This window comes from Caecibacteroides pullorum (assembly GCF_019239235.1).
GTDB lineage: Bacteria > Bacteroidota > Bacteroidia > Bacteroidales > Bacteroidaceae > Bacteroides > Bacteroides pullorum.
In genome coordinates, this window is sequence record NZ_JAAZTS010000008.1 from 57,672 (window position 1) to 115,342 (window position 57,671).

General features: G+C 49.3%; 46 protein-coding genes, 6 tRNA genes and 2 pseudogenes (2 of these 54 cut by a window edge). 43 read left to right on the plus strand and 11 right to left on the minus strand.

The genetic code is table 11. The features are described 5' to 3' along the window. Positions 1–1,612, plus strand: partial view of a DEAD/DEAH box helicase gene (locus HF894_RS07400; RefSeq protein ID WP_204971532.1) — the 3' portion only. The gene continues 818 nt to the left of window position 1, outside the view; the window shows 1,612 of its 2,430 coding nt (coding positions 819–2,430); its start codon lies beyond the left edge, outside the window; the stop codon is at positions 1,610–1,612. 46 nt (positions 1,613–1,658) lie between these two features. Here HF894_RS07400 and HF894_RS07405 read toward each other — a convergent pair whose 3' ends face one another. From HF894_RS07405 to HF894_RS07415, 3 genes are all read right to left on the minus strand, one after another. Next, on the minus strand, positions 1,659–2,162 hold the full coding sequence (locus HF894_RS07405; protein WP_204971533.1) for a GNAT family N-acetyltransferase: 504 nt from the start codon (positions 2,160–2,162) through the stop codon (positions 1,659–1,661). Between the two features lie 9 nt (positions 2,163–2,171). Then, positions 2,172–3,089, minus strand: a complete 918-nt coding sequence (gene bla / locus HF894_RS07410; RefSeq protein ID WP_204971534.1) for a class A beta-lactamase — start codon at positions 3,087–3,089, stop codon at positions 2,172–2,174. Positions 3,090–3,153: 64 nt separating this feature from the next. Then, positions 3,154–3,240, minus strand: a tRNA-Ser gene (locus HF894_RS07415). 97 nt (positions 3,241–3,337) lie between these two features. On the opposite strand from HF894_RS07415, the gene HF894_RS07420 reads away from it, so the two are divergent. From HF894_RS07420 to HF894_RS07435, 4 genes are all read left to right on the plus strand, one after another. Beyond that, positions 3,338–3,982, plus strand: coding sequence for a porin family protein (locus tag HF894_RS07420; RefSeq protein ID WP_204971535.1), 645 nt, complete (start codon positions 3,338–3,340; stop codon positions 3,980–3,982). Between the two features lie 86 nt (positions 3,983–4,068). Beyond that, positions 4,069–6,534 carry a replication restart helicase PriA gene (gene priA, locus HF894_RS07425; protein ID WP_204971536.1) on the plus strand — a complete coding sequence of 822 codons (2,466 nt, stop codon included), beginning with the start codon at positions 4,069–4,071 and terminating at the stop codon, positions 6,532–6,534. Between the two features lie 21 nt (positions 6,535–6,555). Further along, a complete protein-coding gene (locus tag HF894_RS07430; protein ID WP_204971537.1) occupies positions 6,556–7,266 on the plus strand; it encodes a phosphatase in 711 nt (236 codons plus the stop codon). Positions 7,267–7,282: 16 nt separating this feature from the next. After that, positions 7,283–7,786: a low molecular weight protein-tyrosine-phosphatase gene (locus HF894_RS07435; RefSeq protein WP_204971538.1), complete on the plus strand. Its 504-nt coding sequence runs from the start codon at positions 7,283–7,285 to the stop codon at positions 7,784–7,786. Between the two features lie 63 nt (positions 7,787–7,849). Here the strand turns inward: HF894_RS07435 and HF894_RS07440 are convergent, their stop codons facing one another. Both HF894_RS07440 and HF894_RS07445 read right to left on the minus strand, forming a co-directional pair. Then, positions 7,850–8,617: a hypothetical protein gene (locus HF894_RS07440; RefSeq protein ID WP_204971539.1), complete on the minus strand. Its 768-nt coding sequence runs from the start codon at positions 8,615–8,617 to the stop codon at positions 7,850–7,852. Positions 8,618–8,638: 21 nt separating this feature from the next. After that, complete coding sequence (locus HF894_RS07445) at positions 8,639–10,714, minus strand: HD family phosphohydrolase (protein ID WP_204971540.1); 2,076 nt, start codon at positions 10,712–10,714, stop codon at positions 8,639–8,641. Positions 10,715–10,812: 98 nt separating this feature from the next. On the opposite strand from HF894_RS07445, the gene gltX reads away from it, so the two are divergent. After that, positions 10,813–12,339 (plus strand): glutamate--tRNA ligase, encoded by a 1,527-nt coding sequence (gene gltX, locus HF894_RS07450; RefSeq protein ID WP_204971541.1) that lies wholly within the window; start codon positions 10,813–10,815, stop codon positions 12,337–12,339. A gap of 154 nt (positions 12,340–12,493) precedes the next feature. Here the strand turns inward: gltX and HF894_RS07455 are convergent, their stop codons facing one another. Next, positions 12,494–13,009: a gamma carbonic anhydrase family protein gene (locus HF894_RS07455; RefSeq protein ID WP_021848670.1), complete on the minus strand. Its 516-nt coding sequence runs from the start codon at positions 13,007–13,009 to the stop codon at positions 12,494–12,496. Positions 13,010–13,034: 25 nt separating this feature from the next. Next, positions 13,035–14,816 carry an aminopeptidase P family protein gene (locus tag HF894_RS07460; protein WP_204971542.1) on the minus strand — a complete coding sequence of 594 codons (1,782 nt, stop codon included), beginning with the start codon at positions 14,814–14,816 and terminating at the stop codon, positions 13,035–13,037. A 294-nt stretch (positions 14,817–15,110) separates the two neighbouring features. On the opposite strand from HF894_RS07460, the gene rpsU reads away from it, so the two are divergent. The 16 genes from rpsU (at position 15,111) to rpoC (ending at position 29,526) form a co-directional block, all read left to right on the plus strand. Next, complete coding sequence (gene rpsU, locus HF894_RS07465; RefSeq protein WP_021848668.1) at positions 15,111–15,302, plus strand: 30S ribosomal protein S21; 192 nt, start codon at positions 15,111–15,113, stop codon at positions 15,300–15,302. A gap of 73 nt (positions 15,303–15,375) precedes the next feature. Then, positions 15,376–16,257 (plus strand): tyrosine recombinase XerC, encoded by an 882-nt coding sequence (locus tag HF894_RS07470; RefSeq protein ID WP_204971563.1) that lies wholly within the window; start codon positions 15,376–15,378, stop codon positions 16,255–16,257. Between the two features lie 16 nt (positions 16,258–16,273). After that, positions 16,274–16,573 carry a ribosome hibernation-promoting factor, HPF/YfiA family gene (gene hpf, locus HF894_RS07475; RefSeq protein ID WP_021848666.1) on the plus strand — a complete coding sequence of 100 codons (300 nt, stop codon included), beginning with the start codon at positions 16,274–16,276 and terminating at the stop codon, positions 16,571–16,573. A gap of 89 nt (positions 16,574–16,662) precedes the next feature. Then, positions 16,663–16,736: transfer RNA gene (locus HF894_RS07480), tRNA-Thr, on the plus strand. Positions 16,737–16,750: 14 nt separating this feature from the next. Next, a tRNA-Tyr gene (locus tag HF894_RS07485) sits at positions 16,751–16,833 on the plus strand. A 12-nt stretch (positions 16,834–16,845) separates the two neighbouring features. Continuing rightward, positions 16,846–16,917 (plus strand) — tRNA-Thr (locus HF894_RS07490). Between the two features lie 50 nt (positions 16,918–16,967). Further along, entirely contained in the window at positions 16,968–18,152 is a 1,185-nt protein-coding gene (gene tuf, locus HF894_RS07495) for an elongation factor Tu (RefSeq protein WP_204968591.1), read from the plus strand. Positions 18,153–18,207: 55 nt separating this feature from the next. Then, positions 18,208–18,280 (plus strand) — tRNA-Trp (locus HF894_RS07500). Between the two features lie 14 nt (positions 18,281–18,294). Further along, entirely contained in the window at positions 18,295–18,483 is a 189-nt protein-coding gene (secE, locus tag HF894_RS07505; RefSeq protein WP_075317998.1) for a preprotein translocase subunit SecE, read from the plus strand. Positions 18,484–18,495: 12 nt separating this feature from the next. After that, positions 18,496–19,038 (plus strand): transcription termination/antitermination protein NusG, encoded by a 543-nt coding sequence (nusG, locus tag HF894_RS07510; RefSeq protein ID WP_075317997.1) that lies wholly within the window; start codon positions 18,496–18,498, stop codon positions 19,036–19,038. Between the two features lie 59 nt (positions 19,039–19,097). Then, positions 19,098–19,541, plus strand: coding sequence for a 50S ribosomal protein L11 (gene rplK / locus HF894_RS07515; RefSeq protein WP_075317996.1), 444 nt, complete (start codon positions 19,098–19,100; stop codon positions 19,539–19,541). A gap of 19 nt (positions 19,542–19,560) precedes the next feature. Then, complete coding sequence (gene rplA, locus HF894_RS07520) at positions 19,561–20,259, plus strand: 50S ribosomal protein L1 (RefSeq protein WP_075317995.1); 699 nt, start codon at positions 19,561–19,563, stop codon at positions 20,257–20,259. Positions 20,260–20,274: 15 nt separating this feature from the next. Next, the gene (gene rplJ / locus HF894_RS07525) at positions 20,275–20,796 is read left to right on the plus strand and encodes a 50S ribosomal protein L10 (protein ID WP_204971543.1); all 522 of its coding nucleotides are present in this window, start codon (positions 20,275–20,277) and stop codon (positions 20,794–20,796) included. A gap of 89 nt (positions 20,797–20,885) precedes the next feature. Then, positions 20,886–21,263, plus strand: coding sequence for a 50S ribosomal protein L7/L12 (gene rplL, locus HF894_RS07530; protein WP_022020579.1), 378 nt, complete (start codon positions 20,886–20,888; stop codon positions 21,261–21,263). Positions 21,264–21,368: 105 nt separating this feature from the next. Beyond that, positions 21,369–25,181 carry a DNA-directed RNA polymerase subunit beta gene (gene rpoB / locus HF894_RS07535; RefSeq protein ID WP_021847742.1) on the plus strand — a complete coding sequence of 1,271 codons (3,813 nt, stop codon included), beginning with the start codon at positions 21,369–21,371 and terminating at the stop codon, positions 25,179–25,181. Positions 25,182–25,224: 43 nt separating this feature from the next. Continuing rightward, positions 25,225–29,526: a DNA-directed RNA polymerase subunit beta' gene (gene rpoC, locus HF894_RS07540; RefSeq protein ID WP_075317993.1), complete on the plus strand. Its 4,302-nt coding sequence runs from the start codon at positions 25,225–25,227 to the stop codon at positions 29,524–29,526. A gap of 151 nt (positions 29,527–29,677) precedes the next feature. Here rpoC and HF894_RS07545 read toward each other — a convergent pair whose 3' ends face one another. After that, positions 29,678–30,283, minus strand: coding sequence for a response regulator (locus tag HF894_RS07545; protein WP_021847924.1), 606 nt, complete (start codon positions 30,281–30,283; stop codon positions 29,678–29,680). A gap of 16 nt (positions 30,284–30,299) precedes the next feature. Continuing rightward, on the minus strand, positions 30,300–32,183 hold the full coding sequence (locus tag HF894_RS07550; RefSeq protein ID WP_204971544.1) for a tetratricopeptide repeat-containing sensor histidine kinase: 1,884 nt from the start codon (positions 32,181–32,183) through the stop codon (positions 30,300–30,302). Positions 32,184–32,637: 454 nt separating this feature from the next. Between HF894_RS07550 and HF894_RS07555 the strand changes: the two genes are divergently transcribed. Then, entirely contained in the window at positions 32,638–33,978 is a 1,341-nt protein-coding gene (locus HF894_RS07555; RefSeq protein ID WP_204971545.1) for a hypothetical protein, read from the plus strand. 137 nt (positions 33,979–34,115) lie between these two features. Next, a tRNA-Ser gene (locus HF894_RS07560) sits at positions 34,116–34,203 on the plus strand. A 386-nt stretch (positions 34,204–34,589) separates the two neighbouring features. Here the strand turns inward: HF894_RS07560 and HF894_RS07565 are convergent. Next, entirely contained in the window at positions 34,590–34,973 is a 384-nt protein-coding gene (locus HF894_RS07565; protein ID WP_204968596.1) for a hypothetical protein, read from the minus strand. 36 nt (positions 34,974–35,009) lie between these two features. Between HF894_RS07565 and HF894_RS07570 the strand changes: the two genes are divergently transcribed. The 4 genes and pseudogenes from HF894_RS07570 to HF894_RS07580 all read left to right on the plus strand — a co-directional run bounded on the left by HF894_RS07570 (position 35,010) and on the right by HF894_RS07580 (position 37,789). Then, positions 35,010–35,195, plus strand: a complete 186-nt coding sequence (locus tag HF894_RS07570) for a hypothetical protein (RefSeq protein ID WP_204968597.1) — start codon at positions 35,010–35,012, stop codon at positions 35,193–35,195. Beyond that, a pseudogene (locus HF894_RS15145) lies at positions 35,185–35,709 on the plus strand (BT4734/BF3469 family protein); the annotation flags it as partial. The gene HF894_RS07570 and the pseudogene HF894_RS15145, both read left to right, overlap by 11 nt. Positions 35,710–36,246: 537 nt before the next feature. Continuing rightward, positions 36,247–37,371, plus strand: coding sequence for a VapE domain-containing protein (locus HF894_RS15150; protein ID WP_246593172.1), 1,125 nt, complete (start codon positions 36,247–36,249; stop codon positions 37,369–37,371). 205 nt (positions 37,372–37,576) lie between these two features. Further along, positions 37,577–37,789 (plus strand): DUF4248 domain-containing protein, encoded by a 213-nt coding sequence (locus tag HF894_RS07580; RefSeq protein ID WP_021846348.1) that lies wholly within the window; start codon positions 37,577–37,579, stop codon positions 37,787–37,789. A gap of 6 nt (positions 37,790–37,795) precedes the next feature. On the opposite strand, the gene HF894_RS07585 is transcribed toward HF894_RS07580, so the two are convergent. Beyond that, on the minus strand, positions 37,796–38,656 hold the full coding sequence (locus HF894_RS07585) for a hypothetical protein (protein ID WP_204971547.1): 861 nt from the start codon (positions 38,654–38,656) through the stop codon (positions 37,796–37,798). Positions 38,657–39,055: 399 nt separating this feature from the next. Here HF894_RS07585 and HF894_RS07590 point away from each other — a divergent pair. From HF894_RS07590 to rplC, 15 genes and pseudogenes are all read left to right on the plus strand, one after another. Further along, positions 39,056–41,417: pseudogene (locus HF894_RS07590) on the plus strand (TonB-dependent receptor plug domain-containing protein); the annotation flags it as partial. Positions 41,418–41,526: 109 nt separating this feature from the next. After that, positions 41,527–42,714 (plus strand): alkaline phosphatase family protein, encoded by a 1,188-nt coding sequence (locus HF894_RS07595; protein ID WP_204971548.1) that lies wholly within the window; start codon positions 41,527–41,529, stop codon positions 42,712–42,714. A 230-nt stretch (positions 42,715–42,944) separates the two neighbouring features. Next, positions 42,945–43,451, plus strand: a complete 507-nt coding sequence (locus HF894_RS07600) for an HU family DNA-binding protein (RefSeq protein WP_204971549.1) — start codon at positions 42,945–42,947, stop codon at positions 43,449–43,451. Between the two features lie 52 nt (positions 43,452–43,503). Then, the gene (locus HF894_RS07605; protein WP_021846435.1) at positions 43,504–43,635 is read left to right on the plus strand and encodes a smalltalk protein; all 132 of its coding nucleotides are present in this window, start codon (positions 43,504–43,506) and stop codon (positions 43,633–43,635) included. Beyond that, positions 43,632–44,138: an N-acetylmuramoyl-L-alanine amidase gene (locus HF894_RS07610; protein ID WP_204971564.1), complete on the plus strand. Its 507-nt coding sequence runs from the start codon at positions 43,632–43,634 to the stop codon at positions 44,136–44,138. The genes HF894_RS07605 and HF894_RS07610 overlap by 4 nt, the downstream gene beginning before the upstream one ends. A gap of 367 nt (positions 44,139–44,505) precedes the next feature. Further along, on the plus strand, positions 44,506–47,730 hold the full coding sequence (locus tag HF894_RS07615; RefSeq protein ID WP_204968601.1) for a SusC/RagA family TonB-linked outer membrane protein: 3,225 nt from the start codon (positions 44,506–44,508) through the stop codon (positions 47,728–47,730). An 11-nt stretch (positions 47,731–47,741) separates the two neighbouring features. Beyond that, positions 47,742–49,742: a RagB/SusD family nutrient uptake outer membrane protein gene (locus HF894_RS07620; RefSeq protein ID WP_204971550.1), complete on the plus strand. Its 2,001-nt coding sequence runs from the start codon at positions 47,742–47,744 to the stop codon at positions 49,740–49,742. A gap of 164 nt (positions 49,743–49,906) precedes the next feature. Beyond that, the gene (locus HF894_RS07625) at positions 49,907–50,689 is read left to right on the plus strand and encodes a glycoside hydrolase family 16 protein (protein ID WP_204971551.1); all 783 of its coding nucleotides are present in this window, start codon (positions 49,907–49,909) and stop codon (positions 50,687–50,689) included. A 37-nt stretch (positions 50,690–50,726) separates the two neighbouring features. Continuing rightward, positions 50,727–53,042: a glycoside hydrolase family 20 protein gene (locus tag HF894_RS07630; protein WP_246593173.1), complete on the plus strand. Its 2,316-nt coding sequence runs from the start codon at positions 50,727–50,729 to the stop codon at positions 53,040–53,042. A gap of 86 nt (positions 53,043–53,128) precedes the next feature. Then, positions 53,129–53,443 carry a DUF3467 domain-containing protein gene (locus tag HF894_RS07635; protein ID WP_021846442.1) on the plus strand — a complete coding sequence of 105 codons (315 nt, stop codon included), beginning with the start codon at positions 53,129–53,131 and terminating at the stop codon, positions 53,441–53,443. 160 nt (positions 53,444–53,603) lie between these two features. Next, positions 53,604–54,005, plus strand: a complete 402-nt coding sequence (gene rpsL / locus HF894_RS07640; protein ID WP_021846443.1) for a 30S ribosomal protein S12 — start codon at positions 53,604–53,606, stop codon at positions 54,003–54,005. A gap of 148 nt (positions 54,006–54,153) precedes the next feature. Further along, the gene (gene rpsG, locus HF894_RS07645) at positions 54,154–54,630 is read left to right on the plus strand and encodes a 30S ribosomal protein S7 (protein ID WP_021846444.1); all 477 of its coding nucleotides are present in this window, start codon (positions 54,154–54,156) and stop codon (positions 54,628–54,630) included. A gap of 52 nt (positions 54,631–54,682) precedes the next feature. Continuing rightward, complete coding sequence (fusA, locus tag HF894_RS07650; protein ID WP_204971553.1) at positions 54,683–56,800, plus strand: elongation factor G; 2,118 nt, start codon at positions 54,683–54,685, stop codon at positions 56,798–56,800. Positions 56,801–56,886: 86 nt separating this feature from the next. Next, positions 56,887–57,192, plus strand: a complete 306-nt coding sequence (gene rpsJ / locus HF894_RS07655) for a 30S ribosomal protein S10 (RefSeq protein WP_004291244.1) — start codon at positions 56,887–56,889, stop codon at positions 57,190–57,192. Between the two features lie 22 nt (positions 57,193–57,214). Beyond that, positions 57,215–57,671 carry the 5' portion of a 50S ribosomal protein L3 gene (gene rplC / locus HF894_RS07660; protein WP_204971554.1) on the plus strand. 161 nt of this gene lie beyond the right edge of the window, so the window shows 457 of its 618 coding nt (coding positions 1–457); it begins with the start codon at positions 57,215–57,217; the stop codon falls past the right edge of the window.

Consider the following 57,671-nt stretch of genomic DNA (forward strand, 5'->3'; position numbering starts at 1 on the left):
CATCCGCCAGTTGCAGCTGGAGGAAGGGGAAACTTACGACAAGGCCAAGCAGCGTGCCGTTTCTGCCCGTGTAGACGACTATCTGGACGGGCATAAGACGTTGCTCTATTATCCCTTTGCCGGTGGGATCGACATGCGGATCAAGTCGTGGGTGAAGCCTGCCGACTGGCCTTTGGTCGCTTCCTACTACGGGAAGAAGGACAAGGTGCAGAAGGCTGCCATTGTAGACGCCTTTAAGGATGGCAGTAAGCGGCTGATCGTGGCTACCAAGGCTTTTGGTATGGGGGTGGACATCAGTGATATCGACCGTGTCTACCATGTGGCTCCTTCGAGTACGTTTGTCGATTACGTGCAGGAGGTCGGACGCGCTGCCCGTGATGCATCCGTGCAAGGCATTTCGGCCACCGATTTCCACGAACGCGATTTCTATTATATGAACCGTCTGCATCAGACGGGAGCTATTGCCCAGGAACAGTTGGCACTGATTCTGCAGAAACTCATCGAGGTATATCACATGAAAGGACGGAAGCAGGAGATGCTGGTGTCGCTTTCCGACTTCGAGTTTGTGGTGAAACTGCCGCGTACAAAGAATAAACTGGAGTATGAAACGGAACTGGGACAATTTGTAAAGACCGCTTTGCTATGGCTCGAGGAAGACGTGCAGAAACGTTTTGGCTCCCGCTTGCTGGAGGTCAGTCCGCAGAATTTGCTGGTGGAAGGCTATGTGCAGGACAAGACGGGAGATGCGTTTGCCCGTGCGTATGCCGATTATCTGACTCCGGTGGAAGGAGAGGAGGGTGTTTACCTGGCCCGTCTCGATCGCCTGTGGGAAGAGCGTTTCCCCGAATTGGGTTATAAGGAATTCAAACAGAAACTGAACAACGGTACGCTGTGCGAAGGTGCACGTCCGGTTGCCGTAGGCAAGCATGAGGTGCTGCTGAAGGAAGACGCCGATACGCTTCGCAGTCGTATGGACGAGCTGTTCAAGAGTCTGGTTACGCTGCTGAAAACAGCTTTACAGAAGAGTAAGGGGCGTTTCGATGAAGAAGCCTTGCGTGCCGTCTTTGCCGAACATGCGATGGATGTCCGTTCGGCCAAGCGCTTCATTGGTTCCCTGCTCGAGAGCCGTACGGAGGAAGGGCGAAGCGTGAGTTATATCAGCAGCCAGAAGAAAAAGGAGTCCAACGAACTTTCGTTTACCGTAACCCGTGGCTTCGATCTGTTGCTTTCGCGTTATCAGAAGTTGTTCGCCCAGCGTATCACAGGGCATAAGGGTGACCGTTTGCAGTTCTACTGTACGCCGTTTTCCGATTTGAACATGTTGCTTAACCTGCTTTCCATGCTGGGTGGCTTGTCGTTCAGTGTGGCAGGGGGCGGTACGCCGTGCGTTCATGTACGCATCAACGATGCGGATAGGCTGGAAAAGCTGGCGGCAGCCGACGGTTATCGTAATCTGATTCTAGATGCTAATGAACGCATTTTCCAGGAACAGATTGAGCTGTTTACGATGTTTTTCGGTACCGATCGTATGACCGACGAGCAGCGTTGGAACTTCATTGAAGATTATTTTACCGGCATGTCGGTGGAGGAGCTGAAGAAGAAGTATTGTTAGCGTTTTGTGTTGGGCAGTAGGCAGTTAGTGTTTATTTACTTGCCGTTTACCGTTCATCGCCAATCTTCTGGTACGCCAACCGTTCGTCGCCGTTCAGCAGGTAGATGATGCCGCAATAGCGGAAACTGTGTTTTTGCAGGATGTGTTGCAAGATGAGGTTGTCGCGGTGGGTGTCTGCTCGCAAGTTCTGTATTTGGGTGTAGCACCACTCCAGGCAGGCGGCGGCTACACCGTGGCTGTCTTCTGTACTGGCCAGGCGGTGGATGGTGGCATAAGGACGTTCGTCGTCCAACCATTGTCCCTCGTAGATGCGGGCATAAGTAGGATCTTTGCCAGGGATGAAGGTAAAGGTCCCGATGATATCTCCCTTTTCGTCCAGACAGACATAGCTGTGACCGGCTTCGATATCTTTTTTTATTAAATCCCGGCTGGGATAACTTCCCGTCCATTGTTTCAGGTTCCCACTTTTACGCATGATGCGTTTACCCTGTTCAAAGATGTTCATCAGGTGGTCTATGTCTTCTAGTTGAGTCTTTCTGATTTGTATCATGGTGAGTAATCAATATTTTTGCAGGTGGTTGAATACGATTTTGGATATTTGTCCGATGATTTCCTCCGTATGTGTGGCATTGTATCCCGAATCTTTTACAAAAACGGCCAGGATATAGCGGGTTCCATCGGATAGGGTGATGAATCCGAGGTCGTTGGTCGCTCCAATACGGCCGTCTGCCGTGGTATATCCGCTACCGGTCTTGTGGCCAATAAAGGCTTTCGTATCATGTAGTGGGGCGGGAAGTCGTTTCATGCCGGTCTGGCAACTAGTCATTGTTCCCTTTATGAAAGCTTTGTAAGGCTCCTTTATGAGATCAGTTTCCAGAAAGTGTTTCAAGAGGCTGGCTGCTGCATAAGGTGTACTCCAGTTGCCTTTGCTGAGGTGATGGCCTTTCTGCATATCAGCTTCGGTATAGGCAATGCCGAAATCTTCTGTCAGTCCCTGGCTCCTGATAAAACGGTCTGTCTCGGTAGGCGATACGAGACGGTCGAACAAAATGTCACAGGCATTGTTGTCACTTTGCTGCAGCGTGTATTCCAACAGCTCCCGGACACTGATATCCATCCCATTTACGTACTCTTCTTGCAGATATCTGTCTCTGAGCGGGCTCCAGGTATTAGGTTTCAAATCGGCGGGCGTGATGTGAAGCAGGGTGTCGAGTGATTGGTTGTGGTGGTGTAGATAGTTGCATACGGCCAGTGCCTGATGGAACTTGAATACACTCATCATTTCGTAGTGTTGGCGGTTGTTGAGTGTCAGGCTGTCTCCGTTTTCCAGCAAGAGAGCGATACCGATTTGTGCATCCAATGTGTCTGTATAAGCCTGGAGCTCCGTACGTAGTTGTGTTTGCCAGTCTGTGGTAGGACGGCATCCGTGAATTGTTAAAAAGATAGCCGTCAGGGCGGCGATAATGAACATTTTCATGGTGCATGATGTTTATGAAGAAAAAAGGATGCAAATCTTGTAATGAGACTTACATCCTTTTTAGCGGAAAGACAGGGATTCGAACCCTGGGAACAGTTGCCCGTTCACCGCATTTCGAGTGCGGCCCGATCGACCACTCCGGCATCTTTCCTTGGTTTGGTCGTGCAAAGGTAGTAGTTTTCTGTTAGATTGTACTCTTTTCGTGGAATATTTTACATATATTTGCCCAAAACTTTAAATGAAAGAATATGAAAAAGGTTTTTAGTATTTTATTAGTAGCCATGTGCTGGTTGGCATTGGCTACGCCTGCTCAGGCTCAGCTTAAATGGGGCGTGAAAGGTGGTGTGAATATGTCGAAGATTGACTGGAATGGTGGATATGAAGGAAATAAGGACAATAGTGCTGGTTTCTTTATTGGTCCGATGGCCGAATTTACAATACCTGTTATCGGTTTGGGTATCGATGGAGCTGTAATGTACTCACAGCGTGGTAATGAAGTTAATCTGATACAAGATTCTGAAGTGATAACAATGGATGCTAAGCAGCAAGGTATTGAGATTCCTGTTAATCTGAAATATACTATTGGATTAGGTAGCCTTTTGGGGATTTATGTGGCTGCGGGCCCTGATTTCTTCTTTAATTTTAAGGATACGAAGCTAAAAGGACTAGGTAATACACTGAATGGAGAGAATGTCATAGAATCCAAGAAAGCTCAGGTAGGTGTTAATCTTGGTGCCGGTCTGAAGTTATTTCAGCATTTGCAGATAGGCTTTAATTATCAGATCCCATTGGGAGACAGTTTCTCGACGGGTGAAGCGTTGAAGGCAATAAAGGATGATCTTGTCAGTGGAAAAACTAAAACTTGGCAAATCTCATTAGCATATCTGTTTTAGAAAAGACAATTAGTTTGATAAGTCAATGGCGCTGCCAATCTTTTTGATTGGTGGCGCTGTTTTTTTGTCGTATCTTTGCACTCACGATGGAAAAATTTGTCGATGTCATATTGCCATTGCCTCTGCAGGCCAGTTTCACGTATGCTTTGCCGCCTGAGATGGACGGACAGGTGCAGATAGGCTGTCGGGTGGTAGTATCCTTTGGGCGGAAGAAATTCTATACGGGTATTGTGCGCAATGTGCATTACCTGAAGCCACAGGAATACGAAGTGAAGGAAGTGTCGGCTGTACTCGACGAACACCCTATTCTGGTGCCCTTACAGTTTCGGTTCTGGGAGTGGCTGGCCGACTATTATCTTTGTACGCAGGGCGATGTCTACAAGGCGGCCTTGCCGTCGGGGCTGAAGCTGGAGAGTGAAACCGTGGTAGAGTACAATCCAGACTTCGAAGCTGCAGAACCGTTATCCGAGCGCGAACAGAAAGTGCTGGACCTGTTGGCTGTCGAACCCGAGCAAACGGTGACTAGGCTGGAAAAGGAAAGCGGTTTGAAGAACATTCTTGCTGTAGTGAAGTCATTGCTCGAGAAAGATGCTCTTTTTGTAAAGGAAGAGTTGAAGCGCACCTACAAGCCCAAGACCGAGACACGTGTGCGCCTGACGGAAGCGGCGCGCAACGAACGGCGGCTGCATTTCTTCTTCGACGAACTGCAACGCCGGGCGCCCAAGCAGTTGGACCTGCTGATGAAGTACATCGAACTTTCCGGCTGTCTGGGAGGAAGAGAGGTCAGGGAGGTGTCCAAGGCCGAGCTGCTGAAACGTTCGGGCGCTACTCCTGCTGTTTTTAGCGGGTTAGTGGATAAAGGCGTGTTCGAGGTCTATCAACAGGAGGTGGGGCGACTGGAAACTGTTTCACAAGCTGTGATGTCACTCAATGAATTGAACGTCCACCAGCAACGGGCCTTCGACGAAATCCGTGCTTCGTTCCGCGTGAAGAATGTCTGTCTGCTCCACGGAGTCACTTCCAGTGGTAAGACCGAAATCTATATTCACCTCATTGATGAGGCGGTCCGTCAAGGCAAGCAAGTACTTTATCTGCTGCCTGAAATTGCTTTAACCACCCAGATAACCGAGCGTCTGAAGCGGGTCTTTGGCAGCAGGCTGGGCATCTATCATTCCAAGTTTCCCGATGCCGAGCGGGTAGAGGTGTGGCAGAAACAGCTTTCCCATGAACCCTATGACATTATCCTCGGTGTGCGCTCGTCCCTCTTCCTGCCCTTCCAGCGGCTGGGACTGGTCATCGTCGACGAGGAACACGAGAATACTTACAAGCAGCAGGATCCCGCTCCCCGCTACCACGCCCGCAATGCGGCCATCGTGCTGGCCTCTATGTGCGGGGCCAAGACCTTGCTGGGTACTGCTACGCCCAGTGTGGAGAGCTGGTACAATGCCACTGAGGGTGGTAAATATGCGCTGGTAGAGCTGAAGGAACGCTACAAAGAAATCCAGCTGCCCGAAATCATCCCTGTTGACATCAAGGAGCTGCAACGCAAGAAGCGCATGAATGGTCCCTTCTCACCCTTGTTGTTGCAATACGTGCGCGAGGCGCTGGAGCAGAAGGAACAGGTCATCCTCTTTCAGAACCGCCGCGGCTTTGCACCGATGATCGAGTGCCACACGTGCGGCTGGATGCCCAAGTGCAAGAACTGCGACGTCAGCCTCACCTACCATAAGGGGCTCAATCAGCTGACCTGCCATTACTGCGGCTACACGCAGCCCGTGCCTCGCCAGTGTCCTGCCTGCGAGGGAGTGGACCTGCGCAACCGTGGCTTTGGTACGGAGAAGATCGAAGACGACGTGAAAGCTATCTTCCCAGAGGCTCGCGTGGCCCGCATGGACCTGGACACTACCCGTACCCGGGCGGCCTACGAACGCATCATCCACGATTTCCAGCAAGGACGGACAGACATCCTTATCGGTACGCAGATGGTGTCCAAGGGACTGGACTTCGACCACGTCAGCGTGGTAGGCATCCTCAATGCCGATAGCATGATGAACTATCCCGATTTCCGTGCCTATGAGCGTGCCTTCCAGCTGATGGCACAGGTGGCCGGGCGGGCCGGACGCAAGAACAAGCGCGGGCGGGTGGTATTGCAGACCAAGAGTATCGATCATCCCATCATTTCGCAGGTGATGCACAACGACTTCGAGGGAATGGTGGCCGGGCAGCTGGCCGAGCGGCAGTTGTTCCGCTATCCGCCTTACTACCGGTTGGTATATGTTTACCTGAAACACCGCAACGAGCAACTGCTCGACGTCATGGCACAGACGATGGCCGCCAAGCTGCGTGCTGTCTTTGGTGCACGGGTACTGGGACCGGATAAACCGCCCGTGGCCCGCATACAGACGCTGTTCATTCGCAAGATTGTCCTCAAGATAGAAACGAATGCTCCGATGGCACGTGCACGGCAGTTGCTGGTGCAGGTACAACAGGAGATGGTGGCCGAAGACCGTTTCAAGTCGCTCATTGTTTATTACGATGTCGACCCGATGTAGAATATAATTTAGGATATAAATATGAAGATAGCATTAGACGTACACACGCATACGTTGGCCAGCGGGCATGCCTTCAGCACGCTGCAGGAGATGGCGCAGGCTGCGGCCGACAAGGGGCTGGAACTGCTGGGCATCACCGAGCATACGCCCGGCATCCCTGGTACTTGTGACCTGATTTACTTCCGCAACCTGCACGTCGTGCCCAGACGTATGTATGGGATTGAGTTGTTGCTGGGGGCGGAAATCAACATCCTTGATACGGAGGGACGGCTCGACCTGGACGAGACACATCTGAAGAAACTCGATCTGCGCATTGCCGGCATCCATTCGCTTTGTTACCGTCCGGGAACGCCCGAGGAGAATACGGAAGGCATGCTGCGGGCGATAGCCAATCCCTACATCCACATCATCAGCCATCCCGGCGACGGAACGGCCCGTTTGCTGTTCGAACCTATTGTCCTTGCGGCGAAAGAACATCACACACTGCTCGAGATCAACAACAGTTCCCTGAAGCCCTGCCGTCACAAGGAAGATGCCCGTCCCAACAATCTGGAAATCCTTCGTCTGTGCAAGCGGTACGAAGTACCTGTCATTTTAGGAAGTGATGCCCACATTTCGTTCGATATTGCCAATTACGAATACGTATCAGAACTCATCCGTGAGACTGATTTTCCCGAGGCGCTTATCCTGAATGATGACGTAACGCGGTTTAAACAGTATTTAGGTATCTGAATTTAATATGGAAACTATGGAAAAGAAAGACTTGGCTTCTTCAAAGAAACACCGTATCCTGTTTGTCTGCCTCGGAAACATCTGTCGCTCTTCGTCTGCTGAAGGTGTAATGAAACATCTGGTGGAAGAGGCAGGAAGGGCCGATGAATTTGTGATTGACTCTGCTGGTATCCTGAGTTATCATCAGGGCGAATTGCCCGATCCGCGGATGCGTGCGCATGCCGCCCGTCGCGGTTACAACCTAGTGCATCGTTCGCGTCCCGTTCGTACCAGCGATTTCGGTGATTTCGACCTTATCATTGGTATGGACGACCGCAATATCGAGGATCTGAAGGAACGCGCTCCTTCGGTCGAAGCAGAACGGAAGATTTGTCGCATGACCGACTTTTGTACCCGCTTTACTGAGGCTGATCACGTTCCCGACCCCTATTACGGTGGTGCAGAAGGTTTCGAGTATGTGCTCGACCTGCTGGAAGATGCCTGTGCGGGACTGCTTGAGGAATTGATAATGGAGAATTGATAATGGATAATGGAAGACTCCCCTTTTACTAATAATTTTCAATTCTCAATTATCCATTCTCAATTATCCATGGTACACGTCGTGGTAGTGTCGCTTTTCGTCGTTGAGGCTGCATGTGGCGTCGATACCTACCTGACGGAGCCGTTCGGCAATCTCGTTGAGCTGTGTGCGGGGTACACGGCCGATGTAGAAGAGACGGTAGCGATATGTCTTGTCCATCACTTCCATGACATGTGTGGCGTTCGGTTCGCGGGCGAAGTCGAAGTTCACTTTCAGCAGGTCGCTGTAGGCATAATGGATTTCGCGTCCCGCACTGATTACGGTCAGGCGGTCGGTTTCCAGTCGGAGGTAGCAGAAACGCACCTGAAGCAAGTAGATGCTGTAGAGGCTCATGCCGAAAAAGAGAACGGGCAGCACAATGCCTGTCCATTGTTCGATGTTCAGGGTATAGAAAGCTATGCTGAGGCAGAGAACGAACAGTACGAAATACCAGAACATGTAGAGTGACATGCGGCGGTAGACGGTAGTGCCTGTTGGCCTTGTACTATTTCCTGTGTCGACTGGATGATTGTCGAAACTGATACCGCGGCTTATCAGAGTACGTATCAGAGCCGTCGGGTGGTTGCGCAGATGGACGATCCGTATTCTTTCTTCACCCGACTTCAGCCGTAAGGTCAGGATGCCGGGGCCATAAACGTTGGCCGGGCTGTGGCGGTCGGGTTCGGGCGTATACCGTTGCATGAAGCTGAATCCGGCTATTTGTTCCGGTGTCAGCTGGCTCTGTTGCAGGAAGCGCAGGGCGCGTTGTTCTTCTTTGGCAGTAGGTTTCATGGCTCTATGGGGTTAGGTTCTTTACTTTTTCTCTTCTTGCTTTTTCAGTTCGGGATAGCTGATGCGCGTGTGATAGATGGTCTTCAGCTTCTCTTTGAACACTTCCTTCACGGTAGCGATGTCTTTGAAGGTGATGGGGCACTCCTTGAAGTACCCTTCGGCTACCTGAGAGTCGATAATTTTCTCCACCAGGTTGCTGATGCTTTCTTCGTCATACTGGGGCAGGCTGCGCGAAGCGGCCTCTACCGAGTCGGCCATCATCAGAATGGCTTGTTCCTTGGTGAAAGGATTCGGACCGGGGTAGGTGAACATGGCTTCGTCTGGCTCTTCTCCAGGGTGTTCGTTCTTCCACGAAATGTAGAAATATTTGGTTTTCCCTTTGCCGTGGTGGGTTGTTATGAAGTCCTTGATGACCTTGGGCAGGTTGTTTTTTTCGGCCAGTTTCACGCCGCCGGTAACGTGGCTGATGACTACTTGCGCACTTTGTTCGTAGTTCAAGTTTTTATGCGGATTGATACCTCCCCGTTGGTTTTCGGTGAAGAACACGGGATTCTCCATCTTACCGATGTCGTGGTAGAGAGCGCCGGTACGTACCAGTTGGCTCTTGGCACCGATGCAGTTGGCAGCTTCGGCAGCCAGGTTGGCCACTTGCATGGAGTGCTGGAAGGTGCCGGGCACGGTTTCAGACATGCGGCGCAGCAGCGGATTGTTGATGTTGGACAGTTCGACCAGCGTCACGTTCGAGGTAAAGCCGAATGTTTTTTCCAGTACGAATAGGAGCGGATAGGTGAAGAGCAGGAAGATGCCGTTGATGATGAAGTAGATATACATCCGTCCGTTCACCTTCGACAAGTCGTTTTCCGTAATCATCTCGAAAGCGAAGTAGAGGGCGGCATAGGTCAGTATGACCAGCACGGCTGTCTTGAACAGCTGTGAGCGTTGTGACAGTTCCCTCAGGCTATAGATGGCTACCAGGCCGGCGGTTATCTGCAGCAGGATAAATTCATGCGGATAGCGGAGGCAGATGGAACATACCAGGATGGTGATGCAGTGCGTCAGGAAAGCTGTTCGCGAATCGAGGAATACGCGGATGATGACCGGCAGCATGGCATAGGGAAGGATGTAGACATTGAACAGGTTGTATGCCATCATGATCGAGGTTACCACGCAGTAGAACATCATCAGTGCAAAGAGCAGCGACAGGCTTCCTTTCCGGTTGTAGTAGTCCTTGCGGAACAGGTCGAGGTAAAGCATGAAGCACAGCATGAAGATGCTGACGTAGAGTATTTGTCCCAGCAGTGTCAGGCGGTTTTGTCCGGCTGATGCACTGCGTTTGATGGACTCTTTGCGCAGGCTTTCCAGAATATTGTAGGTTTCCGGGCTGACAATCTCGCCACGGTCGATGATTTTCTGTCCGCTCAGTACGATGCCGTTGGCCCACGAGTAGTTTTCCAGCATTTCCTTGCGGGCTGCGTCCGTACGCTGTTCGTCGAAGGTCAGGTTGATGTTCAGGTAGTCGTTCAGGGAACATTGACGCAGAACGTGGGGACGGTAGTGCAGGGAGTCGGCCGTCAGGATGTAGTGATAAGCCGATTTGACGGTATACAGCTTGTCAGTTCCTTGCTGCTGTGCGATTTTGTCGTTCACGGTCATAATGCTTCGCGTGCTGTCTTTTTGCAACGTTTCCATTGCCTCGGACGACAGGATGCCTGCCTGGTATACTTCGGTCAGTCTTTTTTCGATATATTGCAGGTAGTCGGCTGTCAGGTAGGGGGCGTGCAGTCGGTTCTGGTAGTCCTTTTTCAGTTTTTTCAGGGCTTCAGTCGCGATATTCTTGTCCTTCTGATAGTAGGGCTGGAAGCGGGCCAGGATACTGTCCTGCTCGTGTCTGACCACGTCGTCCGTCTTGTAGATCGGAAAGTCGAAGGTTGCTATCAGCTGGCCGTATTTCCAGGGTTTGTTGATGTCAAACTGATAGTTGAACTTCCCGTCACGGGGCAGGAAGTAGACGATGACTGCTACCGTACCGATGAAAAGAAGGGCTTTGTATAGCAAATCTCTATAAACGGAGCGTTTTTTTTCACTGCTTTTGTTCATATCGGTTGAAATTTTTGCGAAAAGTACAAAAAAAAACAATCATGTGGAAAAAAAGGCTTAATTTTGCCGCCTAAAATATTCATAAAGTAAGGAAGATTATGGCAGAAAGAAGAGTCAGAGTCCGTTTTGCCCCGAGTCCGACGGGCGCTTTGCACATCGGCGGTGTGCGCACCGCGTTGTATAATTACCTTTTTGCGCGCCAGCATGGAGGTGATCTCATTTTCCGTATCGAAGACACCGACAGCAACCGTTTCGTTCCGGGTGCTGAAGAATATATTCTGGAGTCGTTCAAGTGGCTCGGTATTCCTTTCGACGAGGGTGTCAGCTTTGGTGGTGACCACGGTCCCTACCGTCAGTCCGAACGTCGCGACATTTACAAGAAGTACGTCCAGGTGCTGCTCGATGCAGGAAAAGCCTATATCGCTTTCGATACGCCCGAAGAACTGGAGGCTAAGCGCAAGGAAGTGGCCAACTTCCAGTATGACGCTTCTACCCGCCTGCAGATGCGCAACTCGCTGACTCTTCCGAAGGAAGAAGTAGATGCGCTGATCGCCGAGGGCAAGCAATATGTCGTACGTTTCAAGATTGAGCCGAATGAAGACGTGCATGTCCACGACCTCATCCGTGGCGAAGTGGTCATCAACTCTTCCATCCTCGACGACAAGGTGCTCTACAAGTCGGCCGACGAGCTGCCTACCTATCACTTGGCCAATATCGTGGACGACCACCTCATGGAGGTATCCCACGTCATCCGCGGCGAGGAGTGGTTGCCTTCGGCTCCGCTGCATGTGCTGCTCTACCGTGCTTTCGGCTGGGAAGATACGATGCCTCAGTTCGCCCACCTGCCCCTGCTGCTGAAGCCCGAAGGCAACGGCAAGCTGAGCAAGCGCGACGGCGACCGTCTGGGCTTCCCCGTTTTCCCCTTGGAATGGCACGACCCCAAGACCGGCGAAGTGTCTTCGGGCTACCGCGAGGCCGGTTACTTGCCCGAGGCCGTCATCAACTTCCTCGCCCTGTTGGGATGGAACCCCGGCAACGACCAGGAACTGATGTCGATGGACGAACTGGTGAAGCTCTTCGACCTGAGCCATTGCAGTAAGGCCGGTGCCAAGTTTGACTATAAGAAAGGTATCTGGTTCAACCACGAATATATCCTCCAGAAGCCTGACGCTGAAATCGCTGGGCTGTTCAAGCCTGTACTGGCAGCCAATGGCGTAGACGTAGCACAATACAGCGACGAGTTCCTGACCCGCGTCGTGTCGCTCGTCAAGGGCCGCGTCAACTTTGTGAAGGAACTCTGGGATCAGGCACGTTTCTTCTTCGTGGCTCCCGAAACGTATGCCGAGAAGGACGTGAAGAAACGCTGGTCCGAAGACACGCCCCGCATCATGGGCGAGCTGGTGGAAGTGCTGCGCGGCATCGCCGATTTCAGCTCGAAGCCGTCCGAAGACATCGTCATCGGCTGGATCACGGAGAAGGGTTATCACATGGGCAACGTGATGAACGCCTTCCGCCTGGCCGTCGTAGGTGAATGCAAGGGGCCGCACATGTTCGACATCACCGAGCTGCTGGGTAAGGAAGAGACTATCCGTCGTATCCAGCGTGCGGTAGAGGTCCTGAAATAATCGGTATTCTGCATACTCTCTATAACAGAGCACTTCCTCACCACTTCATGCCGTGCTGCATGAGGTCGTGAGGAAGTGCTTTATGAGGGGGTAACAAAGTGCTTCGTCAGGGGATGAGGAAGCACTGGGTGAGAGGACCATCTTTGGGAGTGTCTCACTCTTTGTACCAACTGGCGTACATCAGGTAGTTGTGCGCAATCTTCTGGTTCAGTTCCTTGGCCTGTTCGGGGTCCACCTTCTTGATGAACTTGGCCGGAACACCGCCCCAGATGCTGCCCGGCTCGATGACCGTGTTGCTCAGTACCAGCGAGCCTGCGGCCACGATGGCGCCTTCGCCCACGACGGCATGGTCGAGGATGGTGGCGCCCATGCCGACAAGGGCATAGTCCTTCACGGTGGCGCCGTGGATGGTGACGTTGTGACCGATGGACACGTGGTCGCCTATTTCGATGGTCGATTTCTCGTAGAGCGTGTGCAGCACGCTGCCGTCCTGTATGTTCACACCGTTGCCGATGCGGATGGAGTTGACGTCGCCGCGCAACACGGTGTTGAACCATACACTGCAGTCGCGGCCCATCTTTACGTCGCCTACGATGGTGGCGTTGTCGGCCAGGTAGCAGTTTTCTCCTATTTCGGGCGTAAAGCCTCTTACTGATTTGATTAATGCCATTTTTCTTTAGGGGTTAAAGGTTAAATTAAATTGCCTTGCAAGCCTTCTCCAGCCACAGCCGTTCGTCTTCGTCGAGGCTGGGGGAGAGTTGCTCGTACACCGTGCGGTGGTACTGGTTCAGCCAGTCTATTTCTGCCGGAGTCAGCAGGTCGCGGACGATGCCACGAGTGCAGATGGGGCAGAGGGTGACGGTCTCGAACTTCAGGTAACGGCCGAACAGGCCTTCGCCTGCAGGAACGGTGAGGACGAGGTTCTCCGTGCGGATGCCGTGGCTGCCGGCCTTATAGACGCCTGGTTCGTTGCTGGTGACCATACCCGGGCGCAGGGTGACGGGGTTCTCGTTCATGCGGATGCTCTGCGGGCCTTCGTGTACGTTGAGGAAGTGGCCGACGCCGTGTCCCGTGCCGTGCAGGAAGTTCATGCGGTGCTGCCAGATGGGCATGCGGGCCAGCACGTCGAGCTGGGCGCCACGCGTGCCTTCGGGGAAGACAGCCATGGCCAGGTCGATGTGTCCCTTTAATATTAAGGTGTAGTCGGTCTTTTCTTCGTCTGTCAGCGGGCCGAGGGCGATGGTACGGGTAATGTCCGTGGTACCGTCCAGGTATTGTGCACCCGAGTCGAGCAGCAGGAAGCCGCGGGGCTCCAGCGGAATGTCTGTTTCGGGTGTGGCTTCGTAGTGGACGATGGCTGCGTGAGCTCCGTATCCGGCGATGGTGTCGAAACTTTCGCCCATGTAGAGCGGTTGGGCGGCACGCAGCTCATGCAGTTTCTTGTCCACGCTGATTTCCGTTTCCTTACCTTGAGGAACTGCTTCTTCCAGCCACTTTAGGAACTTCACCAGTGCTACGCCGTCGCGTTGCATGGCCTGTCGGAGTCCGGCTATCTCCTGTTCGTTGCGTACGGCTTTCAGAAGGGCAACGGGCGAGGGGGCTTCGATGACGCGGCATTGCTGGGGAATGGCCGAGCGTACGGCATAGTTGGTCTTGCCTGGCTCCAGCATCAGGTTTTCTGCCGGCAATTGGGCGAGGTAGGACTCGATTTCCTGATAGGTGTGTAGTGATACGCCCGCTTCATGCAGGTGTGCAGCGACTTCGGGTGTTACCTTTTGCGAGTTGATAAAGTAGTGCGCTTCGTTTTCTCCAATCAGTAAGTAGCTGACAACGACTGGATTGCAGTGCACATCGCTGCCGCGCAGGTTCAGTGTCCATGCTATTTCGTCGAGGGCAGAGAGCAGCAAGCTGTCGGCTTTGGCTTTCTTCATCTCGGCACGTATGGCTTCCAGTTTCTCGGCACAGGTACGTCCGGCATATTTCGTGTCGTGGATAAAGGCCTGGGCTTGTGGCATTTCCGGTCGCCCGTCCCATATCTGTTCCATCGGATCAGCGGTGCATTTGAGTGTTATTCCGTTGTTTTCCAGTTCTTTTTGGAGTGATCGGGCTGCGTCGGTAGCGAATACCTTGCCGTCGATGCCTACACTTTGTCCCTTTTTTAATTGTTCGGATAGAAAAGCGGGGATGGAAGGCGTTTCGGGCAGCATCTCCTTATAGAGGTCGATGCCGGTACCTTCCAGCTGCTGGGCGGCTTGCAGGAAGTAGCGCGAGTCGGTCCACAAGCCGGCTTCGTTCTCGGTAACCACTACGGTACCTGCCGAGCCGGTAAAACCGGAAATCCATTCTCGACTCTGCCAGTGGGGGGCTACGTATTCGCTTAGGTGCGGGTCTGTACTGGGGATGATGAATGCTTCTATCCCCGTCTGTTTCATCCATGCGCGGAGAGTCTGGATGCGTTCTTTAATGGTGTCGTTCATAATTCACTATATAAAAGATGTATGATTGTGTGGGGATCGTAATGCCAGTCTAAAGCAGGCATTACGATTATCAAAAGTACATAAAGAACGCGGACGGTGCAAACTTTTACGCCGTTTTTGAGATTTTTTCTTGTTGTTGATAGCCCCATGTAAAGATAGCTAAAGAAAAGAATATCTGTCTGTTTGCTAAGATTTTGCAGAAAGTTTTTTGTGAATCAAGAAAATATGTGTACTTTTGCGGCTCGAATTAATCGTGAGATTTTTAAACATTAACTTTTTAATTAATTAAAAACAATGATTGTAGTACCTGTAAAAGAAGGCGAAAACATTGAGAAAGCGCTGAAGAAATTCAAACGTAAATTTGAAAAGACTGGCATCGTAAAAGAGTTGAGAAGCAGACAGCAGTTTGACAAACCGTCTGTTATTAAAAGACTTAAGAAAGAGCGTGCCGTTTACGTTCAGAAACTTCAGCAAGTAGAAGATTAATAATTCGTAAAATCCTTTGAATTATTGAATTCTTTTCATACATTCGTTGCACATTTAGTTATGTAGCGATATGTTGCTGACAGACTCTTTTCTCGATTATCTCCGTTATGAGCGGAACTATTCTGATGATACCGTAAAGGCTTACGGTGAGGATATCCGTCAGTTTCAGGAGTTTGGCGGAGAAGATGTCGGTCTTCAGTCTCCTTCGGAAGTGGTGGTGGACGTTGTTCGCGAATGGATGATTCATTTGATGAACCTCGGCTATGCGACGACTTCTGTGAACCGTAAGCTCAGCTCGCTTCGGTCATATTATAAGTATCTTCTGAGGAAGGGAGAGGTGAAAGTGGATCCGTTGCGTAAGATAACGGGGCCTAAAAACAAGAAAAACCTGCCCGTTTTCGTGAAGGAAAGTGAAATGAACCGATTGCTGGATGATGAGGACTTTGGAGAAGGATTTGAAGGTTGTCGTGACCATTTGGTTATTGCTATGTTTTATGCCACAGGCATGAGACTTTCGGAACTGATAGGGCTCGACGACGGAGATGTTGATTTTGCGGCATCGGTGATTAAAGTTACCGGTAAACGTAACAAGCAACGTTTGATTCCTTTTGGCGAAGAATTGCGGGTGGAGATGGAGACTTATGTGAAGCAGCGGGATGAATCGGTTCCGGTTCGGTCGGACGCTTTTTTTGTCCGTAAGACGGGTGAGCGGCTTTATCCTAATATCGTGAGGAAAATTGTAATGCGAAACCTTTCGAAGGTGGTGACTGTGAAGAAACGGAGTCCGCATGTGCTGCGGCATACCTTTGCGACAAGCATGCTGAATCATGATGCAGAACTTGGAGCGATTAAGGAATTACTGGGGCACGAAAGCTTGGCTACTACCGAGATTTACACGCATACGACTTTCGAAGAGCTTAAAAAAGTGTATAACCAGGCCCATCCTCGGGCTTAAAGAAAAGGAGGTATGTATGGAAATTAGAATTCAATCAATTCACTTTGACGCATCAGAGCAATTGCAGGCTTTTATCCAAAAGAAAGCTGCGAAGTTGGAGCGATTTTATGATGATATACAGAAAGTAGAGGTGTCATTGAAGGTAGTTAAACCAGAGACAGCCGAAAACAAGGAAGCCGGAGTGAAAGTTTTGGTTCCCAATGGCGAATTGTATGCGAACAAGGTTTGTGACACGTTTGAGGAAGCGGTAGACTTATGTCTGGAAGCTTTGGAAAAACAGCTGGTTAAGTACAAGGAAAAAATACGTAATAAATAAAAAACCTGCAAAAATTTTGCGGGAATGAAATAAATGCCTAAATTTGCAGCCGTTTCGCACACGGTATAGCAGCGAACGGCTGCAAAACTGCCTCTTTAGCTCAGTTGGCCAGAGCACGTGATTTGTAATCTCGGGGTCGTTGGTTCGAATCCGACAAGAGGCTCGAAAAAAAGTGATGGGCAAATACCAGAGTGGCCAAATGGGGCAGACTGTAAATCTGCTGGCTTACGCCTTCGGTGGTTCGAATCCATCTTTGCCCACTCCTTTCACTTGCTGTTATAGCTCAGCGGTAGAGCACTTCCTTGGTAAGGAAGAGGTCCCGGGTTCAAGTCCCGGTAACAGCTCTTATCATTGTAAATGCTGATTATTAATCAAATAAATAACAAGTAAAGCTATGGCTAAAGAGAAATTCGAACGTACCAAACCCCACGTGAACATTGGTACAATTGGTCACGTTGACCACGGTAAAACAACTTTGACTGCTGCTATCACAGCCGTATTGGCAAAGAAGGGTCTGTCAGAAGTTAAGTCTTTCGATCAGATTGATAATGCTCCTGAAGAAAAGGAAAGAGGTATTACTATTAATACAGCTCACGTTGAGTATGAGACTGCAAACCGTCACTATGCTCACGTGGACTGCCCGGGACACGCTGACTATGTGAAGAACATGGTAACAGGTGCCGCTCAGATGGACGGTGCTATCATCGTGGTTGCTGCAACTGATGGTCCGATGCCTCAGACACGCGAACACATCCTGTTGGCTCGTCAGGTAAACGTACCGAGACTGGTTGTATTCATGAATAAGTGTGATATGGTGGACGACCCCGAAATGTTGGAACTCGTTGAAATGGAAATGCGTGAACTGCTTTCTGCTTATGATTTCGACGGTGACAATACTCCGTTTATTCAGGGTTCTGCTCTTGGCGCATTGAATGGTGTTCCAAAGTGGGAAGAGAAGGTAATGGAATTGATGGACGCTTGTGATACATGGATTCCTCTGCCTCCGCGCGATATTGATAAGCCGTTCTTGATGCCGGTTGAAGACGTATTCTCTATCACTGGTCGTGGTACTGTAGCTACCGGTCGTATCGAGGCTGGTGTTATCAAGGTAGGTGATGAAGTTGAAATCCTTGGTTTGGGTGAGGACAAAAAGTCAGTTGTAACTGGCGTTGAAATGTTCCGCAAACTGTTGGATGAAGGTGAAGCTGGTGATAACGTAGGTCTGTTGCTGCGTGGTATCGACAAGAACGAAATTAAGCGCGGTATGGTACTCTGCAAGCCGGGTCAGATTAAGCCTCACTCTAAGTTCAAAGCTTCTATCTACGTTTTGAAGAAAGAGGAAGGTGGTCGTCACACTCCGTTCCACAATAAGTATCGTCCTCAGTTCTATCTGCGTACTATGGACTGTACAGGTGAAATTACTCTGCCGGAAGGTGTAGAAATGGTAATGCCGGGTGATAACGTTGAAATCACTGTTACGCTGATCTATCCGGTTGCCTTGAACGTAGGTCTGCGCTTCGCTATCCGTGAAGGTGGTCGTACGGTAGGTTCTGGTCAGATTACTGAAATTCTTGACTAAAATATAAATCTTAATCAGTTCCCGTTATTTACTATCGGGAACTGATTATGTTCAAACGGGAGTAGCTCAGTTGGTAGAGCACCGGTCTCCAAAACCGGGTGTCGGGAGTTCGAGCCTCTCCTCCCGTGCTAATATTGAAGCAATGAAAAAGATTGTAACTTATTTCAAAGAAACTTACGACGAACTTGTACATAAAGTATCGTGGCCTACGTATTCTGAACTTACCAACAGTGCGGTAGTTGTTTTATATGCTTCCCTGCTCATCGCATTGGTGGTGTTTGTGATGGACTATTGTTTCCAGCACGTAATGGAGTTTGTTTATCCTCATTAAAAAGCTTGAAGAATGTCTGAGATTGAAAAGAAATGGTACGTATTGCGTGCTATCAGCGGAAAAGAAACTAAGGTGAAGGAATACCTTGAAGCTGACATTAAGAACAGCGACCTTGGTGATTACGTGTCTCAGGTGTTGATTCCTACTGAAAAGGTATATCAGGTTCGCAATGGAAAGAAAATTGTGAAGGAAAGAAGTTATCTTCCTGGTTACGTTTTGGTAGAGGCGGCTTTGGTTGGTGAGGTTGCTCATCACTTGAGAAATACTCCAAACGTGATTGGTTTCTTGGGAGGTTCGGATAAACCCGTACCCTTAAGACAATCAGAAGTCAATCGCATACTCGGTACTGTTGACGAATTGCAGGATGCTACAGAAGAGATGAACATCCCGTATGTAGTCGGTGAGACTGTAAAGGTGAATTATGGTCCGTTCAGCGGATTCAGTGGTATCATTGAAGAAGTGAACACCGAGAAAAAGAAGCTGAAGGTCATGGTGAAGATATTTGGGCGGAAAACTCCGCTTGAATTGGGCTTTATGCAAGTGGAAAAAGAATGATGCAGGTGTTACGCTGTGTCGTTCCGTCATTATTGTAATATATAAATCAATCAATTAAAATGGCTAAAGAAGTTGCTGGACTAATCAAATTACAGATTAAAGGAGGCGCTGCAAATCCATCACCTCCCGTAGGACCTGCTTTGGGTTCCAAGGGTATCAACATCATGGAGTTTTGCAAGCAATTCAACGCCAGAACCCAAGACAAGGCAGGAAAGATTCTTCCTGTAATCATTACTTACTATGCAGACAAGTCTTTCGATTTTGTAATCAAGACTCCTCCCGTTGCAATCCAGTTGCTGGAGCTGACAAAGGTGAAGAGTGGTTCTGCTGAACCCAATCGTAAGAAAATTGCCGAGATCACTTGGGAACAAGTACGTACGATTGCTCAAGACAAGTTGGTTGACTTGAACTGTTTCACTGTAGAAGCTGCTATGAAGATGGTTGCTGGTACAGCTAGAAGTATGGGTATCACTGTAAAAGGGGAGTTCCCGGTTAATGAATAACTTATAAACTTCAATTAGAATGGGTAAACTGACAAAAAAGCAAAAGTTAGCTGCAGAAAAAATTGAAGCAGGGAAAGCATACTCTCTCAAAGAAGCTTCTGCACTGGTAAAGGAAATCACTTTTACCAAGTTTGATGCTTCTGTAGATATCGACGTACGTTTGGGCGTTGACCCGCGTAAGGCTAACCAAATGGTGAGAGGTGTCGTATCACTTCCTCACGGTACTGGTAAAGTAACGCGTGTTTTGGTGCTTTGTACACCGGATGCTGAAGCTGCTGCAAAAGAAGCAGGCGCTGACTATGTTGGTCTTGACGAATATATTGAAAAGATCAAAGGTGGATGGACAGATATTGATGTGATTATCACGATGCCTTCCATCATGGGTAAGATTGGTGCCCTCGGTCGTGTTCTCGGTCCTCGTGGATTGATGCCGAACCCTAAGAGTGGTACTGTGACTATGGATGTTGCTAAAGCTGTTAAGGAAGTAAAACAAGGTAAGATCGACTTCAAGGTTGACAAGAGTGGTATTGTTCATACTTCTATCGGTAAAGTTTCATTTAGTGCTGATCAAATTCGTGACAATGCGAAAGAATTCATCTCTACTTTGAATAAATTGAAACCGACTGCAGCCAAGGGTACATATATTAAGAGTATTTATCTTTCTAGTACAATGAGTAAGGGTGTAAAAATCGACCCTAAATCAGTGGAAGAAATCTAATAAAACGGAGTAATAATGAGAAAGGAAGATAAAAGTACGATTATTGAGCAGATTGCTGCTACAGTTAAGGAATACGGACACTTCTACTTGGTAGATACAACTGCTATGAATGCAGCTGCTACCAGCGCTTTGAGAGCTGCTTGTTTCAAGGCTGACATCAAACTGATGGTAGTTAAGAATACATTGCTGCACAAAGCTTTGGAAAGCCTTGAAGAAGATTATTCTCCGCTTTATGGTTGCCTGAAAGGTACTACGGCCGTTATGTTTTGCAATGTTGCAAACGCTCCGGCTAAACTGATTAAGGATAAAGCTAAAGATGGTATTCCGGGACTGAAGGCTGCATATGCTGAGGAAAGCTTCTATGTTGGTGCTGACCAGTTGGATGCTCTCGTAGCTATCAAGAGCAAGAACGAAGTTATTGCCGAAATCGTGGCATTGCTGCAATCTCCGGCCAAGAACATTATCTCTGCTCTGCAATCAGGTGGTAACACACTTCACGGAGTTCTCAAGACTCTTGGTGAAAGAACCGAAGCTTAAGGCTTCGATTTATTTGGCTGCATAACAGTAGCCGCAAACAAAATTTTATCAATTTATTTTAGTATTTAAACAATTAAATTCATACAAAAATGGCAGATTTGAAAGCTTTTGCAGAACAATTAGTTAACTTGACAGTAAAAGAAGTTAATGAACTTGCAACTATCCTGAAGGAAGAATACGGTATTGAACCTGCTGCTGCAGCTGTTGCTGTTGCTGCTGGCCCCGCAGCCGCTGGTGCTGCTGCCGCTGAAGAGAAGACTTCTTTCGATGTAGTATTGAAGAGCGCTGGTGCAGCTAAACTTCAAGTAGTTAAGGCCGTTAAGGAAGCTTGTGGTCTTGGTTTGAAGGAAGCTAAGGACATGGTAGACGGTGCTCCTAGCGTAGTAAAAGAAGGTTTGGCTAAGGACGAAGCAGAATCACTGAAGAAAACATTGGAAGAAGCTGGAGCTGAAGTTGAACTTAAATAACATTAGCCTGTAAATCAGGTAATTCGGTTAAGAACCCTTTTCACGAAGGGTTCTTAACCTTTTTGTGTATATATTTAAAATTCACTTCTACAAATCCATTATCAGATGTCTTCAAATACTGTAAATCAAAGAGTTAATTTCGCTTCGACTAAGAATCCGCTTGCATATCCGGATTTTCTGGAAGTACAATTGAAGTCATTCCAAGACTTTCTACAACTGGATACTCCTCCCGAGAAACGTAAGAACGAGGGATTGTATAAAGTATTTGCTGAAAACTTCCCTATTGCCGATACAAGAAACAATTTTGTTCTTGAATTTCTGGACTACTATATTGATCCGCCGCGTTATACCATCGATGAATGTATAGAGCGAGGGCTTACTTATAGTGTGCCGTTAAAGGCAAAATTGAAATTGTATTGTACCGACCCTGATCATGAGGACTTTGATACGGTCATTCAGGACGTTTTCCTTGGACCTATTCCTTACATGACAGATAAAGCTACGTTTGTCATCAATGGAGCCGAGCGTGTCGTTGTATCCCAATTGCATCGTTCGCCGGGCGTATTCTTCGGTCAGAGTGTACATGCCAATGGTACGAAGTTGTATTCAGCTCGTATCATCCCCTTCAAGGGATCCTGGATTGAATTTGCTACGGACATTAACAATGTCATGTATGCCTACATCGACCGTAAGAAGAAATTGCCCGTTACAACGTTGCTGAGAGCTATCGGTTTTGAGAATGATAAGGATATTCTTGAAATCTTCAATTTGGCAGAAGACGTTAAGGTGAATAAAGCCAATCTGAAGAAGATTGTTGGTCGTAAATTGGCTGCCCGTGTTTTGAAAACATGGATTGAGGACTTTGTAGATGAAGATACCGGTGAAGTAGTTTCTATCGAACGTAATGAAGTTGTTATCGACCGTGAAACTGTGATTGAACCGGAACATGTAGATATCATTCTAGAGTCAGGCGTTCAGAATATCCTTGTTCATAAGGAAGAACCGAACCAGTCTGACTACTCTATCATATATAATACACTGCAGAAAGACCCCAGTAACTCGGAAAAGGAAGCTGTGCTTTACATTTACCGTCAGTTGCGTAATGCAGATCCTGCAGATGATGCCAGTGCACGTGAAGTCATCAACAATTTGTTCTTCTCTGAAAAGAGATATGATTTAGGTGATGTGGGACGTTATCGTATCAACAAGAAGTTGAACTTGACGACCGACATGGATGTACGTGTCCTGACGAAGGAAGATATTATTGAGATTATCAAGTATCTGATTGAATTGATCAATTCGAAGGCAGACGTCGACGATATCGACCACTTGAGCAACCGTCGTGTACGTACTGTCGGTGAGCAGCTGTCCAATCAGTTTGCTATCGGTTTGGCCCGTATGTCTCGTACCATCCGTGAGCGAATGAATGTGCGTGACAATGAAGTGTTCACACCGATCGACTTGATTAATGCCAAGACTATATCTTCAGTCATCAATTCGTTCTTTGGTACCAACGCTTTGTCTCAATTCATGGACCAGACGAATCCATTGGCTGAAATTACTCATAAGCGTCGTATGTCTGCCTTAGGTCCTGGCGGTTTGTCACGCGAACGTGCTGGTTTCGAGGTGCGCGACGTACACTATACTCACTATGGACGTCTTTGTCCTATCGAGACTCCTGAAGGTCCGAACATCGGTTTGATTTCTTCTCTCTGTGTGTTCGCTAAGATCAATGATCTTGGATTTATCGAGACCCCTTATCGTAAGGTAGAAAACGGTAAGGTTGATCTTTCTCCCGAAGGATTGGTTTATCTGAGCGCCGAAGAAGAGGAAGGCAAGATTATTGCGCAGGGTAATGCTCCTTTGAATGACGACGGAACCTTTATCCGTGATAAAGTAAAATCACGTCAGGATGCAGATTATCCTGTTGTAGCTCCCAATGAAGTCGAGCTGATGGACGTTTCTCCGCAGCAGATTGCTTCTATTGCCGCTTCTTTGATTCCGTTCTTGGAACACGATGACGCTAATCGTGCGTTGATGGGATCGAACATGATGCGCCAGGCAGTACCTTTGTTGCGTAGCGAGGCGCCGATTGTTGGAACTGGTATTGAACGTCAGTTGGCTCGCGATTCGCGTACGCAGATTACGGCCGAAGGTGAAGGTGTAGTAGATTTTGTGGATGCTACGACCATCCGTATTCTTTATGATCGCACGGAAGATGAAGAATTTGTAAGTTTCGAATCGGCATTGAAAGAATATCGCATTCCGAAGTGGCGTCGTACGAACCAGAATATGACCATTGACCTCCGCCCGATCTGTGTGAAAGGACAGCGTGTGACGAAGGGTCAGATCCTTACTGAGGGTTATTCGACTGAAGACGGCGAATTAGCATTGGGTAAGAACCTATTGGTTGCCTATATGCCTTGGAAGGGATATAACTACGAGGATGCCATCGTGCTGAACGAACGTGTTGTCCGCGAAGACTTGCTTACTTCTGTACACGTAGAAGAGTATTCGTTGGAAGTACGTGAGACGAAACGTGGTATGGAAGAGCTGACCTCTGATATTCCTAACGTAAGTGAAGAAGCTACCAAAGATCTGGACGAGAATGGTATCGTGCGTGTTGGTGCCCGTATTGAGCCGGGTGACATCCTGATCGGTAAGATTACGCCGAAGGGTGAGTCCGATCCTTCTCCTGAGGAGAAATTGCTTCGTGCTATCTTCGGCGATAAAGCCGGTGATGTAAAAGATGCTTCTTTAAAGGCATCACCTTCGTTGAAAGGTGTGGTTATCGGCAAACGTTTGTTCTCACGTGTCATAAAGACTCGTAGTTCCAAACTGGCCGACAAAGCTCTGTTGCCAAAGATTGATGAGGAATTTGAAGGTAAAGTAGCCGATTTACGTAAGATATTGATTGATAAACTTTTGAAGTTGACTGATGGCTTGACTTCTGAAGGCGTGAAGGATTATATGGGAACCGATGTTATTTCTAAGGGTGCCCGTTTCCATGCTTCCGATTTTAGCGATTTGGACTTCACTGCTATCCAATTGAGCGGCTGGACGAAGGATGAACATGCCAACACGCTGATCCGTGCTTTGGTGATGAACTTCATCAAGAAGTACAAAGAATTGGATGCCGAACTGAAACGTAAGAAATTTGCCATTACCATTGGCGATGAACTGCCTGCCGGTATCATTCAGATGGCCAAAGTTTACATTGCCAAGAAGCGTAAGATCGGTGTCGGTGACAAGATGGCCGGACGTCACGGTAACAAGGGTATCGTTTCCCGCGTAGTGCGTCAGGAAGACATGCCGTTCTTGGCTGACGGAACTCCGGTTGACATTGTGTTGAATCCGTTGGGTGTGCCTTCTCGTATGAACATTGGCCAGATCTTTGAAGCCGTATTGGGAAGTGCAGGAAAGAAGTTGGGCGTTAAGTTTGCTACTCCTATCTTTGATGGAGCTACGTTGGACGACCTGAACACATGGACTGATAAAGCAGGTTTGCCTCGTTATGGCAAAACTACTTTGTACGATGGTGGTACGGGAGAGGCGTTCGAGCAGCAAGCTACTGTGGGTGTGACCTACATGCTGAAACTGGGTCACATGGTTGAAGACAAGATGCATGCCCGTTCTATCGGTCCGTACTCACTTATTACACAACAGCCGTTGGGTGGTAAAGCACAGTTCGGTGGACAGCGTTTCGGAGAAATGGAGGTTTGGGCACTCGAAGCATTCGGTGCTGCACACATCCTGCAGGAAATTCTGACAATCAAGTCTGATGATGTAGTTGGACGTTCGAAGGCATACGAAGCCATCGTCAAAGGTGAGCCGATGCCTACTCCGGGTATTCCTGAGTCGTTGAACGTGTTGCTGCATGAGTTACGCGGACTCGGATTGAGCATCAACTTAGAGTAATTTTTCAATCATCCATTGTCAATTATCAATTACAATATAAAGTATGGCTTTTAGAAAAGATAATAAGATAAAGAGTAATTTCTCGAAAATCTCTATCGGTTTGGCTTCACCTGAAGAAATCCTTGAGAATTCGAGTGGTGAAGTTTTAAAGCCTGAAACCATCAATTACCGTACTTATAAACCCGAGCGTGACGGTTTGTTCTGCGAGCGCATCTTCGGTCCTATCAAGGACTATGAGTGCCACTGCGGTAAGTATAAGCGCATCCGTTACAAAGGTATCGTCTGCGACCGTTGTGGTGTGGAGGTAACCGAGAAGAAGGTGCGCCGTGAGCGTATGGGACACATCCAGTTGGTTGTGCCCGTGGCTCATATCTGGTATTTCCGCTCTTTACCCAACAAGATTGGTTATCTGTTGGGTCTGCCGACTAAGAAACTGGATGCCATCATCTATTATGAGCGTTACGTCGTTATTCAGCCCGGTGTATTGGCTGACGAAGTAGCTCAGTATGACCTTTTGGAAGAGGGCGAATATCTGGATTTGTTGGACAAGCTTCCTAAGGAAAACCAGTTCCTTGAAGATTCTGATCCCAATAAGTTTATTGCAAAGATGGGTGCAGAGGCCATTTACGACCTGCTGACTCATCTGGACTTGGATGCATTGTCCTATGAACTCCGCCATCGTGCCAACAACGACGCTTCACAGCAGCGTAAGAACGAGGCGCTGAAACGTCTACAGGTTGTTGAGTCGTTCCGTGCTTCTCGCGGCCGCAACAAGCCCGAGTGGATGATTGTCCGTATCGTACCGGTTATTCCGCCTGAACTGCGTCCGTTGGTTCCGCTGGATGGTGGCCGTTTCGCTACGTCCGACTTAAACGATCTCTATCGTCGTGTTATCATTCGTAACAACCGTCTGAAGAGATTGATTGAAATAAAGGCTCCTGAAGTCATTCTTCGTAACGAGAAGCGTATGTTGCAGGAAGCAGTTGACTCACTGTTTGACAATTCTCGCAAGTCCAGCGCTGTGAAGACTGATGCCAACCGTCCGTTGAAATCTCTCTCCGACAGTTTGAAGGGTAAGCAGGGACGTTTCCGTCAGAACTTGTTGGGTAAGCGTGTTGACTATTCTGCCCGTTCGGTTATCGTCGTTGGTCCCGAACTGCGTATGGGTGAGTGCGGTATTCCCAAACTGATGGCCGCTGAGCTTTACAAGCCGTTTATTATCCGTAAGCTCATTGAGCGCGGCATTGTGAAGACGGTGAAGAGTGCCAAGAAGATTGTAGACCGCAAGGAACCCGTTATCTGGGATATCTTGGAGCATGTCATGAAGGGACATCCAGTTCTGCTGAACCGTGCCCCGACACTGCACCGCTTGGGTATCCAGGCCTTCCAGCCCAAGATGATTGAAGGAAAGGCTATCCAGCTGCACCCGTTGGCATGTACGGCCTTCAACGCCGACTTCGACGGTGACCAGATGGCTGTCCACCTTCCGTTGAGCAATGAAGCTATTCTGGAGGCACAGCTGTTGATGCTCCAGTCACACAATATTCTGAACCCAGCCAACGGTGCGCCTATCACTGTGCCTGCACAGGATATGGTGCTTGGTCTGTACTACATCACCAAGCTGCGTAAGGGTGCTAAGGGTGAGGGTCTGACTTTCTATGGCCCTGAAGAAGCTCTGATTGCCTATAACGAAGGCAAGTGCGACATCCACGCTCCTGTCAGTGTTATCGTGGACGATGTAGATGAGAACGGTAACATTGTCAAGAAGATGATGCACGATACCTCTGTCGGTCGTGTCATTGTTAATGAGATTGTACCGCCCGAAGCCGGATACATCAATACCATTATCTCTAAGAAGTCATTGCGCGACATCATCAGCCACGTTATTAAGGTGTGCGGTGTGTCCAAAGCTGCTGACTTCCTTGACGGTATCAAGAACTTGGGTTACTACATGGCCTTCAAGGGAGGTCTATCCTTCAACTTGGGCGATATCATTATCCCCGAAGAGAAGGAGGCACTGGTACAGAAGGGCTACGAAGAAGTAGAACAGGTTATCAACAACTATAATATGGGTATCATTACCAACAACGAACGTTACAATCAGGTAATTGATATCTGGACACACGTCAACTCCGAATTGTCCAACATCCTGATGAAAACCATTTCATCTGATGACCAGGGCTTTAACTCTGTCTACATGATGCTGGATTCCGGTGCCCGTGGTTCGAAGGAGCAGATCCGTCAGCTTTCCGGTATGCGTGGTTTGATGGCCAAGCCGCAGAAAGCCGGTGCCGAAGGTGGTCAGATCATTGAAAACCCGATTCTTTCGAACTTTAAGGAAGGTTTGTCCGTGCTCGAGTACTTTATCTCTACCCACGGTGCCCGTAAAGGTTTGGCCGATACTGCTTTGAAGACGGCCGATGCCGGATACCTGACTCGTCGTTTGGTCGACGTGTCACACGACGTGATCATCAACGAAGAAGACTGTGGAACACTCCGCGGACTGGTTTGTACAGCCCTCAAGAATAACGATGAAACCATCGCTACACTGTATGAACGTATTCTGGGACGTGTATCCGTACACGATATTGTACATCCGACAACCGGCGAACTGATTGTTGCCGGCGGTGAGGAAATCACAGAGGCCATTGCCCAGAAGATTGAAGATTCTCCTATCGAGAGTGTCGAAATCCGTTCGGTGCTCACTTGCGAATCCAAGAAGGGTGTTTGTGCTAAGTGTTATGGTCGTAACTTGGCTACCAGTCGTATGGTACAGAAAGGTGAGGCCGTCGGTGTCATTGCGGCACAGTCTATCGGTGAGCCGGGTACACAGTTGACACTGCGTACATTCCACGCCGGTGGTACGGCTGCCAACATCGCCGCCAACGCCAGCATCGTGGCCAAGAACAACGCCCGCCTCGAGTTCGAGGAACTGCGTACCGTCGATGTCATCGACGAAGCAGGCGAACCCGCCAAGGTAGTGGTAGGCCGTCTGGCCGAGTTGCGCTTTGTCGATGTCAACACCGACATCGTTCTTTCTACCCACAACGTACCCTACGGTTCTACGTTGTATGCTGCCGATGGAGAAGTGGTAGAAAAAGGCAAACTCATTGCTCGTTGGGACCCCTTCAACGCAGTCATTATCACCGAGGCTACCGGTAAAATTGAGTTCGAGGATGTCATCGAGAACGTCACCTATAAGGTAGAGTCCGACGAGTCCACCGGTTTGCGCGAAATCATCGTTATCGAGTCCAAGGACAAGGCAAAGGTGCCTACAGCACACATTATGACTGAGGATGGCGAGTTAATCCGTACTTACAACCTCCCTGTGGGTGGCCACGTGGTAGTTGAGGACGGACAGAAGGTGAAGGCTGGTGAAGTTATCGTGAAGATTCCGCGTGCTGTTGGTAAGGCTGGTGATATCACGGGTGGTCTTCCCCGTGTTACCGAGCTGTTCGAAGCACGTAACCCGTCCAACCCTGCTATCGTTTCCGAAATCGATGGTGAGATTACGATGGGTAAGGTAAAACGTGGTAACCGCGAAATCATCGTCACCTCTAAGGGTGGTGAGGTTAAGAAATATCTTGTTCCTCTGTCTAAGCAGATTCTGGTACAGGAGAATGACTACGTACGTGCCGGTACTCCGTTGTCCGACGGTGCTATCACGCCTGCCGACATCCTGGCTATCAAGGGTCCTACGGCTGTGCAGGAGTACATTGTCAACGAGGTTCAGGATGTTTACCGTCTCCAGGGTGTGAAGATCAACGACAAGCACTTCGAGATCATCGTACGTCAGATGATGCGCAAGGTCGAAATCAACGAACCGGGCGATACCCGCTTCCTCGAGCAGCAGGTAGTCGACAAGATCGAGTTCATGGAAGAGAACGACCGCATCTGGGGCAAGAAGGTGGTTACCGATGCAGGCGACTCTCAGAACCTGCAGCCTGGTCAGATTGTTACTGCCCGCAAGCTGCGTGACGAGAACTCCATGCTGAAACGTCGTGACTTGAAGCTGGTACAGGTACGTGATGCGGTGCCTGCCACTTCTACACAGATACTTCAGGGTATTACGCGTGCTGCTCTGCAGACGTCGAGCTTCATGTCTGCCGCTTCTTTCCAAGAAACGACGAAGGTGCTCAACGAAGCAGCTATCAACGGCAAGGTAGACCGTCTGGAAGGTATGAAGGAGAACGTGATCTGTGGTCACCTCATTCCTGCCGGTACAGGTCAGCGTGAGTTCGAGAAGATCATTGTTGGTTCCAAAGAAGAGTATGACCGTATGCTTGCCAACAAGAAGACGGTTCTCGACTACAACACGGTAGACGAGAAAGTTGAAGAAGAATAAACCGCAAGTAATACATCAATTGTAATATTCCGGGGAGGGTGTTCGCAAGGACATCCTCCCTTTCTTTTAAGAAGATTTACAGAATATCTCTTGTTAAGTGGTATGATTTAAATCGTATTTTAGTTTTGCTTGTTATTGAATAAGATCTTGATTAGAATAGCTCTGTTCCTTTGTATACTAATTCTGCCACATTTTTGGCTTCCAGTTTTTCCATCAGTCGTTTGCGGTAAGTGTGTACCGTGTTAGTGCTAAGAAATATCTTGTTTGCAATTTCTGAGGTACTCAGCCCTTGGGATAATAAAGCCAATACTTCTTTTTCTCTTTTGGACAACTCTGGTACCTGAGTTATAGAATTTCTACCGAACTGCTCGGAAAAAGTTTTGCAGAAATATTTATTTCCATTCTTTATTTCTTTGATGGCTGTAGCTAGTTCCTGGATGCTGTTGTTTTTTGAGACAGCTCCATGAATAGCCTGGTGTGCTAGCTTAGATATGACCCAAGGTTCTTCATGCATGGTGTATATCAGAATTCTGCATTCTGGTATTTGATTGTGCAGGAAATCGATCAGTTTGAAACCGTTTGTGTCTGGAAGTTCCAGATCAATGATACAAAGGTCGAATTGACAGGCATTGACTGCTTGTTCCACTTCTTTCATGCAAATGGCGCTTTGGCATGTAACATCTCCCAGTTGTTCTGCTATGTTTTTGATACCTTCTGCTACGATGGGATGGTCGTCTATGATCAGTAGCTTATACATGTTTTTATCCATTGGACTATATGTCGAATTGTAGTGTAAAAATGTTGTTGCCATCACTGGATTGAGTTTGGTTAGTAGTAGCACGGATGGCTTTGATACGGTCGTTTATGGTGCGTAGGCCTATGCCATCATTTTTTGTAGACTGCTGATTCGCAGATTGGATACCATTGTCAGCAATCTGTAATATATATCTTGTTCCATTTTCAGTTTGTAAGCTGATGTGGATATAGTCTGCTTGGGTATGTTTTGCAATGTTCATAGTGAGCTCCTGCGTGATACGATACAACTCATAGGCAGTTTCGTTGGGAAGATTGCGGGAAGTATTGCCTATGGTGGGGGTATAGCTGGCTTGTATGCCGGTGTTGGCTTTCAGGTTTGAAGCATAGCGCACTAATATTTCATCCAGACTTAGTTCATCGAATTCAGGGGGCATCAGTTCATGGGAAATATTGCGTACGCTGTTTCTTATTTGTCCGACGAGATTGGTTAGCTCTTCCGCATTGTTTTTTGATGTTTGGTTGCTCATTTTCATTTGTAGAGCCAGAAGATCGTTGGCGATACCGTCGTGTAACTCTTTAGCAAAGTATTTACATTCAGTTTCCAGGCCTTCAATATAGCGTCGTGCTGAGTTCAGGTCATTTTCTTGTTTCAATAATTCAATTTTTTGTTCTGCTGTCCGTTTCTTGTGATATACTCCCAATAAAATGATGGATATGCAAATCAATAGCAACCCACTTCCGATAGCTCCTTTCAACAGAAGGGCTTGATGTTCCAGCTGCTGCTGTTTTAGATTAGCTATCTGCAATTCTTTTTCCTGTGTTTGGTATTTGACGTTGAACTCAGCCATTTGTCGAGTGAGATTCTGTTGGGCCAGTGTGTCGGTCCACATGCGTGCACTGTCCATGTAGGCATATGCCTGGGCCTGGTTGCCCGTCGCATGGTAACATTGGGCAATTTGGGTAAGCAGTGTCTTGGGTTCACTGCCAGTGTTCCTTTTTCGCAGCCACAGCATATCTTTCAGTGCCTGCGTATAGTTCTTCCGGTTCATTTCCGTAGAAGCCCTTACTTGTATGAACCCGATGGCGGCGATGGAGTTGTCCGGTTCTTCCTCCAGGAGGCGGTTGCCGATTTGCAGGTAATGTTCCACCGAGTCCGGCTGTTCCCTCCGTTCCAATACCCTCAGCAGGGAGGGGAGGCACCTGATTTTCCAGCTGGAAGCGTTGCCTCCCGACTGGCAGGCAATTTCCCAAGCCTTCCGGATGGATTGTTCGGCATCGTCCAGCTTGTCCAGTTCTGCCTTGATGGCTGCACGGAGCTGCCATGCGCTGAAGGTGGAGAAGGGGTCGTCTGTTTTTACGGCATGTTCGGCGGACAGGTCGATGTACTTTTCCGCTTCGTTCATTTGTCGGATGTTGAAATAAAAGATGGAAACATTGTTGTAGATGTGGGTAATCCAGCCTTCGTCCTTATACTGCAGGGCGGCTTCCATGGCTTTGGTATAATAATAGATGGTGGAGTCGTTCATGTGTCGTCGGCGGTAGAGGATGGCCAGGTCGTTGTATACGCTGATGTGTTTCTCCAGGTCATCAATTTCGGGCAGGTAGGGGAGTACGCTCTTCTTCATTTCCAGGGCCCGTTCTCCTTCGCCGGTATATACTAATAGTGTAGCCTGTTCATTCAATAATATAGGGTATATGGGCGATTGTCTTGCTCCCGGTATGGCAAAGGCGCTGTCAAATGTTCGTTGGGCTTTTTCGTAATTGTTTTGTCCCCCTTCGCTCATCAGGTCGGCAGCGTGGGTATAAAGGCGCGTTAATGTAGAATCTAGAGGGATCTGTTCTGCATGAAGTGAAGATGATAATAGCAGAAATAATAGTAGTATTTTATAGAGAATTTTCATGGCATTTGGTTGAAAATGATTTTGTTGGCAAATATACGAAAAGCTAAGTGTAGAAAGTGAGATTACTTTATTTTTTCTTTGGAAGCTATATTTATATATAGTATTTTAGTGAAGTAGATTATATAATAAATTAGAGATTATGATAGTAACTGGTATGAGAAATATGAATCTTTTAATTTGTTTTGCTTATTTGAGATAAAATCACTATTTTGGGTGACAAATTTTCAATTAAAATAATTGTTTTTTTGTAAACCGAATGGATAAAGAACGGAGTCGGGCAAATTATAGGGTTGATTTTATTAATTGTTTTTGACTCATATTTTGAGGTCCGATGAAGTACTTTGAGAATGGAGTAAATAAAATAATGAAACTCATGAGTATTGGTTAGGCTGGATTTGTAAACGGTGGGTTCATCTCTGTGAAGGATGCGTCCACCGTTTCAAAGTTAATGGTTATGAAATATATGGATTATTTTCAAAAAGATTTATTGTTAGTCGTTTCTATCGTTTCATGCCTCTTGCTCGGTTCGTGTTCTCCGTGGGAGAGCGACTTGGAGAATGTTTATCAGGCGGCGCAGAAGGAGGATAAGAATGCGATGTTTGCTGTTGTAAGGCATTATGATGATTTTAAGGATGTAGTGCCCCTCGATTCTTTTGAGCGATATCGGCAAGTGTTGATCGAATCAGGAAATGACGCGATCATTACAGATGCTTGGCTTCAAGAATGGGCTGATTTTCGTAAACCACATCCCAAGATGAGTGATGAGGAGTATGAAGACCGACGGAATGATATCCTGTTCAAATGGGCACAAATCGGCATCAAATATAATAATCCGGATAGTTATTATGACATGGGGGATTATTATAACAGCAGATTTCTGCGGACTCATGTTCTGGAAGATTCCCTCATGGCCGAACAATATTATCAGAAGGCTTGGGAAAACTGGCATCAAGGTGAGAGGCTGTTGCGGGATAGAAAAGCGGGTGTCTTAGCATTGATAAAGGGGGGAATTGCCTATAGTGCCCATGTGTATCAGACCACAGCGGACGAATCTTTCATTCCGCGTTTGTTCAATGCCGGTATCTTCTTTTCCGAGTATGTGATGAGCGGTTTTTTGAAACTGCTTTTTACTGCTCAATGGTGGAAGGTCTTGTTGGCCATTCTTATTCTGGTAATCATTATTTCGCTTCCCATGATTATAACCGGTTTCATGTATAAATCTACTTCTGTTCAGAACAATACCATGGGATTGGGTGTTATGCTGGGTATTTGGAATTTTATTCTCATTTTCGTAGCCTACTGCAACGACAACCCCAACTGGGTAAACAATGTTGGCGCATTGTGGTTCCCAGACGCTTCTTATGGCCTTCAACCCTATTTATGTGTCATTCCGAATTTATTCCTGTTATTCCTGTTTTTAGGAAATGTGGTTGGAGCTTTCTGGGATGACATTAAAGGTGGAAAAGGGGTGGAAAAGGCTGTCCTATCGGCTGTTGGACTTGTCCTTATTTTCAGTGTGAGCTATTTGACGGCTGCCATTGCCGGTATTTTTTATATATTTGTGGTGATATTGGTGATTGTCGTGAAGGCTGTTTTTGCTTCTGTTCCAGAGATGCTCGGAGCTGCGACGTCTTCTGCGATACCCTCGGCAGAAGAAATTTCAAAGAATGAAGAAAAAGCTTGTGTCCTTTGTTCTTGGTACGATAACAGCTCTGAGCAGTGTCTCCTGTTGAAAAAGCATACCGACAGATATGGGGGAGATGCATATGCTTGCTCAAATTACGAAAGGAGATAGGCTCATCCTCTATTTCGAACGATTCTCTCGTCTTGCATTTGGTGCGGAGCCAGACAATCCTCTTTTGGGGTAAACTCTTTTCTTCTGGATTTGGAAATCTCGCAAACTTCCCGTATCTTTGCACCCCGAAATCAGAAGGAGAGGTGCTCGAGTGGTTGAAGAGGCACGCCTGGAAAGCGTGTATACCCCTAAAGGGTATCACGAGTTCGAATCTCGTTCTCTCCGCAGTTTGTTTCATTAAATTTTATCAGATAAGGGGATGTGTTGGAACGGCAACACATTCCCCTTTTTTCTTTTTGAGGGCCAACGCGTCGTAGAGCCGTTCCCGACTGGTATACAGATTACAGACAAAATCCCGGCGGGCAGTCATGGCTTGTTCCCCCGGGATTTCTCTTTCGCTTGTCGTTGCGGAGTGGTCGTCATGGCCTTGGTAGAAGTTGCGGGCTTCAGTCTCCTCTTGCCTCTGCCTTCTTGCCGCACATCTTTTCAGTCGCTTGCTCTTTGCCCGGGAGGAGGGCGACAGTGCGGAGGTTTCCCTTTTTACACCTTCTGTACGACTGCTTCCCCGCCGGCCTTATCACCATCAGCACAGCGGTTCGGACGGGTCCGTTTCAACATTTTCCGGTCTGCTTCCCGCGACTTTGGAGTTCGTCTGCTACAGCGTCCTTTACGGCCTGTGGCAGCGGGGCTACGCTCATAGCGATGCGTATCCTCGACTCCATCAGCCGGCGGTACTCCTCTTCCATTTCTTCGTCCGTGATGTACACACAACGCAAGGCTATGAGCGCGCTGTAGATGCGGTCCACAGTCTCGAGCGACAACGAGCTGTCCGGTTGTTTCGGATTCAGCTTGGCTATGGTGCGCTCGTTCATGCCGACTGCGCGGGCAAACTGGCGGTTGGAGGTTAGGCGCCACCTTCTTCGGATCTCGTTCAATTCATTTGCGGCCGTGGCTATCCACAAATTGGCTTTCTTTCTTAGCTTCTTTTCATTCATGGCCCAGAGGATTAGACCGCGGCCGGCGGCCAAACCATGAACGGCATAAAAGAAGTTAAATCTGTAAAAGAGCCTGAAAAATGCTGTATCCATGAGTACAGCATCCGCTATCCGTCATTGACTACCTTTGCCGAAAAAACTTGGAAAGATCGCATGTCCAAATATAATGAATTTGATCCAAATAAACAAGTAAACCGTAAAGAATATGTCAATGAAAAATGAAATCTCTTTCTGGCCCTCGCGCTTTGCCTCCCTGCGCGACACCGTGCCCGTACCCACCACGTGGGGCGATCTGGTGGAAGAAATCCGTGGAGGACGTCATCTCACTGTCACTCGTCTTTACCGCGAGACTTGTGCCCGCCTGGCTGAAGCCGAAGCTGCGGGCGACATTGCTTCCGTCGAAGAGCTGAAGCGCCGCAAAGTTTCCCTGAAGACTTCGCAGGCGGCCTTTGTCTGTTCCGTCATCCTCGAGGGAGGGCGTAGTCAGCAGCATGTCCGCGGCTACTCCGACAAGGCGATGGTCGATATTGATGATTTGAACGGCAAAAGCCTGGACACGTTGGTCGCGCGGGTGAAAGCCGACCCGCATACGTTTCTGGCCTACGTCACTCTCTCGGGCCGTGGCCTGCGGGTGGTGGCCCGTGTGGAGCCTGCGCCGACCGATGCCCGCACCTTTGCCCGCGCCTGGCAGACGGTGAACGACTACTACGCCCGCCTGCTGGGCGTGACGGTCGACGCCCAGTGCAAGAACGCCACCCGCATGTCCGTCCTCTGCCACGACCCGGAGGTCTGCTACCGTCCCGAGGCCGAGGCCTTGGCAGTGGAGCCTGAGGCCCCAGCGCGTCCCCGAGCCTCGAGGGGCCGACCCGTGCGGGCCGTGAGTGCCGCCCCCACCGTGCGCCGCTTGGTGGAGGACGACGGCATCCTTTACGCTCCCGGCAGTCACAACGCTTACATCTGCCGCTGCCTCTACTGGATGAACCGCTTCGGCGTGAGCGAGGCCGATGCCGAGGCGTGGGCTCTCAGTGAATTTGCCGACTACGATGCCGCCGAACATTCCGTTGCGGCCACCGTGCGCAGCTGCTACGCCCAGACCGCCGAACACGCCACGTGCCGCCTCGCGCGCTACGCGCGTGCGCGTACCTCTAAAGATAAGTCGGGCGGCGGTGGCAGCCGTGCGCCCCGCGTGTCGGTAGGGCAGATGGAGGACTTCATCGGTCGCTGGTGCCAGCTGCGCCGCAACCTCCTCATCCACCAGCTGGAGGTGCGGCTCATGGACGGGACAGGGGAGGAGGAGCCCCGCTGGCAGCTGATGACCGATGCGCTGGAGAACTCCCTGTGGCGCGCCATGCAGCACGAGGGGCTGGACGCCGACCTCTTCCGCCTGCGCACGCTGCTGCAGAGCGACTTTGTGCCCACGTACCACCCCCTGCGCCGCTATCTCGACACGCTGCCGCCCTGGGATGGCACGACCGACTACATCGGCCGTCTGGCCCGAATGGTGGTGTGTCGCGGCACGTCGGCCGCCGAGTTCGACTACTACTTCCGCCGTTGGCTGGTGGGCATGCTGGCCGCCGCGCTGGACGACGGCGTGGTGAACCACGAAATCCTCGTCCTCCTCGGTCCGCAAGGCTCGTTCAAGAGCTCCTTCCTCGAGAACCTGCTGCCGCCCTGCCTGCGCCGCTACTACACCACGAAGACCAACTCGCAGCGACTCACCAAGGACGACCTCTTCACCATGACCGAGAACCTGCTCGTCAACTTCGAGGAGATAGACTCCATGCAGCGTCCCGAACTGAACCAGCTGAAGGCTATGACCACCACGCTCTACATCAACGAGCGTCCGGCCTACGGGCGCAACAAGGTGCGGCTGCCCCACGTGGCCTCGTTCTGCGCCACGGGCAACAACCTCCAGTTCCTCACCGACGACACCGGCAACCGCCGCTGGCTGCCCTTCGAAGTGGAGCACATCGAGAATCCCTGGACCACGCCCATCGACTACGAGGGTGTCTATGCACAGGCTAAGGCCCTGCTCGACGGCGGTTTCCGCTACTGGTTCCAGGGCGACGAGGTGGAGGCGCTCAACCGCCGCAACCGCCGCTTCGAAGCGCCCAACCCCGCCCGCGAGCTCATCCTGGCCCACTACCGCCGCCCCTCGGCGCTGGAGAAGGGCCGCTACCTGACGGCTTCGCAGATTTGTGCCCGCTTCGCGTCGATGCGGCTCAGTCCCGTGCAGGTAGGGCGGGCGATGAAGGAGTTGGGGTTCGAACAGAAAAGACTGCGTTCCGGATATATCTGGATTGTTGCCGACCGCAGTGCCGAAGAAATGAACAGTGTGTTGCCCGAATCTTTGTCCAGTGGCGATGAAATCATCCCTACACCTCAAACGTCTGATTGATAGCCTGATAGGAAAAATGTGTATAGATGTGTAGGGTAGTATGCAAACATTACGCGTGAAAATTAAATAAATGGTCTGCCTTTAAAGGCAGCCTATTTATTTACGGAATGCCGAAAAGTTTGCGGATTTACCCTACACATCCCTACACACCTGCACCGTTTTCTTTAATTCTCAATTCTCAATTTTCCATTATCCATTCTCAATTATGAAAACCATTACTTACACCCGCCGTTCCCTAGCCTGCCAGTATTTCCCCGATGCCGAGCCCGAGCAGGCCGTTCGCCGTCTCACCTCCTGGATCCGCCGCTGCCGTCCGCTCTATGCCGAGCTGACGCGGGGCGGTACCCCCTTCGACAAGCGCCGCTACCTCACCGTCCGCGAGGCCCGTCTCATCATGGAGTACCTGGGCGAACCCTAGACGGGCTTAGTATCTGAAAATGAGGAAGAAACGGATTGATTTGGTTTTCAGTCGGTTTTTGCTGGATTTTAAGACGTCGTCTATGTCTACATCTCCTTCCCAATCGCTGTCATCTCCTTCCTCGTCAATGGAGAACGAGTTGTATTTGGCTTTTCCCCAGCGCGATTCGATGCCCAATGAGATGACCTTATAGGCTATGGCACCGCCCACTGCGAAGTTGGATACATAATTGACGTTGGCTTCGTCATTCATGATGACAACCGATGCCGAAGGGATGAAATGGAAATATCCGCTTAATTTGAGATGGTCCACAGGGTTGAGCGTGATGGAAGGTCCTACATGCATTCCCAGTTCCAACTGGTGTACACCCAAGTCAATCTCTTCTTCTTCATAGCCTTCGTCGGGATATACCGGTTCGGAGGGCAGTTTCACCCATCCTTCGGCATCGCCATATTTCGCATAGGAGAGGTCGAACCAGGTAGCGTCCAGCCCGAATTTCAGCATGTTGAACAGCGGCTTCTTATGCAAGTAGAAGGTACGTCCTGCCCCGATCGAGAGTCCGAAATCGCTTTTCCAGTTCAGGCCGGGTACGTCCTGGTGGGTCAGCGTCTGGTTCAGGTAGCCGAAGTGGAAGTATCTGCTCCGGTCGTTCCAGACGGCTTCCTGGCGTTTCTCTTCTTTGTCAAGTTGGTAGGCGTCGTTGTCGTCCGTAGGCGTCAGCAGCGTGTCTTCGTTGCATTCCAGATTGTCGGAAGGTACGTCTTGTGCACAAACCGCCTGTGGGCCGGTCCATGCAAGGGTCAGCGTAAAAATACAAGTTAGCATGCTTTTCTGAAGCGTACCGGAAACAGTAGATAAATTTTTCATTGTAGTTCTTATAGTCTTTTCAGCCCTCCTAAAAGACATTTTTTTATACTTGTACATCGCACAAAACGTGGGGCAATAAACGTTGTGCTCGTTCTATTCTGCCGACAAAAGTAGTTAAAAGGTTTTATAAATAATATTCTTTTTAGTGTATTTCTTCATTGTTTTTTTATGGAAATGGTATGACGTCCTGTTTTGGGGAAGAGTTGTTTCATTCGTTTGTCCAAGTACGTATCTTTCCTGTCGTGACGCCGTGCTTCGTCATCCCCTGACGCAGTGCTTCCTGGGGGCGTCATGCTGTGCTTCGTGACAGTCTCAGAAAGTGCTGCCTTGTCCTGTAAGGCAGCACTTCGTCGGACTGTATGGTGGCGTGCTGTGGGGGAGGGGACATGTCATGTGACGGGCGGTACGCCTATCTCGATGGATGCCATCGACGAGGTGCAGGTTGTGGTGACCCCGTTTGACGTGCGCCAGACCAACTTCATCGGCGGCGGTATCAACGCCGTGACCAAGTCTGGTACGAACACGTTCAAGGGAACGGCCTACGTCTATCACAACAACGAGAACATGCACGGTAACCGCATTGACAATGCCGACCTGGGCGAACGCGGTACGAACCGCAATACGACCTATGGTTTCACCTTGGGTGGCCCGATCGTGAAGAACAAGCTCTTCTTCTTCGCCAACGCCGAGTATGCCAAGATCCCGTCGGTCATCAACCGCTGGCGTGCGTCGGAAGACGGCGTGGCCGATCCGGACAACTACATCTCTGAACAGCCGTTTTGGCAACAAGATTTCCAACCAGTTGTTGTTCACCTATACGAACATCGATGACGTGCGCGGCTCCAACTCTTCGCCCTTCCCCTTCATCGACATCATGGGTGGCTACGAGACGGCTGCCGACGGGACGGTGACCCAGAGCCTGACGCCCTACATGAGCTTGGGCTACGAGCTGTTCTCTCACAACAACCGCGTGCAGAACAAGGTGTTCACCGTGACCGACAACTTTACCTACTATGCCGGCGAGCACAAGATCACCGCGGGCTTCAGCTACGAGCACCAGCTGGCCAACAACGCCTACATGCGTGGCGGTACGGGTTACTACCGCTACCGTTCGCTGGACGACTTCCTCAACGGTGCGGCTCCCGAGACTGTAGGTCTGGCCTACGGCTACAACGGCGAGACCAACCCGAATGCTGAAGTGGTGTTCAACCAGTATGGCCTGTATGCACAGGACGAGTGGAACATCCTGGAGAACCTGAAACTGACGGGCGGTATCCGTTTCGACATGATCGCCTTCAACGACGACGACCTGATGCGCAACAACGCCATCTATGACCTGGACTTCGGCGGCCGCCACATCGACACCGGCGCCTGGCCCGACGGCAACGTGCAGATTTCGCCGCGTATCGGTTTCACCTGGGACGTCTTCGGCGACAAGAGCCTGAAGGTGCGCGGCGGTACGGGACTTTTTGCCGGTCGTCTGCCGTTGGTATTCTTCACCAACATGCCGACTAATTCGGGTATGGTGCAGAACCTGGTGCATGCCGATACTTATTATTCGTCGAATGGTGTTGTGACCTCGTCTGACCCTCGTTTGCAGAATTTTGCCGGCGGACTGGTGACGGATGTCAACAAGATCCGCGAGCTGCTCGGTGCGCCCGAATCGATCAGCCCCGACCAGGGTACGGTGCCCAGCGAGATTGCCGGTGTGGACAAGAACTTCAAGATGCCGCAGGTATGGAAGTCGTCGCTGGCCGTTGACTACCAGCTTCCTGTGACCTTCCCGTTGACCCTGACCGGTGAGTTCACCTATACGAAGAACGTGAACGCCGTCATCCTGGACAACTACAACATCAAGCCCATCGATTCCAGCTGGGAACAGTTGCAGGGTGCCGACAACCGTTACATTTATCCGAGCGACTACCGCTACTATAAGGACTTCAGCAACGCCTGCGTGCTGACCAACACGCATAAGGGCTACGGCTGGACTCTGAATCTGACGGCCACTGCCGAACCGGTGAAGAACCTGCAGTTGATGGCTGCCTACACGCATACGGTGATGAAGGAAATGTCCGGCATGCCGGGTAGCAACGCTTCGTCGGCCTGGTCGGGACTGTACTCGGTGAACGGCCCGAACAACGTGGAGCTGCAGAACTCGCGTTACGTCATCCCCGACCGCGTGATTGCTTCCGTCAGCTACACCTATCATAAGGACCACTTCAGCCTGTTCTACACCGGTTACCGTGGTGCAGGCTATAGCTTCGTCTATTCGAACGACCTCAACGGCGACGGCAACAACACCGACCTGATGTACATCCCCAAGGACGACAGCGAAATCCACTTCACCAACGAGAGCGACCGCCAGCTCTTCTGGGACTTCGTGGAGCAGGACAGCTACCTGAAGAACCACAAGGGTGAGTATGCCGAGGCCTACAGCGCCTTCGCTCCCTGGGTACACCGCTTCGACTTCCGCTGGGCGCACGACTTCGACCTGAAGCTGGGCAAGGCCACGAACAAGCTGCAGCTGAGCGTGGACATCATGAACGTGGGCAATCTCTTCAACTCCAAGTGGGGCGTAGAGAAGAACATGAGCAACTGCAACGGTGGCGCCATCCTGAAGGTGGACAAGGTGGAGAACGGCACGCCCTACTTCTCCATGTTCAAGAACAGCGACGGCACGCCGCTCACCAGCTGGACGTTCAACCGCAACTACGACCAGTGCTGGAAGATGCAGATCGGTGTGAAGTACTACTTCAATTAATGGAGAATTGATAATTGAGAATTGAAAATTGAAGAGAGGGCAGCAAAATCGGCGCGTTTGAAGAAAAAGCCGTATCTTTGCTGCCCTCTTTCTTTTTTATACTCGCGTCATGAGAAAGTTTGTACTGTTTATATTCCTATTTGTCTCCCTCGGCCTGTATGCCGGCGGGCATACGACGATCATCGTGTCGCTCGACGGCTTCCGCTGGGATTATCCGCAGATGTACGACACGCCGTTTCTCGACTCCCTGGGTCGTCGCGGTGTTCGCGCGGTGATGCGCCCCTCGTTCCCCTCGAAAACGTTCCCCAACCACTACACGCTGGCCACGGGCCTGGTGCCCGACCATCACGGCATCATCGCCAACAAGTTTTACGACGTAGCCTCGGGCCGCACCTTCAGCATCGGCGACAAGGTGACGGGCAAGGATGGCTCGTTCTACGGCGGCGAGCCCATCTGGCTGACGGCTCGCCGGCAAGGTGTCAAGGTGGGTGTAGTCTATTGGCCCGGTTCCGATGTAGCCATCCGGGGACAGTATCCCGACTATTATCAGGACTATGCCAAGAAGCCCTTGCTGACCTTTGAACAACGCTTCGACGAAGCCGAACGGTTGCTGACGCTGCCCGACAGCCTGCGTCCGCAGCTTGTCATGGTCTACTTCGAAGAACCCGATTATAGCGGGCACGTTTATGGTCCGGCTTCCCACGAGACCCGTCGTGCCGTCGAGGAACTGGACTCGCTGCTGGCCGGTTTTTATGCCCGGCTGCGTGCCTTGCCCGGAGGTGGGGACATCAATTTCATCGTCACCTCGGACCACGGCATGGCGCCGACCTCGCCCCAACGTATCATCCGCCTCTCGGACTACCTGCAGCCCGACTGGTGCGAACGCGTGCTGGCCGACCTGCCCACCTTGATTTTCCCCAAGGCCGGGCACGAGGACGACATTCTGAAAGCTCTGGAACGGGCGCCCCATCTGCGTGTGTGGCGTCGGGAGGACGTGCCTGCCTATCTGCGTTACGGATCGAATCCGAATGTGGCTCCCATCGTGGCGCTGCCTGACAATGGTTGGCTGGTGTCCGAGGACGGACGGGTGAAGCTTGGTAACCACGGCTTCGATCCCACGGCTTCGGACCTCTGCGTGCCCTTCCGTGCCGAAGGTCCTGACTTCAAGCACGGATATGTACGCACTGAGCTGTTCGACAATACCTGCATCTATCCGCTCCTTGCCCATCTGCTAGGGATCGACCCTGCGCCATGCGATGGCAGTGTCAGTCAGATCGTTGATCTGCTGGAACATTAGGAATGCTTTCCGCCTGGAAAAAGGAGTGTGTCAGACTGAAACAGAAGTTCATATCTCTGTCTGATACACTCCTTCCTTTTTACTCCTTTTATTACCGTCCCTTATCGACATGCATCGCCCATGAGCTCGGGCGTATGTACTAACTTTGTAGCAGGAAAAGGGGAGAGGCGCCCTCCCCGTTTACCGCTGAGAATTTATCTGCGTATTAACCTGCTAAAAGTAAAAAAACTATGCCAACTGCTTACAAAGTAATGAAACGCGTCATCCAGTTGGGTGACCGTAGGGGTGAGACCGTCTACAACGTGGCTCCTGTGTGCTATGGCACGCTGACTACCGACGACGTGGCTCGCCAGATTGCCGCCGAGTCCACCGCCAGTCCCGGCGACGTGAAGAACGTACTCGACCGCTATGCCTATTATGTGTCCGAGAACCTGAAGAAAGGTTATGCCATCGAACTCCTGGGTTTCGGCAAACTTTACCTGCGTTTTGTCAACGGCAAGAGCGTCAGTGCCGAGAAGGATGCGACCGCTGCGCTGGTGAAAGCGCTTGTGCCCGGCTTCCGTCCCTCGTTCACGATGGTGAACAACAGCCGTATCTACGACCTTATTCCCGACAAGATCAGTCTCGTGAAGTATACCGGTACAACCGTACCTGCCGGCGAGGACGATACTTCGGGCGGTGAAGACCAGGGCGGAGAAGACCAGGGCGGAGAAGAAGAGGGAGGCAGTCCGCTGTAAAGTCCTTACACCTTCACAGTCATTCATTATTAACTTCTAATCTGTTGTCAACATGAACACAACTTCCAATTCTTCGAAAATCACCTGGGCCTCTATTGTGAAGGCCATTATCCAGGCAGCCATTGCTGCTCTGACGGCACTCGGTATTACCAGTTGTACACCTTTTATTCCTTTCCTGGCATGACCGACGACCGTTATCCCCTGACTGTTGGTGGCGAGGAGGTGCCGGGCGAACAGGCCCTCCTCGCCCGTGTGGAGGACGGCGAGTTGATGGGCGGACCAGACAGTGTCCGTTACCTCGTCCTTCACTGTTCTGCCACCCGCTGTACGCAGGATTACACTGCCGAACAGCTTCTGCACGACCATCGTGCCCGTGGTTTCCGCACCGTGGGCTATCATTTCTACGTCCGCCGCGACGGCAGCCTGACCCAACATCGCGGCCTGCTGGAGGTGGGTGCTCACTGCCGTCCATACAACCGCTGCTCCATCGGCGTCTGCTATGAGGGCGGACTCGACGCCCAGGGTCGTCCGGCCGACACCCGCACACCGGCACAGACCGAACGCCTGACAGATCTCTTTGCCCGCTTGCGGCGCCTCTTTCCCCAGGCTGTAGTCTGTGGTCATCGCGATCTGCCCGGGACTTCGCCCAAGGCTTGCCCTTGTCTGGATGCAGGGGCGCTGTTTTAATGGAAATACTGTGCAGGTTTATGGTTTTAATAGTGGATCTATGTTATGCTTTCACTATAGATTAATGCTAGTATAAAATTAGGGTTCGAAAGAACCCTTTTTTATGTCTATAGGTGTAGAGGATACTTTTGTGAGAAATTTTGCTGTCTTCTTGCAGGAAAGGGTACTTTGTTTTGAAAAAAGTGAGAGCCTGTTCTGCGACAGTTTTCTCTTTAATATTCGAAAGAGTGCATTTTATATATTTTTTTTCGTAAATTATGCTTTAATTAAATTATAATTTTTATCTTTGCAAAGTAATACATGAAAATTTGTTAACCAAACGCCCCTGCCTTTGGGGACGCTATATTAATTTAATCTACAAAAAATCATGAACCGAAAGTTTAGATCAGTTAGCCTTTGGCTGTTCTTGGGGCTTATGAGCACAGGAATGGCTTATGCGATACCTAATCATACGGTATCGGAATCTAATGTAGTTCAGCAGGGCTCTGTATGTAAAGGTGTGGTGAAAGACGCCGCAGGTGAAACCGTTATTGGTGCTACCGTTTTAGTGAAAGGTACAACGAATGGTACGGTAACGGGAATCGATGGTGACTTTCAACTTTCCAATGTAGAGAGAGGAGCTGTAATCCAAATTTCTTTTATCGGTTATCAGACCGTTGAGGTGCCCTGGCAAGGAACACCTCTTCAAATAACACTGAAAGATGATGCGCAGGCATTGGATGAGGTTGTTGTGGTAGGTTATGGCACTCAGAAGAAAGTGAATGTGACGGGTGCCGTAGGTATGGTTGACTCCAAGGTGCTTGCTGCACGTCCGGTAACTAATGTGGCTCAGGCATTGCAAGGTACAGTACCGGGCTTGAACTTCACGGTAGGAAGCGAAGGTGGTGCGCTCGATGGCTCCATGAGCTTTAATATCCGTGGCGTCGGTACGATTGGTGATGGATCGGGGTCTTCTCCGTTGGTTTTGATTGACGGTATCGAGGGTAGCCTTAATTCGCTGAATCCTAATGATATTGAGTCTGTTTCTGTCCTGAAGGATGCTGCGTCTGCTTCTATTTACGGTGCACGTGCTGCATTCGGTGTAATTTTGGTGCAAACTAAGAAAGGAAAAGCAGGTAAGGCACGTGTGAATTATGGCGTGAATGTTCGTTTTAGTGATGCTGTTACGGTTCCTGAAATGATGGACTCCTATACCTTCGCACAATATTTTAATCGTGCAGCTGAAAATAGAGGTGATGCTGCTCCGTTCAGCGCAGAAGCTTTGCAGCGCATTAAAGATTATCAGGACGGAAAACTGACAACGGTATGTACCTTTAATGAGACTACCAGACGCTGGAATAATTATACGGGTTCCAATGCCAATACGGACTGGTTTAAGGAATTTTATAATGACTGGGTGCCTTCGCAGGAGCATAATGTAAGTATCGCCGGTGGTACGGACAAGATACAGTATACATTGAGCGGTAGCTTTATGGATCAGAACGGTTTGTTGCGTCATGGCGATGACAACTTGCAGCGTTATACTGTGAATAGCAACATAACGGCTAACGTGACCGATTGGTTCAAGGTGAGCTATTCTACGAAGTGGACGCGCGAGAACTTTGAACGCCCGTCTTATTTGACCGGTTTGTTCTTCCATAACATTGCTCGCCGCTGGCCGACTTGTCCGGCGTACGATCCGAACGGTTATCCGATGGATGGTATGGAAATCATCCAACTGGAAGATGGTGGTAAACAGCGCAATGAAAAGGATTTGAATACACAGCAGTTGCAGTTGATTTTTGAACCCATTAAAAATTGGACTATTCATTTGGAGGGTGCTTTGAGAACTACTAACACGCGTCAACATTGGGAAGTATTGCCAGTTTATGCTCACGATGTAGATGGCAATCCGTATGCTGTTTCTTGGGATGGAGGTGGTTCCTATGCAGCAGGTGCTTCCAGAGTCAATGAATATTCGTATAAAGAAAATTATTACAGTACTAATATTTATACGGACTATTTCAAAGAATTCGATAGTGGCCATTATTTTAAAGTAATGGTTGGTTTCAATTCTGAATTGTATAAGACTGCAAATCTAACAGGGCAGAAGAATACTTTGATTTCTAATTCTGTTCCAACACTGAATACAGCTACAGAATCTCCGACGACTTCGGGTGGCTATGCCCACAATGGTGTAGCCGGTTTCTTCGGGCGTATCAACTATAGTTACAAAGACCGCTATATGGTGGAGGTGAACGGACGTTACGATGGTTCTTCCCGTTTTATTGGCGATAAGCGCTGGGGTTTCTTCCCTTCCTTCTCTTTGGGTTGGAACGTGGTGAATGAAGAATTCTTTGCTGGTATTGCTGAAAAGGCTAATATGAACATGCTGAAAGTACGTGGATCTTGGGGACAGTTGGGTAATACGAATACCAATGATGCCTGGTATCCGTTCTACCAGACAATGCCTCAGGGATCAAACTACAATTGGTTGGTGAACGGTGTACGTCCTAACTATGCTTCATTGCCGGGCATCGTATCTACATTGAAAACGTGGGAAACCATTGAAACGTGGGACATCGGTTTGGACTGGGCTTTCTTCAACAACCGATTGACCGGTTCGTTCGACTACTTCGTACGTTGGACGTATGACATGATTGGTCCGGCTCCTGAACTTCCATCGATTCTGGGTGCTACTCCTCCGAAAATCAACAATGCCGACATGAAGTCTTACGGTTTCGAGTTTGAGTTGGGCTGGAGAGATCAGATTGGTGACTTCTCCTATGGCGCGAAATTTACATTGGCCGACGACCAACAGAAGATTACAAGTTATCCGAATGAAAATCTGAAACTTTCGGAAGCCTATTATCCAGGCAAGATGCTGGGCGAGATTTGGGGATATGAAACAGTAGGTATTGCTCAGACGCAAGAAGAAATGGACGCTCATCTGGCTAAGGTAGACCAGTCTTCATTGGGTAGCAAGTGGGGGGCCGGTGATATCATGTATGCCGATCTTGATGGAAACGGTGTCATTTCGAATGCCGATAATACGGTAAACAATCCAGGTGACCGCAAGGTGATTGGTAACAGTACGCCGCGATTCAAATATGGTGTTACGTTGGATGCTGCTTGGAAAGGCATTGACTTCCGTATTTTCTTCCAGGGCGTGGCTAAGCGCGACTATTTGATGAATGGTCCCTACTTCTGGGGCGCTAACGGTGTAGGTATGTGGCAAGCTACTGGTTTCAAGGAACATTGGGATTTCTGGCGTCCGGAAGGTGACCCCTTGGGTGCCAACACCGATGCTTACTATCCGCGTGTAATAAGGAATGATAGTAAAAATATGCGTGCACAGAGCCGTTATCTGCAGAATGCTGCCTATTGCCGTATCAAGAACTTGCAAGTAGGCTATACGTTGCCGAAGGCTTGGACTGATAAGGCTGGCATGTCTTCAGTACGTGTATACATTTCCGGTGATAACTTGTTCACATTCTCGCACATGTCCAAGATCTTTGACCCGGAAGCTTTGGAAAGTGCCTATAATGCAGACAACGGTAAACTTTATCCGTTGCAGCGTACGATATCTGTTGGTTTGAATGTTAACTTCTAAATTGATCACTTATGAAACTGAAAAATATTTTCCTGAATACAATTGTGCTTGCCGGAGGATTGTGTGTCTCTTCTTCGTGCAATGACTTCCTGGACATGAAGCCGCTGGACCAAGTGACGCCGGGCGAATACTTCCAGACTGCCGACCAGGTGGGCGCTTACTGCATCTCTCAGTATAACGGCTTGTTCTCCACCCACAGCGGATACGGAGCCGGTACCGTCAACAACGACAAGAACACCGACAACATGGTGGCCGGCGGATACAGCGCGGCTTATTTCGAAAAAGGACAATGGCGTGTGCCCAATACGGGTGGCTGGGACTTCTCGATGATACGTTACTGCAACTATTTCTTCGAGACGGTCATCCCCAAGTATGAGGCCGGACAGATTACGGGAGACGACGCCGCAATCCGCCATTACATCGGCGAGATGTACTTCATCCGCGCGTGGACGTATTACAGCAGACTCAAGTCCTTCGGCGACTACCCCATCGTGACCAAGGTGCTGCCGGACGTCAAGGAGGAACTGCTGGCCCACTCGGCACGCCGTCCGCGCAACGAGGTGGCACGCTACATCATCAGTCAGCTGGACTCGGCCGCCATGTACATGTCTGAAGACATCTCGGGCAACAAGACCCGCCTGACCAGAGACTGCGCCCTGCTGGTGAAGTCGCGCGTGGCGCTGTATGAAGCGACGTTCGAGAAGTATCATCGCGGCACGGGCCGTGTGCCGGGCGACGCCAACTGGCCGGGCAAGAAGCTCTATCCCGACTATTCTACCGACATCGACCAGGAAATCAACTGGTTCCTGGATCAGGCCATGGCAGCTGCCGAGCAAGTGGCCGACAAGATCACGCTGACTGAGAATACCGGCCTGACCAACCCGACCGGGCCGACCGCCATCACGAACTGGAATCCTTACTTCGAGATGTTTGCGGCCGAAGACATGAGCGTCTATCCGGAAGTGCTGTTCTGGAAGGACTATCTGATCTCGGGTGACGTGGCTATCTCACACGGTACGCCCGCCTATATCTATAGCGGTGGCAACAACGGTATGCTGAAGAGCTTTGTGGACTGCTTCGTGATGGAAGACGGTCTGCCTTACTACAAGTCTTCCAACTATCAGGGAGACAAGCGCATCATGGACGTGAAGGCTCACAGAGACCCGCGCCTGCAGCTCTTTCTGCTGGGCGAGGATGACATGTTGCCTTCCAAGGACTCGGAAGACGGCACCTTCAAAGCCTTTGCGCAGCCGAACGTTATTAGTACTGAAGCACAGACAATAGACCAGACCGGATACCGCATCCGCAAATGCCTGACATATGATCACACTCAAATTCATTCCGGACAGGCGCAGTCCACGACGGGAAGTATCATCTTCCGTGCGGTGGAAGCCTACCTGAACTACCTGGAGGCTTACTATGTGAAGAACGGCCGTGTGGACGGAAAGGCTGCCCAATATTGGAGAGCCGTCAGAACCCGTGCGGGCATCAATCCCGACTATACCTACTCCATCAACAACACCGACTTGGCTCAGGAAACTGACCTGGCGGCTCATCCGGGCGGATATGAAATGGACGCTACGCTGTACAACATCCGCCGCGAACGCCGTTGCGAGTTTATCGGCGAAGGTATGCGTTGGGATGACCTGATCAGATGGAGAGCATGGGATGCCTTGCTGACTACCAAGTTTATTCCCGAAGGCTACAATTTCTGGGATGAGGCTTACAAAACGTATGAATTGCCTGATGGTACGGATGAAATCAATGATGATCCGAATAGCCCGACGGCTAATATGTCATCAAGACTTGTCTCGAAATATGTCCGTCCGTTTGCTAAGGTGAAAGCTAATAATGCTGTTTATGATGGCTTTACATGGGCTAAAGCTAATTATCTTAGCCCGATAGCTATTAACGAAATCAAATTGGCTTCTCCAGACAACTCTGTTGATAATTCGGTCATTTATCAAAATCCTTACTGGCCGACAGAGATTGATGGAACGGCTATTGAATAATTTGAATATAGTAAGCTTTGGGTTCTTATAAGACCTGAACTATAAATAGGTATTGATAACATAAATGAAGAGGGCAGTGTTTGGCTGCCCTCTTTTTCTAGTTTGAAATCATGTTTTTTGTGGTAGCCCTTTTGAATGGGCCGTAGATATATAGTTTTTGGAATATGAAGATATTTATTAAATTTGTAGCAAGTTTGTTAGCTGTGTCTTTTTTCGCATCCTGTGCTCGTGAGCCTCGTTGGGTATTGGCTTGGGAAGAAACGTTTGATGGGGAGGTGCTTGACTCCACTGTCTGGAGCCGGATACCTCGAGGTCGAGCAGATTGGGCCAATACGCAATCGTTGGATGAGCGTTGTTTGGAATTGAAAGATGGTATTCTCTACTTGAAAGGAATTGTGAATGATGATCGTACAAAAGATACGGCAGCTTTTCTTACTGGGGGTATTTGGAGTAAAGGGAAATATGCCTTTCGTGGAGGGAGGATTGAGGTCTGTGCTAAATTACAGGCCGCACAAGGAGCATGGCCGGCTATTTGGATGCTTCCCTTTGAACAACGCGCAGGCTGGCCGCATGACGGTGAAATTGATTTGATGGAACGGCTGAATTATGATTCTATTGTTTATCAGACGGTTCATAGCCATTATACATATGATTTAGGTATAAAAGATTATCCAGCTCATGGTGGAACTGCCTCTATTGATCCTGATGACTATAATGTTTATGGAGTGGATATTTGGCCGGATAGTTTGGTCTTTCATGTCAATGGGGTACGTACATTCTGTTATCCCAAGATAAGAACAGATGAGGAAGGACAGTTCCCCTTCGATGTACCTCAATATCTATTGATAGATATGCAATTGGGGGGGCAATGGGTTGGTCCGGTGGACGCAGGAGATCTTCCGGTTGAAATGCAGGTAGACTGGGTAAAACATTATCAGTGGAAGTGAGTATTGAAAAATAATGTAGATATATATCATGGGAAAAATGATTTTTAATAGTCGGATGCTGGTGCTGGTTGTATGGACTTGTTTGTTTGCAAGCGGATTACAGGCTCAGGATTCGGCGTCGGTACGTATCGTTCCCCGTCCGGTGGAAGCTGTTGCTGTAGCGGGAACGTTTCATATTACTTCGTCAACTGTGGTGTCGGTGGGTGATGAAGGATTGAAACCGCTGGCCGAATATTTCAGTTCGCTTTTTGTACGTCCGGCGGGCTTTTCGCTGAAAGTATGTGTGGGCGGTCAGGGGAATATCCGTCTGGAACGGGTAGATGATTTGTCTGCTGAGGCTTATCGACTGCACGTGGATAGTAACGGAGTGCTTATTGAGGCGGGTGGATATGCTGGGGGCTTCTATGCCTTGCAGACGCTTCGGCTGACTTTGCCTGCGGCTATAGAGTCTTTCTCACCAGTCGAAGGTGTCGATTGGACGATACCTGCCATGCACGTGGTTGATAGTCCTCGTTTTGCATATCGTGGGTTGATGCTGGACGTGTCGCGTTATTTTATTCCCAAGGAAAATGTGCTTCAGATTATTGACTGCATGGCGATGCTTAAACTGAACAAACTTCACCTCCATCTGACGGACGATAATGGCTGGCGGTTGGAGATCAAACGTTATCCTCGTTTGACGGAGGTTGGTAGTCGGAGGGTGAATCGTAATGGCGTGCCCTTTCCCGACCGTCGGAATCCTTTGCCCGGCGAATCTACTTCGGTCGGTGGCTACTATACGCAGGACGACATGCGTGAAATCATTGCCTATGCACAGGCACGGCAGGTGGAGATTATTCCGGAAATAGACATGCCCGCTCACTCGAACGCTGCACTGGCAGCTTATCCGGAATTGGCTTGTCCGGTGGTGGACAAATATATCGGTGTATTGCCCGGGCTGGGCGGCGACCATGCCGATATTATTTATTGTGCGGGTAACGAGCAGACGTTCCATTTCCTGGAAGGCGTGATAGACGAAGTGGCTGCCCTTTTCCCCTCGAAATACATTCACTTGGGTGGCGATGAAGCCTGGAAAACCTACTGGAAGAAATGTCCCCTGTGCCAGCAGCGTATGAAGGATGAGAATCTGCCGGACGAAGAGGAACTGCAGAGTTACTTCATGCGCCGCATGAGCCGCTACGTGCAGAGCAAGGGGAAGGAAGTGATGGGATGGGACGAGCTGACGAACGGAATCTTGCCTGAGGGTGCGATCATCTTCGGCTGGCAAGGCTTTGGTAATGCAGCTTTGAAGGCAGCTGCACAGGGACACCGTTTCGTTATGACGCCTGCTCGCCTGCTCTACCTCATCCGTTATCAGGGCCCGCAATGGTTTGAACCGCTTACCTATTTTGGCAACAATACGCTGAAAGATGTCTATAATTACGAGCCGATACAGGATAATTGGAAACCGGAGTATGAGCCATTATTGATGGGTGTACAGGGGTCCATGTGGACGGAATTCTGCAACCATCCTTCTGATGTGACCTATCAGGTGTTTCCCCGTTTGGTGGCCGTGGCTGAAGTCGCTTGGTCGCCCAAAAGTAGCAAGGACTGGCCGACGTTTGTCGAGGCGCTGGACGGCTATCTGGCACATTTACAGGCTAAAGGTATTCAGTATGCCCATTCTATGTATAATATCCAGCATACGGTGACGCCGGTTGATGGTAAACTAAAGGTGGATCTTATGTGTGAACGTCCTGATGTGGAGATACGTTATACGACTGATGGCATGGAGCCGGGAGTAGAATCTGCATTGTATGAAAGCTCGTTGATACTGAACGGTGATGCTGTGATAAAGTGTGCTACTTTTTGTGATGGAAAGAAAATGGGAAAAACGTTGGAGTTGCCATTGGATTGGAATCTGGCTACAGCGAAACCTTTATTGGGACTTCCAGCTCCGGCGAATATTTTGGTGAATGGTCTTCGTGGTAGTTTGAAACAAACGGATTTTGAATGGTACACGGGAGATATGAACCGTCCGTTGACTTTTACGGTGGACCTGCTGAAAAGTTATGAATTGACGGAATGTGCAGTGGGTTGTATTACCAATTATGGAATGGGCTGCCACAAGCCGCGGGTGATGAAGGTAGAGGTGTCGGACGATAATAAGGCATTTGTTCCTGTGGGTAGCCTGAGCTTTTCTGACGCGGAGATTTTTAAGGAAGGCACTTTTATTGAGGATTTGAAGTTGAAGGTGGATGTGAAGGCCCGTTACGTGCGTTTTATACTTGACGGGCCGGGAAACTGTCCATCAGACCATGTGCGTCCCGGACAGCTTTCACGCATTTACGTGGATGAAGTAGTTATTCGCTGAGGATATTGAGACGGTTTGTTTCAGATTTGGTAAATCTGGTACAAACCGTTAACTTTGTAGCATAAATCTAAAATGCAATAGAAATCATGGACAATCAGGAAATTAACAACAATGGACAAATACAGATCGAATTGAAGGAAGATGTGGCACAGGGAACTTATGCCAATCTGGCTATCATTACTCACTCCAGCTCAGAATTTATTCTCGATTTTATCAAAATGCTGCCGGGTATGCCGAAGGCTAGTGTCCAGTCGCGTATCGTTCTTGTGCCCGAGCATGCTAAACGTTTGCTGCGTGCATTGGAAGAGAATATCGAGAAGTATGAACGGGCTTTCGGACCGATCCGTATGAAGGACGAGATGGATTTTCCGCCTTTGACAAACGTGAAAGGAGAGGCATAATGTAGGCTGTTTGTAACAGAGTGTAGACGAGCTAGTGGGCTGAAAATCAAAAAAAATATAGATGATCATTGGTTATTCAAATATTATTCGTATCTTTGCAGCCCGAAAAAGTGTATGCTTGAAAATTAATACAACAATATAATAACTAAAAACAATTAAAATGCCTACAATTCAGCAATTAGTAAGAAAAGGACGCCAGGTATTGGTTGACAAGAGTAAGTCGCCTGCCTTGGATTCATGTCCTCAAAGACGTGGCGTTTGCGTGAGAGTGTATACAACCACTCCGAAAAAACCGAATTCAGCTATGCGTAAGGTAGCTCGTGTGCGTTTGACTAACGGTAAGGAGGTGAACTCCTACATTCCGGGTGAAGGTCATAACTTGCAGGAACACTCTATTGTATTGGTACGTGGCGGTCGTGTGAAAGACCTTCCGGGTGTACGTTATCACATCGTTCGTGGTACGTTGGATACCGCCGGTGTTGCCGGCCGTACTCAGAGACGTTCCAAGTATGGTGCTAAGCGTCCGAAACCGGGTCAGGCAGCTCCCGCAAAAAAGAAATAAGCTGTAAAAATAGAAAGTAAGTAAAGTAAAGATTTACGTTTTAGTTTGCTTGGATAGATGCTACAGGTTGAGTAAATCTGCCGGAGGGCGGATTGAAGAAGACAGAAGTAAACAACCAAGAACGAAAACATTATTCATTTAAAGAAAAATGAGAAAAGCAAAACCAAAAAAACGCGTTATCCTGCCGGATCCCGTGTTCAATGATGTGAAAGTGTCCAAGTTTGTGAACCACTTGATGTACGACGGAAAGAAAAATACCTCTTATGAGATTTTCTATGCCGCTTTGGATGTAGTTAAGAACAAAATGCAGAATGAAGAAAAATCTGCATTGGAGATTTGGAAAAAGGCTTTGGATAATGTAACTCCTCAAGTTGAAGTAAAATCCCGCCGTGTAGGTGGTGCTACTTTCCAGGTTCCGACTGAAATTCGTCCTGATCGTAAAGAGTCCATTTCGATGAAGAACTTGATTATCTTTGCTCGTAAACGTGGTGGTAAGTCTATGGCTGACAAGCTGGCGGCTGAAATTATGGATGCCTACAACGAACAGGGTGGTGCATTCAAACGTAAGGAAGATATGCACAGAATGGCTGAGGCTAACCGTGCGTTCGCTCATTTCCGTTTCTAATTACTGCAAGCGTAACCTGTTTTAGATAAAAACTTAAAGTAAAGGGATTAAAATGGCAAAGCAAGATTTACATTTGACACGTAACATCGGTATCATGGCTCACATTGATGCCGGTAAGACTACAACTTCAGAACGTATCCTGTTCTATACTGGTTTGACTCACAAAATTGGTGAGGTGCACGATGGTGCAGCTACTATGGACTGGATGGAGCAGGAGCAGGAACGTGGTATTACTATCACATCTGCTGCTACGACTACGCGTTGGAAATATGCAGGTGATACATATAAGATTAACCTGATTGATACTCCGGGACACGTGGACTTTACTGCTGAGGTTGAGCGTTCGTTGCGTGTGTTGGATGGTGCCGTCGCTGCTTACTGTGCTGTAGGTGGTGTGGAACCGCAGTCTGAAACTGTATGGCGTCAGGCTGATAAATACAACGTTCCCCGTATCGGTTACGTGAACAAGATGGACCGTTCGGGCGCTGATTTCTTTGAAGTAGTTCGCCAGATGAAGGATGTGCTGGGCGCTAATCCGTGTCCGGTTGTAATTCCTATCGGCGCTGAAGAAAACTTCAAGGGTGTAGTCGACCTGATTAAGATGAAAGCCATCCTGTGGCATGACGAAACGATGGGTGCTGACTATGACGTAGAGGAAATCCCCGCCAACCTGAAGGACGAAGCTGAAGAATGGCGCGGCAAGATGCTGGAAACAGTAGCCGAATATGACGACGCTTTGATGGAGAAGTTCTTCGACGATCCTTCGACCATCACTGAAGAGGAAATCCTCCGTGGCCTGCGTGCCGCTACCCTGAAGATGGACGTTGTGCCGATGTTGTGCGGTTCGTCTTTCAAGAACAAGGGTGTGCAGACACTGCTCGACTACGTTTGCGCCTTCCTGCCTTCTCCGCTGGATACTCCGAACATCGTGGGTACCAACCCCAGCACAGGTGAAGAAGAAGACCGCAAGCCGAGCGAAGACGAAAAGACTGCCGCTTTGGCGTTCAAGATTGCTACTGACCCCTACGTTGGTCGTCTGACTTTCTTCCGTGTATATTCCGGTAAGGTAGAAGCCGGTTCCTATATCTACAACAGCCGTTCCGGCAAGAAGGAACGCGTTTCCCGTCTGTTCCAGATGCACTCCAACAAGCAGAACCCCGTTGAAGTTGTTTCTGCAGGTGATATCGGTGCAGGTGTAGGTTTCAAGGATATCCGTACGGGTGATACGCTTTGCGACGAAGAAGCTCCGATTGTACTCGAGTCTATGGACTTCCCCGATCCCGTTATCGGTATCGCTGTTGAGCCCAAGACTCAGAAGGATATGGACAAGCTGTCCAACGGTCTGGCCAAGCTGGCTGAAGAAGACCCGACCTTCACCGTTCGTACCGACGAGCAGACTGGTCAGACAGTTATCTCCGGTATGGGTGAGCTTCACCTGGATATCATCATCGACCGTCTGAAACGTGAGTTCAAGGTTGAATGTAACCAGGGTAAGCCTCAGGTTAACTACAAGGAAGCCATCACGAAGACTGTCAACCTCCGCGAGGTTTATAAGAAGCAGTCGGGTGGTCGCGGTAAGTTCGCCGACATCATCGTAAACGTTGGTCCGGTGGATGAAGATTTCAAGGAAGGCGGATTGCAGTTCATCAATGAAGTTACCGGTGGTAACATTCCTAAGGAATTCATCCCCTCTGTACAGAAGGGCTTCCAGACTGCCATGAAGAATGGTGTATTGGCTGGCTTCCCGATGGACAGCATGAAGGTGACGCTGCTTGACGGTTCGTTCCACCCGGTTGACTCCGACCAGCTGTCGTTCGAAATCTGTGCCATCCAGGCTTACAAGAACGCTTGCTCCAAGGCAGGTCCTGTTCTGATGGAGCCCATCATGAAGCTGGAAGTTGTAACTCCGGAAGAAAACATGGGTGACGTTATCGGTGACTTGAACAAGCGTCGTGGCCAGGTAGAAGGTATGGAATCCAGCCGCTCCGGTGCCCGCATCGTGAAGGCAATGGTTCCGCTGGCAGAAATGTTCGGTTACGTAACAGCTCTGCGTACCATCACTTCCGGCCGTGCCACTTCATCCATGAGTTACGATCACCATGCTCAGGTATCGACTTCTATCGCGAAGGCAGTACTCGAGGAAGTGAAAGGTCACACAGAATTGCTCTAAAGAAAATCTAGAAGCCCGCAGGTTAGCGTATGACTCTTAACCTGCGGAGCTTCTCCGTTTAATAACAAGTTTAACTATAAACACTAATGAGTCAAAAAATTAGAATCAAATTGAAATCTTACGACCACAACTTGGTTGACAAGTCAGCTGAGAAGATTGTAAGAACAGTGAAGACGACGGGCGCCATCGTTAGCGGTCCTATTCCTCTTCCTACGCATAAGCGTATCTTTACTGTGAACCGTTCGACTTTCGTTAACAAGAAGTCGCGTGAACAATTCGAGCTCTCTTCTTACAAGAGACTGATCGACATCTATAGCTCTACTGCTAAGACTGTTGATGCTCTGATGAAGTTGGAGTTGCCGAGTGGTGTGGAAGTAGAAATCAAAGTGTAAGTGTATTTAAAAATTTAGTGAAATGCCAGGATTATTAGGAAAAAAAATCGGAATGACATCCGTTTTCAGTGCCGAGGGTAAAAATGTACCATGCACTGTTATCGAAGCAGGTCCTTGTGTTGTTACTCAAGTGAAGACCGTAGAAAAAGATGGCTATGCTGCCGTTCAGCTGGGTTTCCAGGACAAGAAGGAAAAGCATACTACGAAGCCGTTGATGGGTCACTTCAAGAAAGCCGGAGTAACACCCAAGAAACACTTGGCTGAGTTCAAAGAATTTGAGACCGAACTGAATCTCGGTGACACAGTTACCGTAGAACTGTTCAATGGCGTTGACTTCGTAGACGTTGCCGGAACATCCAAAGGTAAGGGTTTCCAGGGCGTTGTTAAGAGACATGGTTTTGGTGGTGTAGGTCAGACTACTCATGGTCAGCACAATCGTGCCCGCAAACCGGGTTCTATTGGTGCTTGTTCTTATCCTG

Coding starts and splice junctions, on each gene's coding strand:
- HF894_RS07620 (WP_204971550.1), top strand. CDS start 47,742: ATGAAACTGAAAAATATTTTCCTGAATACAATTGTGCTTGCCGGAGGA.
- HF894_RS07555 (WP_204971545.1), top strand. CDS start 32,638: ATGAAATATATGGATTATTTTCAAAAAGATTTATTGTTAGTCGTTTCT.
- HF894_RS07455 (WP_021848670.1), bottom strand. CDS start 13,009: ATGGCATTAATCAAATCAGTAAGAGGCTTTACGCCCGAAATAGGAGAA.
- HF894_RS07440 (WP_204971539.1), bottom strand. CDS start 8,617: ATGAAACCTACTGCCAAAGAAGAACAACGCGCCCTGCGCTTCCTGCAA.
- rplA (WP_075317995.1), top strand. CDS start 19,561: ATGGGTAAACTGACAAAAAAGCAAAAGTTAGCTGCAGAAAAAATTGAA.
- HF894_RS07605 (WP_021846435.1), top strand. CDS start 43,504: ATGAACACAACTTCCAATTCTTCGAAAATCACCTGGGCCTCTATTGTG.
- tuf (WP_204968591.1), top strand. CDS start 16,968: ATGGCTAAAGAGAAATTCGAACGTACCAAACCCCACGTGAACATTGGT.
- HF894_RS07635 (WP_021846442.1), top strand. CDS start 53,129: ATGGACAATCAGGAAATTAACAACAATGGACAAATACAGATCGAATTG.
- rpsJ (WP_004291244.1), top strand. CDS start 56,887: ATGAGTCAAAAAATTAGAATCAAATTGAAATCTTACGACCACAACTTG.
- HF894_RS07615 (WP_204968601.1), top strand. CDS start 44,506: ATGAACCGAAAGTTTAGATCAGTTAGCCTTTGGCTGTTCTTGGGGCTT.
- hpf (WP_021848666.1), top strand. CDS start 16,274: ATGGAAATTAGAATTCAATCAATTCACTTTGACGCATCAGAGCAATTG.
- rpsL (WP_021846443.1), top strand. CDS start 53,604: ATGCCTACAATTCAGCAATTAGTAAGAAAAGGACGCCAGGTATTGGTT.
- HF894_RS07420 (WP_204971535.1), top strand. CDS start 3,338: ATGAAAAAGGTTTTTAGTATTTTATTAGTAGCCATGTGCTGGTTGGCA.
- rpsU (WP_021848668.1), top strand. CDS start 15,111: ATGATTGTAGTACCTGTAAAAGAAGGCGAAAACATTGAGAAAGCGCTG.
- HF894_RS07585 (WP_204971547.1), bottom strand. CDS start 38,656: ATGAAAAATTTATCTACTGTTTCCGGTACGCTTCAGAAAAGCATGCTA.
- rpsG (WP_021846444.1), top strand. CDS start 54,154: ATGAGAAAAGCAAAACCAAAAAAACGCGTTATCCTGCCGGATCCCGTG.
- HF894_RS07610 (WP_204971564.1), top strand. CDS start 43,632: ATGACCGACGACCGTTATCCCCTGACTGTTGGTGGCGAGGAGGTGCCG.
- HF894_RS15150 (WP_246593172.1), top strand. CDS start 36,247: ATGGACGGGACAGGGGAGGAGGAGCCCCGCTGGCAGCTGATGACCGAT.
- gltX (WP_204971541.1), top strand. CDS start 10,813: ATGGCAGAAAGAAGAGTCAGAGTCCGTTTTGCCCCGAGTCCGACGGGC.
- HF894_RS07545 (WP_021847924.1), bottom strand. CDS start 30,283: ATGTATAAGCTACTGATCATAGACGACCATCCCATCGTAGCAGAAGGT.
- rplK (WP_075317996.1), top strand. CDS start 19,098: ATGGCTAAAGAAGTTGCTGGACTAATCAAATTACAGATTAAAGGAGGC.
- rplJ (WP_204971543.1), top strand. CDS start 20,275: ATGAGAAAGGAAGATAAAAGTACGATTATTGAGCAGATTGCTGCTACA.
- HF894_RS07580 (WP_021846348.1), top strand. CDS start 37,577: ATGAAAACCATTACTTACACCCGCCGTTCCCTAGCCTGCCAGTATTTC.
- rplL (WP_022020579.1), top strand. CDS start 20,886: ATGGCAGATTTGAAAGCTTTTGCAGAACAATTAGTTAACTTGACAGTA.
- fusA (WP_204971553.1), top strand. CDS start 54,683: ATGGCAAAGCAAGATTTACATTTGACACGTAACATCGGTATCATGGCT.
- priA (WP_204971536.1), top strand. CDS start 4,069: ATGGAAAAATTTGTCGATGTCATATTGCCATTGCCTCTGCAGGCCAGT.
- HF894_RS07435 (WP_204971538.1), top strand. CDS start 7,283: ATGGAAAAGAAAGACTTGGCTTCTTCAAAGAAACACCGTATCCTGTTT.
- HF894_RS07430 (WP_204971537.1), top strand. CDS start 6,556: ATGAAGATAGCATTAGACGTACACACGCATACGTTGGCCAGCGGGCAT.
- HF894_RS07550 (WP_204971544.1), bottom strand. CDS start 32,183: ATGAAAATTCTCTATAAAATACTACTATTATTTCTGCTATTATCATCT.
- rpoC (WP_075317993.1), top strand. CDS start 25,225: ATGGCTTTTAGAAAAGATAATAAGATAAAGAGTAATTTCTCGAAAATC.
- HF894_RS07600 (WP_204971549.1), top strand. CDS start 42,945: ATGCCAACTGCTTACAAAGTAATGAAACGCGTCATCCAGTTGGGTGAC.
- bla (WP_204971534.1), bottom strand. CDS start 3,089: ATGAAAATGTTCATTATCGCCGCCCTGACGGCTATCTTTTTAACAATT.
- HF894_RS07570 (WP_204968597.1), top strand. CDS start 35,010: ATGAACGGCATAAAAGAAGTTAAATCTGTAAAAGAGCCTGAAAAATGC.
- HF894_RS07460 (WP_204971542.1), bottom strand. CDS start 14,816: ATGAACGACACCATTAAAGAACGCATCCAGACTCTCCGCGCATGGATG.
- HF894_RS07595 (WP_204971548.1), top strand. CDS start 41,527: ATGAGAAAGTTTGTACTGTTTATATTCCTATTTGTCTCCCTCGGCCTG.
- HF894_RS07625 (WP_204971551.1), top strand. CDS start 49,907: ATGAAGATATTTATTAAATTTGTAGCAAGTTTGTTAGCTGTGTCTTTT.
- HF894_RS07445 (WP_204971540.1), bottom strand. CDS start 10,714: ATGAACAAAAGCAGTGAAAAAAAACGCTCCGTTTATAGAGATTTGCTA.
- HF894_RS07405 (WP_204971533.1), bottom strand. CDS start 2,162: ATGATACAAATCAGAAAGACTCAACTAGAAGACATAGACCACCTGATG.
- HF894_RS07565 (WP_204968596.1), bottom strand. CDS start 34,973: ATGAATGAAAAGAAGCTAAGAAAGAAAGCCAATTTGTGGATAGCCACG.
- secE (WP_075317998.1), top strand. CDS start 18,295: ATGAAAAAGATTGTAACTTATTTCAAAGAAACTTACGACGAACTTGTA.
- HF894_RS07630 (WP_246593173.1), top strand. CDS start 50,727: ATGATTTTTAATAGTCGGATGCTGGTGCTGGTTGTATGGACTTGTTTG.
- rpoB (WP_021847742.1), top strand. CDS start 21,369: ATGTCTTCAAATACTGTAAATCAAAGAGTTAATTTCGCTTCGACTAAG.
- nusG (WP_075317997.1), top strand. CDS start 18,496: ATGTCTGAGATTGAAAAGAAATGGTACGTATTGCGTGCTATCAGCGGA.